The sequence below is a fragment of the Bradyrhizobium hereditatis genome, from assembly GCF_020329435.1.
Classification (GTDB): domain Bacteria; phylum Pseudomonadota; class Alphaproteobacteria; order Rhizobiales; family Xanthobacteraceae; genus Bradyrhizobium; species Bradyrhizobium hereditatis.
The window spans coordinates 1-49,983 of sequence record NZ_JAGKJK010000027.1; the positions used below are offsets into that span (position 1 = coordinate 1).

The window sequence follows — 49,983 nt, forward strand, 5'->3', positions numbered from 1 at the left end:
GGTCGACGCCTATCGTCTCGACCCTCTTCGACTTGTGGGAAAGAGAACTGCCGCGCCTATCCGGCAAATCCAAGCTCGCTGAGGCGATCCGCTATGCTCTATCGAGGCGTGCGGCTCTCGAGCGCTTCCTGACCGACGCTCGCATCGAGATCGATTCGAACATCGTCGAGCGGGCAATAAGGCCGCAGACAATTACGAGGAAAAATGCGCTCTTCGCCGGGTCGCATGGCGGCGGCCGAACCTGGGCGACCATTGCCACGCTTCTGCAAACCGCGAAGATGAACGACGTCGACCCGCATGCCTGGCTCACACAAACCCTCGACCGGATCGCGCAGGGCTGGCCGATCACTCAGATCGATGCGCTCATGCCCTGGAACTTCAAAGCCTGAACGGCATCAGCTTGGCGCTTACGCTGTTGCGGATCAGATGCACGATGCAGGTCTGCACCAAGGTCTGCGGATAGACCGAGGCGATCGCCTCGGGAAAGCCCTTGAGCCCATCGACCACCGGGATCAGGATATCGTTGACGCCACGCGTCTTCAGGTCGTTGATGACCTTGAGCCAGAATTTGGCGCCTTCGGTCTGCTCGATCCACAGGCCCAGAACCTCCCTCTCGCCGTCCGGATTGAGCGCCAGCGCGACATAGATGGCCTTGTTCTTGACCATGCCTTCATCGCGAATCTTGACCCGCAGCGCGTCGAAAAACACCACCGGATAGACCGGGTCGAGCGGGCGGCTTTGCCATTCCCGGACTTCGTCGAGAACCGCGTCGGTCACCCGGCTGATCAAGTCCGGCGAGACCTCGGCCCCATAAAGTTCAGATAAATGCCCCTGGATCTCGCGCACCGTTATGCCGCGCGCGTAGAGGCTCAGGATTTTGTCGTCGAAGCCGTCGAAACGGGTCTGGTCCTTGGCGATCAATTGCGGCTCGAAGCTGCCGGCCCGGTCGCGCGGCACGGCGATGTCGATCTCGCCGTCCTCGGTCAGGATCGTTTTCGCGCTGGCGCCGTTACGGCTGTTGCCGCTGCCGCGGCCGGCGGGTCCCCCTTCTCGTAGCCAAGATGATCGCTCAGCTCCGCGCCAAGCGCCCGCTCAATCAGCGCCTTCTTCAGCTGCTTGAAAAGCCCGTTCGCGCCTGTGAGGTCCTCGGGCTTCTCATAGTTAGCAAGCAGTTGATCCAGTAGTTCAGGTGTAATCGTCGTCTCGTTCGTCATGTGAGTCTCCTCGTACACATTCTTTCTGACACCCTCGCACGATCGTGCGGCACCGCAATCTCGATCTCACCGTCATCCGTGAGGATCGTCTTTGAGCTCATCCCGTGCGGCTGTTACCGGTGCCGCAGCCGGCCGGGTCGCCCTTCTCGTAGCCCAGATGCGAGCTCAGTTCGGCGCCCAGCGCCCGCTCGATCGGGCCTTCTTCAGCTGTTTGAACAGCCCGTTCTCTCCCGTCAGGTCCTTAGAAACCTACTTACACATCCTTCCTGACACCCTCTTTCGATCGCCTTGTCGTATTTGACACCCCAGGGTTCAACAAAGGCGTCGAATGCAGCCAGCGCATCCTTCTTGATCTCGGCCAGCCAGATCTCCTGCAGCGCCGCTTGGCTTTCCGTTGCAGCCTCTTCGGTAGCTTCTTCAGCACTATGGCGGTTTTGTGCGCCCAGCAGCACTGACCGCGGGTCATCGAGGCTCATCGAGCAGTGTGCCATAGGGCGACAGAATTGGCGACGAAAAGCAGATGTGCTCAGAACATTCGCCGACGCGGTGCCAGTCTTGGGCAGCGCACGGCTGCCGGACCGATGCCGGTCATGATATAGCGCTCGGGACGATGGCCGAGGCGCACCAGCCGCTGGCGACCACCCTCGGTCAGCTTGTTGGCCATGCATGCCCGGCAAGGGTGCAATTTCGGCCCCGACCAGCTGCGTCAACGCCGCTCGCGCACCGTCGCGCAGTACCTCGGTGAGTGGATCGACAAAAGTGTCTGGCTGGGAAATTCGAAAACATTAGTCTCGGTCACGGAGTATCACCTTCGGTGGAGAAGTGGAGACGTTAAGCACCCCCCACGATACGCCGTCTTCCCCTTTCATGCCGTCACAAACTTTCGCCCATAGCTCCAGATGATCGCGGCTGTGGTTGGAAATAATCGCCGTCACCGCTCATTTGCAGTTCGCTGGTGCGCCGGCGATAAGGCAAATCAGTGCGACAATGATCGAATTTCGAAACCAGCAGCGTCACACCTTCGCGAACTCTGCCGCAGAGTGAGTGTCACGACGAGCCGCTAGGCGAGCTGCTCAATCGATGGGGCGATTTCGTCTCTGATTTCGCATCTCGAGACGATCGAAGAAAACGCGCATGAAAAAGTGATTGGTATCAACATCGTTGAACTGCTGAGCGAAGGATTTTGCAACCGGATTGAACAGAAACCTCGAGACCGCGAACACGGTGTCCTGGACCATCAAGGCAGACAACGCGAGATCATGGAACCGTCGCACATAGCACTCACGGTCTGGCGGCGGCCGTTCGTAATCTGGGAACCCACGCGCGATCCGTTGGGCCAGAGTGGCTTTGTTCCTCACAGGAGCGGCACCGCCCGGGGCGCGGCTAATTGCATGAGCCGTCGGCGCGGGATCTGCGCGCGCTGTGATTCGAGAACCGCCCGCCCAAGGAGGTCCTCAGCTTTGTTCCAAGCAATGATAACGAAATCGATAGGGATGTCTGAATGCCTTTGACCTAATCCCCGCAATTCCGCGTGTTGCTGAACTGTCGCCCGGAATATGCCTATCGCCGCTGTCCATACACTGGAGCATCTGATACTTGGCGCCTTCATCGCGCAGATCATCGTCTCCGAGTGATCATCCAAACGCATTAAGCCTTGCCTGGCGCATATCAAGGTTGGCAGCCGCCGCGGCGTTCTGTTCAAATAAGAACGAGGTGGCCACCAAGAACGAACGAGCCAAGCGGGTCTGCATGCCAACCGCCTCGATGAAAAGCCACGCCCGCAAATGCGAGAAGAACGCAGGTTCCAGAATTTCCAAAATGGCGTACCGGCTGTGAGGGGACATCGGCATGTTCAAGGGCCATCATGGACTCAACCGCTGCCGTTACGAGAGCTTCGTCGGAATGCAGCGCTCGGCTGACCTTAGCGCAATCGCCAAGCCAAAAGCATCGGCCCTACGATCTAGAAGCGGCTACCAAATAAGGCCAAAGCAACTACCAAGATTGGCAAGTAGCAAACCAGACTGCAATATGAAAACAGTTGAGATGGTCGCACGAATTGTCAAATGTTCTTGTAATCCTGAGACCCGGCTCGCTTCGTGCAGCACCATCACTCGGGAGTGTTCGATGAGAGACACCTCTGCCGACTTGACTGGCACTCTTGCTCGATTTTCTTCAAATCTCGAATTAGCTGAGATGCCAGATAATGTGAAGGTAGAAGGTCGCCGTCTTCTTCTCGATACGATCGGCTGCATGCTCGCGGCCACGCAAACGCGTATCGCGCCGATCGCCTACGGCCTGGCTGATTTTTTAGGACACGGCGACATCGCGTCCGTTGTCGGGCGTAAACAGCGCGCGAGCCTTGCGGGCGCCTTATATGCCAACGGCCGTCTCGCGAACTGTATGGACCTCGACGAGACCTTCCCAGTCGGTCACCACTTCGGCATTGCCGCTGTCGTTACGGCGCTCGCGTTAGCGGAGGCACGCAAGGCATCCGGCTCGGAATTTCTGCAGGCAGCGATCGCGGGATATGAACTGGGCGGCCGCGTGGCGAGTGCATGCGGGCCGCCTATGAGCATCGAGGATGGACGTATAAGCGACCAACCGAAACTTTACAGTGTCTTCGCATCGGTCGTATTCGCGGCAACAGGTGCGGCGATCAAACTCGAGTGTCAGGACGAAACTCTGGCTCGGCAAACGCTTGGCATAGCTGGTTCGAGTACTCCGGTGCCGGCGACATCTAAGTACGGCGAGATGTTAGATGCGCCGGACTGCAAATATGCCGATGCGGGTTGGGCAGCACTTGCAGGCGTGTTCGCGGCGCGGTCAGCCGCGCTTGGCGCCACCGGCATTTCTACTATCTTCGACGGCAACCGCGGGCTGATCAGAATGTGCGGTACAGAGCGTTTCGACCCGGATACGCTGGTCGGGGGCTTGGGCTCGCGCTGGATGCTCGCCGATATTACATACAAACCATGGCCGACCTGTCGTTGGACACACCAGCCCCTCACCGCGCTCATCAAGGCAGCCGCCCGCGCGAACATTGACCCTCAGCAAATTGAACGTGTCGTCATTGGCACTAACCTGTTGATATGTGATCCACACTTTTGTAATCCCGCACCGCGTACGTTCGTTGCGCGTCAATATAGCATTCCGCACGCTGTAGCCATGGTGCTGCTCGGCATGTCCGCCAACCAATGGTTAGATGAGGCGCAGGACAATAACCCCGTCGTCAGGGCGTTACGGGAAAAAGTCTACATCGAGCCTTGGGACCATGCAAATACGTATCCAAGGCACATGGTGCGAGGGCTGATACGAAATATGCCGGCGCGTGCAACGATCATGATGCGGGATGGCACGCGCCTTGAAGCTGAAACGGAGTTCGCGCTGGGCGATCCTTGGTCGGCTGATACGGCATGGGGTGACGAACACGTTACCGAAAAGTTTCGCCGCACGAGCGGGCTATCGACAGCGCAGGCGAACGAGGTAATTCAGGCAGTATTGAACATCGAAGCCGAACCAGACGTCGAGTCCGTCGTGTCGGTGCTGCGTACGCCACGAGAAGCATCTGAGGAGTAGAAGATGGTTCGCGGGTGCCAACCTGTAACGCGGTGCACGCGCATAATGCTCGTGCTGCCCACGAACGTCATCCCCTCATTCCAACAAAGTAAGAAGATGTGCAATGAGTTCCGCCGTACGCCAATGTCCTGATTAGCGCGTCAACTCAATGTGTTGGTCTCGCGTCAGCGATAAAATCGCTGTCGACGTCTCGTTAACGAGAAAACAAAGATAGCAGAACGCTCTCGCACTATCTGATTAAGATCGCAGGACTAGGCGGTCATCTCGCCCGGCCCGCATCCGCCGTCGGGCAATACCGCCACACGCCTCACCGTTTTGCGATGAGAATTGGAAAACTGAAAAGCTTCGCCAGACGCGTAGTGCTTGGGGATCCTGTCGCGCCCAATTTTGGAGTTTATCGCAATTGCTTGCCGCTCAAACGCGCTCGCATCGGAAGCGCTTGCGATCACCACTTCGGCGCCTCACGATGTGGCATGTCATCAACGGGCGGACGCGCACCCGGAAGAGGCCGACGTGAAAACCCATCGCCTAACTGTTCCATAGCGGGCTCCGACTAGGACGAGGGATTGCGGTTGGCGCAAGTAGTCTAACCAAAGTTGGCCAATGATAACTCTCCGTCCAATCTTTGGGATTGCGATCGACCAGTCATCGCGCCGTTGCGCGAGCGGAACAGCTGCACTTCCTGCCCCACATTGTAGAATGCCATTCTCCTGCGCTACCCGATATTCGATCTCTTTGCCTAGGACCCGCTACGCGCTGTGCGGCACGGTGCCGTCCGTAGCACTTGCAGATGACCCGTCCCGTCGCAATGTCGAGGGCGGCGGACGGTGATGTGGTACCGCGCCTTTTGTAGTTCGTAGCTCCTTCGGGCCGGCTGGCCGGGACGCATCGGCAGCATCGGCTGACTGCGGTCCAGCGCCTGGATTTGAAACTTCTCATCCACACAGAACGATGGCATGCTCCGGCGGTGAGACGTAAAGGTCGACGACATCGCGCATCTTGGCCACGAAGTTCGGATCGGTCGAGAGCTTGAACGTCTCCATCCGGCGCGCCTGGAGCCCGAAGGTCCGCCAGATGCGTTGTACGTCGATACTGACAGGCCGTTGCCGTTCGCCATGCCGGATCGTCAACGGTGCGCGGCACCCCGGAACGCGGTTCGTCGTGCAGCCCGGCGAAACGGTGCTCCACAAAGCGCCGCCGCCACTTGCCTACCATCCCTCGCTACAGGCCTAGCTTGGCCGCCACTTCCTTGTTCTGACTGCCTTTCGCGCAGGTCAGCACGATCCGGACTCTCAGAGCCAGCGCCAGCGTCGTCTTTCGCCGCATCGTCAGCGACTGAAGTTCAGCACGAACATCATCGCTCAATATCAGAGGCGCAAGTCGCTGGGCGACATCAGTTCCTCCGTCGCTGTTGCAGCCGCCATCTCTGGCACAGCGACGCGAATCTAATGCGAATCAACGATTGCGAACTTGTGACTCGGGACACCAGTAGATCTTTCGTCTTGTACCGTGCGCGCACCGAGCGGCTCCGCCTCGTCGGCCGGTTGAAAGAACACGCGGATCCTGCCCACGAAGTTGTCGCGCAACCGGTGCAAGGCGAGTGCGGTACCGAGCGCGACAGAGCGATGCATGTCATGACCACAGGCATGCATGATGCCTTTAATCTGCGATAGGGCAAAATCCTCGCCTGCTTCTTGGATTGGCAGCGCATCGGGTCACCACGCACTGCGGCCGCTCGCTTCGAACCGACGCAAGATGATCTACACGACCAACGCGGTGGAGGCGTTGCATCGGAGCTTGCGCAAGATCATCAGAACTCGCGGCAGCTTCCCCACTGATGATGGGCGCTCAAGCTGCTCCATCTCGCGATCAAGAATGCCAGCCTGCGCTGGCGGCGCGCCGTCGAATGGCCCCCCGCGATGAGCGAGTTCGCCATCCAGTTCGGCGAGCGTTTTCCACGAACAACGCGATGACAGACCGCATCACGGCAGTGTTTGTGGTCTGCTTGGTCCGCACCCTCGCCGTCAAGTCCCGCACCTCCGGCGCGCCGCTGCGCGGCTTCTGGACTTGACCGCTCGGTGCGGCCAAGCAAATTTGCCCACATGCCGATGCCACGTTCTGGTCCGCTCGGAGACCAAATTCACCCGTCACAGAGACCCCTTGCACACAAGTTCCTGACACTCCCTGCGGCCGCGCGCGATTTTGCGTCTTCCATCAGCCACGATCGGACGTGTTGCGTCTTATGGGGCTCGCTGCAGTCCGGTCCATCTACTAGTGAACCGCAACTTGTCCCCGTTCAACGCCCGATGTTAGTAGTTTGACTAAATGAGAAGCATGCCAGTATCGTTAGCGTCGCCTAGTCGCTGTCACCTGGAAGGAATTCGGCATGCAACATCACCGACAATCTGTTCTCGCCAACGGCCCTACAGAATGCTGCGCTCTCAAATCTGCTCCAACCACAATCCCTCCTTAGCGCTTTTAAGACGCCAGGGGCGGCCCGCCGAGCAGCGCGTGTTGCTCTTGCCCCTTCCGACCAGACGAGCCAGACTTGGCACCGCCAGCGCCTGGCGATTTTACCGGCCGCGCAATCCCGCGCGGCTCTAGTCTGGGAGCAATCAATGCACGTCGCGAACTCTTCAGAGACTCACGCGCTCGTCAACTGGCAGAAAGTGCTCGACTGGGCGCAGGGAGTGGGTGAGAGCCGGGTCTATTGGGAAGATCTCGCGGAGGGATCGGATACGGAGGCCACCATGAGGTGGCCTTTCCAGGATCCGCGACTATGACATGGCTCCCGGGTCATAGACACTATCAAGGCATCCTTGTTTCACGACGGCACAACCGATTAGTTCACTATGCTAGGAGTAGGGTCGTTGATCAGCCTAACGAATTTCACAACTATCTTACTTTCGAAAACGGCGGCCAACTGCGAGTTCATAATTTATCGGTTTTGCCGAGCTCTCCGACCCCTGAAGCAATCGGCTATGCTTGCAAGACGAACCCTCGAGGAGTTCTGGCTCGCGAACAACCTGCTTGACCTTGCCCACGGGTCAATCCAGTTTGAAGTTTGCTCTGGCCCACACAAGGACCAGAGCATGAAATGTGCAGCCGCTTTTCGGAAGAGCAGATCATCGGGATTTTGAAGGAGCATGAGGCCGGCGTGTCGGTTGCCGATCTGTGCCGCAAGCATGGCATCAGCGACGCCAGCATCTACAAATGGAAGGCGAAGTTCGGTGGAATGGAAGTATCGGAGGCCAGCGGCTGAAGACCCTGGAGGACGAGAACACAGGCTGAAGCGGCTCTTGGCCGACGCCATGCTGGACAACGCGGCCGTGAAGGACCTGTTGGGAAAGAAATGGTGACGCCCGCGACCAAGCGGAAGCTGTCGCCCATCTCCGAGGCGCCTTCGGGATGAGCGAACGGCGGGCGTGTACAGCCATCGGCTGCTGCCGCATGACCATTGGATACCAAAACGACCCGGGCGGACGAAGCCGGCCTTCGCCAGCGCATGCGTGCAATCGCCCAGGAACGTCGTCGTTTCGGCTATCGGCGCCCATGGTTCTCTGGCGGACCAGCAAGCCCCTCTCGCGCGATGAATCATCAAGAAGCCTTGATTCTCGACGCTCTTGATTGCAACGAACCGCATACAGGGACGGGTAACCGCTTCGCAATCGCGGCTGCGTCAGCGGCGTCGTTTTTTGGCTCCTCGCCGCACGTAGGGTTTACATAGGCTGGCGGAATCCATCTCACATCGTGTCCTAACCGCCGAATCTCGCGCGCTCAGCGGTGGCGCAGGCCTCGATGCCGACCAAGCACGGTGCAAGCGAGGAGAAGAAGGACATGATCTCGCCTCGCCGGAGGCGCTGGCGATTGGTCACTTGGCCTTGGCTGTCAACTGCATGGGATGTGAAACACGTGCTTCGAAATGTCGTCCAATCCAGTTGTCGCGACTTCCATAGGGAAATAGCTCCTGTTACGGGTCCGTGCATCACCAGTATTCGCCGGGGCCAAGGAGCGGGGCCGTCTTCCCCATCAATGGGCGCTTGAGGGACGAACTCCTGAACGAGACGTTGTTCACGTCACTCCTCAGGTTCGCATTGCCCTCGGATTCTGGCAGGCCGATTACAGTCATATACGACCACACCCGCCGATCGGCTGGAGAACCCCGTCCGAGTTCGCGTTGACCTGCCATCCGCGCTGGGATCTGGCGCTGCGCTATGCCGACGGCTCCGCGCCAGCTCCCGTCGCTATCACCGCCCGTCCGGGCAAACCCCACAGCCGGAGCGAATAGAACTGGAAGCCATCCAACTTTATACGCGGCCGATAAGCGCGCTTGAGCTGGCGATTCTTGAACGTCTAATAGTGGCCTGTAGAGCCATTGACCGCAAACAGGACGGCTTCGTCCCGTATTGACGAAGAGAGACCAACCTGCGGAATCCGGCGCAAAGTAGTTCGTCGAATTCGATCTCCCTTTCTGTCAGATTTATGTAAGCAGAGCTGCTGTGCTGTGCCGATCGGCGACAATCAGCGACCCTTCGCCGCGGCTGCATACGGTCTCGCTGGAAGCGCTAACCGCTAGTCCATCAACTCCTACTACGGCCAGCAGTTGCGCGGCTGCGAACCAAGCCTAAGTGTCCTCCAGTCAGCCGGCGAAAGTCACGAGGAAATAATCAATTCACTTTCAAGTGGCTTTCAACAAGGCCCCTCAACTCCTCGCCGGTTACCCAAACAAGCCAATCGTCGTCCACAATATTCTCTTCCACCAGCTGTAGTATCGACCCGCCGGGTTCATGATGCGCCAGTTCGAAGATGCCACTCAATCGCCAGCGCGGTACAAGCGCACATACGAAGTCGGGAGCCCACATGGCAAAATTCACGCCGCGCCCTATTCCAGCCACGATCTTGGGCAGGCCCTGTCCTCTAAAGTCTCTACGCACCCAAAGATCCCCCTCGTAGACTACTTTCCCGGTCATCGTCTTCGCGCTTGGTGCTGTGCAAGTACAACTGTCTTGAGGATGTGCATGTTTGGTCGGATCAGCGTAAAACGCCTTCAGCGACTGAAGGTGTTCGGCAAAGCTGCTGTGCGAAAGGTCGTACAATCGAACAGCCTTTAAAAGTGCGACCTCGTTATTCTTGTCGACCCCCATGATCCAATATCCCTCGCCTGCTTTGATCGGCGAGCGATCTGGTCGAAAATTTGGATATGTCCGTTCCTTTGTTGGAGTGGCCCGTGCAATCGAGACATACTTATGAAAATCGAATCCTAGCGAAAGTTTGATGCCTCTTTGAGCGGCCGCGGCGTCATATACCTGAAGAAAGCGTGAGACCTGTAACAGATTAATTACACTTGTCACTGCTGCACCTTGTCTTATCGGGATGAGCTGCGTCATAGCCCTATGCGGAAACTAATAAAGTAACAAAAATCGAGACACTACCTACTTTGGTGAGGAATAGTGCTTCGACATTTGAGGTGAACCGTGTTCTACAAATGAGCATTCATGGAGACACAGGTTATTGAGCAGTAGCGGGGTGATGGAGGGTGCGGCTTGAGGAAGATGATGTCGCCGGAAGCTTGAGGCGCTTGAGGGACGAACTCCTGAATGAGACGTTGCTCACGTCACTGGCACAGGTTCGCATTGCCATCGGATGCTGGCGGGCCGATTACAATGCTATACGACGACACTCGCAACTCGGACGGAGAACCCCGTGCGATTTCGCGTGACCTCCCACCCCCCATCGCGATCTGGCGCTGCGCTATGCCGAGGGCTCCGCGCCAGCTCCCGTCGTTTCCACCGGCCGGCGCAGCAAATCCAACAGCGCGGCGAACTCGGAGGGGAAGGTCACCATCAATTCTCTCGATAATCGACCCGGTCGGACGGGAGAGCGAGTCGTAGATAGCTATATCGCTGCGGTGGTGACACCACCGTCGACTATGATCGTCTGCCCCGTCATGAAAGTCGACGCATCCGAGGCGAGATAGGCGACAGCGCCGGCGATCTCGTCCGGTTCGCCGATCCTCCGCAATGGCGTTCTGGCGCAGAGGCGCTTGAGGCACTCTTCGTCCTCCCAGAACGTACGAGCGAAGTCAGTTTTGATCAGCCCCGGCGCGACGCAATTGACACGCACACCTTTCGGGCTCCATTCGCCGGCGAGACTGCGGCACATCGCGATATCGGCGGCTTTGGAGATGCCGTAGGCGCCAATGACGGTTGAGCCGCGCAACCCGCCGGTCGAGGAAACCATGACGACCGAACCCTTGCCGCGCGCGGCCATCTGCGGGATCGTGAGCGCACAGAGCCAGAGGTTGCTCTTGACGTTTGCCCCCATGATCTTATCAAAGGCTTCGTTCGTGATGTCGAGCAATGCTCCGTAATAGGGGTTCACAGCGGCGTTGCAAACCAGGATATCGACTTTGCCGTAGTGCTCTGTCGCTCCTGCAATCAGCGCCTCGACCTCGTTCCGTCGGGAGATGTTGCAGGGAATGACATGTGCTTCTCCGCCGGCTTTGCGGATGCCGTCCGCAACCTCCTGACAAGGGCCGGCCTTGCGGCTCGAGATCACGACCTGCGCGCCCAGTTGGGCTAAGAGTTCGGCCGACGCGCGTCCGATGCCGCGACTCGAACCTGTGATGACCGCGACTTGCCCGGTAAGATCGAATGAGGTCTTCGTCACGACACGATCCCCTTTGTTGTCTGCGTAGTCGTTTACGATTGTCATGGCCAGGCACGTCCGGGCATGCTCGGCCATGAGGCTTCTCCGCATATGCGGTCACGATGTTGCTTCCATTGCATAGCGTGCTGCAGACGAGCAATCATTGTCGAGAAGAACCGCAGTTCGCCCGTGGTTGGTTCAAGGAGTAAGGTATGTTGCATTCGATAGGCCTCCGTCCGACCATCGTCCCTGTGAATGGGCACGACGCGGCTGCAATGCGTAGCCCCAGCATGTCATTCACGTGTGACATCACAAACGCCCAAAACTGCCCGTCAGATCTGGCAGATCGCGCGGTGTTTTGAATATTGTTAAGCGGCAGCAATGCCTAGGATTGCTTCCATCGCCGCGGCTGCAATCGCCTTTACCTCCGTGTCCGTCATCGGCGTCGACATGGCCATCAGCCCGTTCCCCGCGGACAAGACGCCACGATTCAGCAGTTCGATATTGAAGGCCGCCAATCTCGCACTCTGTTCGGGCGCCAAATAGGCGGATCTATAGTCGCGGACGTGGCGGTCGGAAAAGTTAATCTTAACCAAGGAACCCAGTCCGATAGCGCTGGCACATACTTTGTAGCGACGAAACAATTCGTTGATCTCGTCCCGAACCGTTGCCCCCATCCCGTTTAGACGATCGTATGCAGCTTCGTCCAGCAGCTCCATCGCGGTAAGCCCGGCGCGCATCGCTACAGGATTGGCGGAGAAGGTTCCGCCATGCGGAAGAGCAGGCTTGCCGTGCGAAGGATCAAATACTGACATAACCTCCCTGCGCCCCCCGACCGCTCCTATTGGGAATCCACCACCAATAATTTTGCCAATGGTGGTGAGGTCGGGATCGATTCTCCACAGCCCTTGAGCACCATGATAGCCGACGCGGAAAGACATTATCTCGTCCAGGATCAGCAACGCTCCAATTTCGCACGTCACCTCGCGTAACGCTAGCAAATACTCTTTATCAACCGGCGCCAGTCCTGCGCGATTCGGCAAAGGATCGACCAGAACAGCGGCCAGTTCATGCCTATGCTGCCTAATCAGGCTGACAGCGCCGTCGACGTCGTTGAACGGGATCGTGACCACGTCAGACAACACGTTTGCAGGAGTGCCTTTGGCATATGCGACTGAGACCGGAGGAGCATTATCACTCCAGTACTCTGGACCCGGGTCAAGACTCACTTCAGCATAATCATATGAGCCGTGGTAGGATCCTTCGCACTTCGCCATCTTCGGGCGTCCAGTAAAGGCTCGGCCTGCCTTCAAGGCCATCATGACGGCCTCAGTACCTGAATTTGTAAATCGGACTTGGTCTACTGATGGCAGCCGAGAGACCAGGAGCTCCGCCAAATCAATCTCAGACTCGGTCGGTAAGCCGAATGCTGAACCCAACGCCATCTGCTTCGACGCAGCAGCGATAAGATGAGGATGAGCGTGACCATGAATGAGCGCAGTATAATTGTTGATACAGTCGATGAGCTCATTCCCGTCTACGTCCCAAACGCGACAGCCTTCGCCGCGAGCCGCGTAGATGGGATATGGCTTCATAAATACAGTGGTCCGGGTATTTCCGCCAGGAAGACTCGCGACAGCACGGTCATAGAGTGCCTTCGATCGTGAGTTAAGATTGGGATACATTTTTCTCTCCTCAAACCGCCAGATAGACCTCACGCACACGCGTACATGCTCGGCTCCTGACCGCTGCCTTCCAACCGATACCGCCCATTGCGCGGTACGTGACCGAGGCGCACCGGGTCGTCTCGCAAGCCGGAACGGCGCTGCGAGGGTTTGCAGGGCCGCTTGCGGGACGAACTCTGGACGGGATCCTATTCTGCTCTGAAAGGTCTCTGGTCTTCTGTACCCTAAACTGCCGCCGCGTGGCCCTCGCGCGGTGGGCAGCTGACGTAAAAACCACCCGCGCTCTACCCTCGGTTATCAGATCCCACGACTCTACCGCGCAGATCACCGCATCGGTTGATGGCTGAACAACCCCGATAAGCTCCGCTGGTTGCCGGCGTACTATGCAACCCTTGCCCGAACTCTACCTCCGGTTGCCGTGGCCCTATACTATTTCAGTGCTTCGGCCAAAGACGCCTCAAATATCTGAAGGCCATCATTGAGTGTCTCATGATCTACGGTGAGTGCAGGCAAAAATTTTACGACTTGATCATCAGGTCCGCATCGTTCGATAATTAACCCCTTGTCAAAGGCCTTGCGTGTCGTAACCTCCGCAATTTCAGCCACTTGGCAATCAAACCCCAAGGCCATCCCCCGTCCTCGAACAGCAAAACTGTTTCCATGCTTCGATGCAATGGCTTCAAGTCGTCTCCGCATAAATTCTCCCATGCGCTGAACACCCTGTGAGAAGTTCTGGCAGCGCCAATAAATATCTAAAGCTGCAGTTGCAGCCACCAGCGCCAGGTTATTTCCTCGAAAGGTGCTAGTGTGTTCTCCCGGTTGCCAGGCGTCGAGCCCCTCTTTGATCAACAACATAGATAGTGGCAGACCGTACCCGCTTAGCGATTTCGACATTACGACGATGTCTGGCGACAACGATGCGAACTCGAAGCTAAAGAACTCTCCTGTGCGACCACAACCCATCTGGACATCGTCAACTATGAAAAGCGCGCCAGCATCTTTTGCTATGGCCTGAATTGACTGCAACCATTCCTTGCTCGCTACGTTTATGCCACCCTCTCCCTGCACAGCTTCGACGAGAATGGCAGCTGGAGAATCGATGCCACTGCTCTTATCGAGCAATGCTTTTCGTAGATATTCAGCCGTATCAACAGCTGGGCCAAGATAGCCGTCATAGGGCATGAAAGTTGCGCCAGATAAAGAAACGCCGCTCGCTGTGCGAAGAAAACGATTACCGCTCGCAGCGACCGCCCCTAAACTTAGGCCGTGATATCCACGCGTGAACGAAATGATATTTTTCCGTCCTGTGACTTTGCGCGAGAGCTTTAAAGCTGCCTCAATCGCGTCGGCACCTGTTGGTCCCGTGAATTGGAACCTGTATTGGAGACCCCGTTTCCGAAGTATGACAGAGCTGAAAGTCTCCATAAACTCGAGCTTTGCAGGAGTGGCCATATCAAGCCCGTGGACTACGGCGTCCGAAGCTAGATACTCCGCAATAGCAGCTTTGATCTGGTGATTATTGTGACCGTAGTTCAGCGCTCCAGCACCGGAGAGGAAGTCAATGACCTTTCGACCACTCTCCGTCAACATGATGGAGCCGCGCGCCCGACTGAAAATAGCCGGAAACAAGCGTGAGTACGAGCGGACGTTTGATTCTAGAGCTTCGAAAGCCTGCATATTACGTGGCTCGCCAATCACTCCATCCATCGTTATTTCCTCCGCAAGCCATTTAATGAACGAGTACGCTTACACGACCTGTAGCAACCGGAACGTGCCGCGCGTCTCGGGCCTTTCGCACGACTTATGTCTCCCAGAACCGCTCGACTCACGTACCCGACAACCGGCAACAATAAACCTACTAATGCTAGTAGTCTTCCGTCCGTCAGATACGCATCTACACGCGCCCAGCCATAACCGCAGGTCTTCTATTTCGCAGGACTGCAACGCCTTTCCGTGTTTCGATGATGTGCTTTCCGAGCTGGACGAATCCAGAGTTCGTTAATGCCGGAATGCGCAGCTAGGGTCCCACGAGTAAAGCCTCCGGCCTTCTCGCTTGCGATCGAATCGTCGCTTTCTAAGCTGAGATCGAGTCGGACGTCCGGCGATACCGACGGCGCAAGTTCCGTCTTACCGTGCCACCCACGAGATAGCTCGATGCAATAATCAAACCGACGCTGGCGACCGCCGTAAGATCCCAGATGAAAAGTCGCTTGATTCTAAGCGCCGTCCCGGTGCCAGCTTTCGGAGGGCGGCTGAATTGCGAGCCTGCGACCGCTCGCTGTTCCAGAAATGGCTGCGCACAAAGCTCCGTGCGATCAGTAAGGGCAGGCTTCCGGAAGCCATCCTCATCGCGTTGGGAGAGCCTGACACCGCTTATCGATGATGACCGCATTTAAGTCGACAGCACAAAACTGTCGATCGCTTCAACCGAAAGAATGCTCTTTTTTGATCCGACAAGGGCGCTTCATACTGCTGATCTCGTCCTCCCCTTATAAATCCAGCAAGTTCTGTTCATCGGGCTGCGGGGAGCCGTGATCGGCCCGCGCATTAGCTTCGGCTCGGACGGAAATCGGCCATGAGACCGGCATGCTTGATTATCCATGGCGCGCTCCTTTGCATGGCTGGGTCGCCGGCAAGTTCCGTTCGCGATAAGAAGTCACATCGTGGTCGTGCGCGGGACAAAACCGTCGCACCTTCATCTCCTGCCGTTCAACGCATTCACCCCCATGAATGGCGATGTCGTATCGATGACATAAGCAGCAGATGCTGCCGAGGGCCCGCTATGCCTGTGGGTGGTGGACTTACCAAGGTGATTGGGAACAGCCGCTGGCCCGGCATGTCGCGCGCCAGCGCTCGCACAAGTTCAATGACATTCTCCTCCGTATACCAGTCCGTTCGGCCGGTGCAGTTCTTCTTTATCGTTATGTGGGTAGGATCGCCCCCGCCAGTGAACGATCATGTCACCATTGTGTTCCGACGCCGTCGACGATGATCTCTGAAACAACCGTGCCGATTATCTTTTTACGTGTTTCGGCGGTGGCTCCAGGGGCCGGCTACGATCGCGGCCCGAGCGATGTTAGCCTTTCCTGATCCACACTGGCGAGACAGTTCCCGGGCCCACTGGTCCATCTCGGTTCAAGACTTCGCATAGCGACGAGTCGCTCGTTGCAGCGTCTCCAAAACTCCTCCCTACGAGCCGGTTGTCGGGATCGATCGCACCATACTGACGGTTCGCGCCTCGGTGAACTGAAAGGCGACAATCTTATAGGCCATCATCGCAACCGTCGAGCGTGCCATCCTGGATGACATCTTCCATTCAAATGCTCGCGCCAAGTACGAAGTTGATTCATAAAAGCATTTCACTCAAACAGAGCGTCGTGGATCCGACAGCATGTCGCAAATCTAACAGTCTTCGGCAGACGCGCTTGATCTCTATCTGAAAGGTGATGCCGGCCTATCGTACCGGGTTTAAACGTTTGCTTGAGGATGACGGGCCTTGTGGTGCTCGTACCTAACGCTTTAGTATTAACGAGAGTTAACTGCAGCGATCTGCCTCTGGAAGGTCAACTACCAAAGCTCGTGATTGATCTAGCAGGCAGAGGGATGTCACGATCGATTTAACGAGCCGGTCAAACATCATCTGCAGGCAGTTCGGCATGCAGCATCACCCACCGCATGTTGTCTCCAGCTGCCCTGATCGATGCGCTCGATCCTTGCGTGCAGAACTCGCGCGCTCTCAGGTCGGCCTCAACCGCGACGTCTCCTTTATCATGGAACGGCGTGATGTGCATTCCGGCGCGATCGCCAAAAGCGCGAGTTTCAAGGGCCTCTTTGCATGGGGACTGTCGTGTTCTCTCGGCTACCGCAATGAAGAGCTTTCAGGGAACCAACTCCACGTGGTCTGCCGCCTAGTAGGCTCGACCGAACTGCGTGTGCTCGTTGACGCCAATGGCAGCCGCGAGAATTTCAACCATGTGCGCTCTCTTGATACGCACACTCCATCTTTCGCGCTCGTTGGATGCCGACCTGCACCGCCCCACGTTGATCAAAGATGGGCCACTTCTGCGTTCGAAAGGCGTTGGTCAACTTGGACTCTAGATTTAGCCTATTGGAATTTGCAGTTGCTCCTCAGGCGCGGTTTGAAGATGCTATGAGAGCTTTGAGTGGCTCCAACATTGGCTTCAGAGGGTATGTAGCGGAGCGATTTCGTCGGAAGCACAGTCATAGACATCGACCGTGGTTAAGAAACGTCAGAGTTTAGGCCGTACGGCCAATAAAGAGGCCCCACCACCTGGATAACGTGCGCGAGGATACTCGAATTCAAAGGGAGTTACGCGATGCGGCGCAATGATGAAATGAAGCTCGGAGTGATGCTCCTTCAAGGGGGATATCACGCTGGTGGATGGCGCGATCCCAACGTGCCCGCGAATGGCGGAGTTGATTTCGACTATTATGCTCATTTGGCATCCCTTGCCGAAGAGGCGGCATTTCACTTCGTATTTCTTCCCGACATTCCAAGCGTGATGGAAGGGGACCACGCAACTACGGCCCGTGTAAGCCGAAACGACGGGTTCGAGCCAATCACGCTGCTATCGGCTCTTTCATCGAGAACACAAAACATCGGCCTTGTCGCGACAGCGACGACAACGTACCACCAGCCTTATCATCTTGCACGCATGCTCGCCTCACTTGACCATCTATCGCGAGGGCGCGCGGCTTGGAACATTGTCACCTCGGCAAACAAATTCGAACCCCCAAATTTCGGTGAAGAGGAGCTTCCTGATCATGATGCGCGCTATGCTCGCGCGAAAGAATTTGTGGAGGTTGTCAAGGGTCTTTGGGATACATGGGAAGACGACGCTTTCATTCGCGACAAGCAAAGTGGCATTTTCGCTGACACCACGAAACTGCATGTGCTTAATCACCGAGGAGACTGCTTATCAGTCAGAGGCCCACTGAACATCGCAAGACCTCCCCAGGGATATCCTGTGTTCGTTCAAGCTGGCACATCCGATGCCGGAACACAATTTGCCGCAGAGCTCGCCGAGCTCGTATTCACGGCGGAACCTTCTTTAGACAACGGTAAACGAGTCTATGCAGCTCTCAAAGAGAAAGCGCGTGCACTTGGGCGCGAGGACGATCAGGTGTCTGTCATGCCGGGCATTCTCCCGATCGTCGGAAGGACCAAGCAAGAAGCGTCTGAGAAGCTTCAAAGGCTACAATCGTATACTCATATCGACGTTCAAATTGGATTGGCCGATCGTCTGCTAGGGTTTGTCACTGACTTGCGTTCAGTAAATCTCGACTCCTTGGTCCCAGAGACTTTACCGCAGACGAATTTCGTCCAGAGTCGTCAGAAGCTGCTCCTCGACCTAGCCGTACGCCAGAAATTCACCTGGAGACAATTGATCCGCTCTATATCGGACAGCCACGGTCATCTCATGGTCGTTGGAACTCCGGACGAAATTGCCGATGTTATGGTTGATACATTTGACCAACGCGCGGCGGACGGATTCAACGTGTTACCGCCGACGTTTCCAGGCGAACTCACGGATTTTGTTAGGCTCGTCGTTCCTGAATTGCGCCGACGAGGCAAATTTAGATCCCGATACTCCGGACAAACATTAAGGGAGAACCTCGGTCTCAAGCGCCCACTGAACCAGTTCACGCCCGCAGGCGTAAGGAGTCGTCTGTGAAGAAGCACCAAATTTGAGCAGGTCGGCTTTTGGCAGCTTCGTTCAATCTCGAAATAAACTTCCAAACTTTCGAGCCTCCGAATCCCGAATATCGCCCGCACGGCCTCGTAAGGCTAGGTCTCGCAGTTAACCGGCTTGTCTGTGCCCCTCCTAGGCCCCTGCGGTTGGCGATATGGATCTTCGCTTTCGTCAGCAGTTTCGCCGAGGTGGTCTTGACGTCATGCAGCGCAAAACGTGCTCAAGACGACATTCACTCCATGACTTCCAGAATGAAGAAAGCGAAGGTTCGCGGTTTCACGAGGTGAAATCCTTTCCGAACACAACGGCTGCGCCGTCTGCTCTGCAGGCAATACGAACAGGAGAACTAGTTATGAGGGTCCAGACGGTGACCGGGCGGATTCCGGTTGAGAGCTTGGGGCGCACACTGATGCACGAGCATCTGTTCATCGCGTTTCCAGGCGCCCAATTCGATTCGATCGCGAATTTTGACCGTGCGGAATTCATCAGGGAGGCGGTCCGGCGACTCGTGCAACTTCGCACCGAGCACGGCGTGCGCACCTTCGTAGACCCCTGCCCGATCGAACTCGGCCGCGACGTTACCATGATGAAGGAGGTTTCGGAAAAATCTGGCATGCAGATCGTCTGCACAACGGGCTTCTACTACGAGGAGATGGGGCTGCCGAGCTACTGGCGCGCTCGTAGCATCGACGAGATCGCCGACCTTTACATTCGCGAGATAACCGAAGGCATCGGCGACAGCAGTGTGAAAGCCGGCGCCATCAAAGTCTCGACGGGCGCGCCCTCTGTCACAGCGCATGAGAGGAAGTTTCTGGCCGCCGCCTGCATCGCGCAGAAGGTGACTCGTGTGCCGATCATTACCCACACCACCGAAGGCTGCGCCGGGCCAGAACAGCAGCAGCTCCTCGCGGCAGGCGGCGTTGCCGCCCACCGCTGCCTGATCGGCCATTGCTGCACCAACCCCGATGCTAGTTACCACCGTCACATTGTCGAGGCGGGCTCTTACATTGGGTTCGATCAGGTCGGGACGACGGTGAACGGGTCAGACGACATCCGCGCCGACAATTTGGCGAAACTCGTAAGCGACGGATTTCGTGCGCAGATCATGATGAGTATGGATCGCATCTGCGGCAGGCTTGGCAAGTTCAATTTTCATCCCACTCCCGAGTGGCTCGCCAAGTACGAACGCCTGAAGTGCGAAGGACTCTGGCAAGCACATACCTACATGTTCACCGATTTCATCCCAATGTTGCACGCCCGCGGTATTAGCCGGGAGGACATCGACACTATTCTGCAGGACAATCCACGACGCTTCTTTTCCGGTGAGGTTTTGCCATCAAACGATGGGGAACTAGTGCGGTCGTGATCAAAGACGTACGCTCGCGCGAGCTAATGGGCGGCGATTCCGCGGGGCCTCTAGACTTTAGTTAACGGCATCAGGTGCGACGAGCCTGAATGACCCCAGTTGGCGGCATCTCTATTCTCGGCCCCGCCATTCTGCAGATGGGTGAGCGGACTCACGAGTAAGTCCGCCTTCGACCACATCTTGCATGCAGAGGACGAGCGTCGGGCCGCGAAGCGGCGGCTGCCGCGCGGCTTCTTCGAGTACATCAATCGCGGCACGGGGGCGTTGGATTGACAGGTTGTCTTGCACGACACGGATACAGGCGGCCTGAGGGTAATGGACGTCGACGAGTTAATCATAGCGTTCGTGTCCACTCTGCGCGGGTGGGATCGGCTGGTCGCACCCCGCCGATGAGCTGAACAATCTCATCGAAAAACCAGTGGTCGTTCGGGATCTGGCGCTTCAGCGTAGAGATCGACCACATCTTCTATGCGGGCGAAGTATTCACCATCGACATGAGGAATGCACCACATGTCCTGCGCCAGGTCTTGGTCATTCTCGGCCAGCTGGCAACGCACGGTGTTGCCCGGAAGGCTATCGTGATGGTGAGCTTGACCATGGGTCGGCTAGCAACGTCAGCGTCCATCGCCTCCGGCCGGCAGGCGGCTTGGCGCATGCAGTTGCCAGCAACAGGGCCTCTTCCTTGCCGCTGAGCTTGTGCTGCGCGCCTAGACGCGGTTCCTCGCTCAAGGCCCGCTCCAGATTGCCTTCCACGAAGCGGCGCTTGGTCCGATAGTTGGTAGAACCGCTCATGGGACGGTGCGGGCAATCTCCTCGTCGCCGCTGCCCGCGTCGGCCGCCAGCAATCTGCGTCCGGTTGAGTTTGCGCGGCATGGCAGAAAAGTGCACGGCGCCTGATTTTTGACTCATCGATCGAGTCGTCCGGACCTCCGACAGGCAAGCGACCATGAATGTACGTTACCGGGTCGAGGTGAGCCAAGCCGAGCGCGACGAACTGACCGCGATGCGACGAACTGATCGCGATGCTGAGCGGCGGCAAGCATCGCACGTGGTCCGGCCACTGCCGAACGCTGATTCTCACAGTCGACACGCCCCTCTACGCCAACAGAGACTCAACGGCTTCGGAATTCTGTTGCCGGCCTCACTGAGCGCCGGCGCCATCCCGATCCTTCATCCACGCTGGACGGCCTTGCTCATGTAGCGACGCTCGCCTGATCGCCTCGGTGCCGACCTCTGCGCACTATCCCGACGAATTGCACACGCGGCTCGGTCAACTCGTTTGCACACACAGACAGCCGATTCGACGCTGATTCTGCGCCAAGGTCAGTAGCTCAACCTGATACATGCGCATCCGGGCAAACATCGAATTCCAACCTGTGGAGACAGCCTGGTCGAACGACAAGCTTTGGATCTGCTAGTCTGTCGAAAAGCTTTCGCGTACCTTTAGCGGCGAGTTCCGACGCTGCAACCCGCAGCTCTTGGTAGAGCCCCGAGGCGGCATTGAATGCTCACGATCTGATCTGCTCGCCAACTTTTCTCTCCTCGATAATCACTGATCTGGTGCAGAATCAAGTTATCGCAGCCGAAGCGAGAGCCAAACATGACCGATCCGCCTAACGCCCGGACATTCAGCGCCAGCGCGCCGTTACGGCGCCGCTACGCTACACCATTCGACGCGTCCGGCTGGCCAACCTGCTCTCGAATCAGGGCGGCCTGATCAAAACGTCGGCGCGGCCTAGGCGATAATGGTGATGACGTCGTCAACCGATCAGGTCGCGCTGGTACAGACCGACTATGCCGCCAGTAATGCTGATTTCGATGCTGGCGTGTACCATTGCGGACATGTATGATTGCCGCTACGGCTCGGTCGCGCTGACGGCTCTCGACTGGTTCCTCTCACCACGCGGAATCTTATGCTTGGCTGTGCGTGGTGTGGGTAGCGGCATGGGATTGATGAGCCCGGCCTGGCAATCCTCTCTCAATGAGCAGATGCTGGCGACGTGCTATCGGCGGCGGCTGCGCTCAACGGCATCAACTACCATATCGCGTGACCCGCTGTCGAGGGCATTGTGGATGCGAGGCCGAGAACAGTGGCAGCCTTTGCGCTGAACGCGTTATACTTGCCGCTTTTGATCGCGCTGTTTCATCCGGCACCGTGTGACCGAGCCGTCGCGGCTGTCGCATGAGCAGCCGAGCTGCGTCATTGTCTCGGGCGTGCGCTATACCGCCAATTCGCGATCGAATAAGGTTGTGCTAACTCGCACCTTGGTAACTGGCAACATCGGCGGCGTGATCATCGCGGTAATTCCGCTAGTCGTGGGTGACCCGCTTGGTGTCTCGGCGCGTTTGTGGTCTTGGCGCGACCACCGGGGGGCCCTGCATCGGAGGTCGTCTTCATCTTCCCCAATGAGGACGCCATCGTCCGTCTGATCGGCGCGATCCTGCTCGAACAGAACGATGAATGGGCCGTCCAGCGGGCCCGCTACATGACGCTGGAAACCATCGCGCAATTGAGCGATGATCCCACCGTCAGCTTCCCGGCTATCACCAGCCGACCAGTCCGGCTCTTGCCGGCGAACGCGGGGTCCCACCGCCAGTTATGTCACGCTTAGGGACACGATCCTCGGCTGCGCTCTTGGTGCTTTTCGGTTTTTGCTTAGGCTCTGGCTCCGCATGCCGCCATCAGTACGCCTAGGTGCCGGCCGAACCCGAGGTGCGGCTTGCGCTTGCATGTGGTTCAAATCGAATATCGTGTAGCACAGCGCAATGCCGGTGGCCTTTTACAGCCTGATGCAGGACGTGCAACGGTCGTGTCAACGCAACAGCGCCTGGTCGATTTGCGCGAGATATTGCCTATCCCGAGCTATGAACTGAGCGGTTCCACTGCCCCACATGGCTCGATTGTCTGCGCCAACACAACCGCTCGATCGAGTCGGATCGTCATCAGCAGGCCATGGTCTTTCACGTTGGCCCCGACCCGGTGCGCATCCGCCGCATGAAGGACTGCCCGTTCGGGTCGGTACACCGGAAGGAAGCCGTGGCCGACCGCGGTCGTCAACGAGATCTCGCCGGCCATTGCAATCGCGCCGCGCGGCAGTATCGAATGACGCGATTAGCATTTTCGCACAACTGGGGACGCGAGACTTCCTCCAGAATGGCGGCTGCCAGTTTGCTGGCGAATCCGGTATCATCCTCGTTGGCTGCACTTCTTCCGGCCACTGTTCGTCAAACTCTCGGATGACCTCTCAACGATTTGGGGAGTTTCGTGGCGGGCAAGCTTCGATTGCCTTGCGGCAGTGTCGTCGTGAACTTCTCCGCCGCCTGCGGCGGGATGATTTCCGGGAATCACGACGCGTGCAAAGCCCATCTTGTTCAGCCTGCATTGCTTGGCCGCCTCATCGCGAACGAGACCGACGCGATCACAACCTTGCGCGGCAGGTACGGCAACTGAGCTCCTAAAGCGGGATGGGGTTACGCTGAATCGATTTAGGATTGAACGAAGCCGCTGGCGCGGCATTTGAGGCAAGGTGGTAACGGCCGCCTCCCGTCTGAGAGGATCGAGGGTTTTCAGAGCCCAACCCTTCAGACAGGAGGTTTTCCGATGGCCCAGGTGAGCCCTCTCCGCCGACGCATGATCGAGGACATGACGGTCCGCAATTTGTCGCCGGCGACGCAACGATCATATCTGAACGCGGTATCGAAGTTCAGCCGCTATTTTGGCCGATCGCCCGACCATTTGGGCTTGGAGGACGTTCACGCGTTCCAGGTTCACCTGGTGGCGACGGGGATCTCATGGCCGGCACTCAACCAGATCGTCTGTGCGTTGCGCTTTTTCTACGGCGTGACACTCGGCCACAGCGCGATTCCCGAATCGCATCGCCTACGCGCGAGAGCCGCGCAAGCTGCCGGTCGTGCTGAGTGCCGATGAGGTGGTGAGCTTTCTGGAGGCGATCCCGAGCCTAAAGAGCCGCATAGCGTTGACGACAGTCTATGCCACCGGGTTGCGCGTGTCGGAGGTGGTTTTCCTCAAGGTCGCGGATATCGACAGCCAGCGGATGGTAATCCGGGTCGAACAAGGCAAAGGCGGCAGGGACCGTTACGTCATGCTCTCGCCGCAGCTTCTGAAGATTCTAAGGGCCTATTGGCGGCTAACCCAACCGACACGCTGGCTATTTCCCGGCCGCGACAGTGAGCGGCCGCTTGATGCGACCGTGCTGCACGCGGCGTGCCGCTCGGCCCACATCGCAGCCGGTCTGAACAAGCGCGTGACGGTGCACACACTCCGGCACAGTTTTGCGACCCATCTTCTGGAGAACGGCGCCGACATTCGTGTCATCCAGGTGCTGCTCGGCCATGCCAGCCTGCAAAGCACGGCACGCTACGCCCAGGTTGCCACCAAAACGATCAGCCAGACCCCGAGTCCGCTTGACCGGCTGCGATTAGAGATCGTTCCGCCCGGCTGATCGGGCATCATGGGGCCGGCTTTGGAGGTGGCGGACATATTCCGTCGCCACGGCGAAGCTTTTCGACAGGCGCATGCCGGTCACCTCGGCCGCGTCGAGCGACGCGTAATGGGCGCCATCACCGCGTGTCGGACGGCCGTGCTCGGTGGCCATGTCGAGCAATGCGACGACTGCGGTGCGACCCGCATAGCCTACAACTCCTGTCGCAATCGGCACTGTCCGAAGTGCCAGGGCGCGGCGCGCGCGCAATGGCTTGCCGAGCGGCAAGCCGAACTCCTTCCCGTGCCGTATTTCCACGTGGTCTTCACCTTGCCGGCGCCGGCCAGAGAGATTGCTTTCCAGAACAAGGCGGTGGTCTATGCCGTCCTTTTCCGCTGCGCGGCGGAGACGCTAACCACCATCGCGGCCGATCCCAAGCATCTCGGTGCCCAGCTCGGCGTGACCGCCGTCCTCCATACCTGGGGCCAGACCCTGCAACACCATCCGCATGTCCACTGCGTCGTGCCCGGCGGTGGACCTTCGCTCGACGGCACACGCTGGGTCGCTTGCCGGCCCGGCTTCTTCCTGCCAGTGCGCGTCCTCTCCCGGCTGTTTCGCCGCCTGTTTCTGCAAGAGCTGCAAGCTGCCTTCGCGGCCGGCCAGTTGCGCTTCTTTAGCGATCTCGCCCACCTCGCCGATCCCGCCGCGTTCACCCAGCGGCTCGATCAGCTCCGACGGACCGACTGGGTCGTCTACGCCAAGCCGCCATTCGGCGGGCCCGAACAGGTGCTGGCTTATCTCGGCCGCTATGCGCATCGCGTCGCCATCGCCAACAGCCGGCTGATCTCACTCGCCGATGGTAAGGTGAGCTTTTCCTGGAAGGACTATCGGCAGAATCGCAAAGCCAAGGTGATGACGCTTGATGCAGGTGAGTTCATGCGGCGCTTTCTCCTGCACACCCTGCCGGACGGCTTCCATCGCATCCGCCACTATGGCTTCCTCGCCAATGGCGGACGCAACGACCGACTGGCCCTTTGCCGTCAGCTCCTCGCTCTCCATCTTCCGCCAGATCGAGAAGCCGGCACCGATCCCTTCGCCAAATGTGAGATTCCCGCCTGCCCACATTGCGGCGGCACCATGCGGCGCATCGACGTCGTCCCGCGAGCCTGCGCGCGCGACCAGCCGCTCCGTTGTGACACGTCATGACCAGTACTTGCACCATCCACCCCTTCCATGATCACCTTCTCGGTGGCAACGTCCGATGTCGCCGTGGTCGCGCTCGTCACCGAACATCCCGCCAATCGTTCGGCCGCGCATCCCAGCGCAGCAAATCCGTCGCTGGATCGCGCGCCCTTGGCCCGATCAATCGGGTCGCTCACATCAGCTGAATGTCTCGCTAACGCGCGGCGACCACAGGCGCGCCTTCTCCGCAGTCGCACCCGCTGCGCTATTCCCATAGCACCAACGACTCCGCGGCTTCGTTCAATCCGGCTTCTATGAGGTCGCACGCTACGACAGAGCGCGCGGCTGGCCTTTGCCACGCGACCTCACAGAACCCTCAAGATTCCCAAATCAGCGTATTTCTGATTCACCATGCTGGCTGGGAAGGAGGCCAGCATGGATGGGCAAGCCCTACTCTCTGGATCTTCGCAAGCGTGTCGTGGCCGCGGTCGAGGGCGGAATGTCCCACAATCAAGCAGCCAAGCATTTTGGGATCGCGATCAGCACGGCAATCAACTGGATGAAGCGGGTCGATGAGACCGGCAGCGTTGCGCCAGGCCAGATGGGCGGTCACAAGCCGAAGGCGATTTCCGGAGAACACGCGGTCTGGCTGTCGCAGCGGATCAGGAACGACGATTTCACCCTGCGCGGGCTCGTTGCCGAGCTTGCCGGACGCTGCCTGAAGGTTGACTACCACTCGGTGTGGATTTCGTGCACGCCGAGAAGCTCAGCTTCAAAAAAAGCGTGGTGGCTGGCGAACGCGAGCGCCCCGACGCGGCGCGTCGGCGCGCCCAGTGGACAAAGTATCAAGGTCGCGTCGAAGCTGAGCGTCTGGTCTTCATCGACGAGAGTATGCTGCAGAGCAACGGAAGGAGTTCAACATGAACTAAAACCGATTGTGAAGCTGCGAGAAAGATGGGGGCCGGCCCCCGAGATCGGCTTTCAGGAGCGGGTCTCAAACCAGTCCGAGATGCTGCGGTAAAGAGTCGTGGTGGTGAGCGTCGGATCAAACGTTCGGATTAAACCGAGCAGGTGAGTGTCCGAAAGACGAACGAAAGTGAACCCTCCGAGGACGCGTCGTTATGAATCCAAGTGTCGTCAAAACCAGGACCGTCTCGTCATCCTGGGACAAGTCCGCCAGATGCCTGAAGACCGGGCGGCGGCGACCGGCGTAGAGGGGGCGTGAGTCGGACACAGGCTTTCGCGCGGAACTGCAGGAACCAGGCTCTTGATGCCAAGGGAGAAGCGCAAGCGGCGCCAACCGTGAGGCGAGAGTACCGATGCAGGAGACTGGGGCGAACCGATCCGTAGGAGCGTTGAGGGCCCTGTAGTGGGGTCGGAGCAAAGGGATCGGGTCAGGTAATCGTACTCTTGGACCAACTGGAAATAGGATGACTTCGAATAGTGCGATAAACAAGCCGTTCTCGATTGAGAAGCGGCGAGTGTACGAAGCGTACAAGGCGGTCAAATCCAATCGCGGAGCGGCTGGAGTGGACGGACAGACCTTCGAGATGTTCGAGACAGATCTTGCAGGGAATCTCTACAAGATCTGGAATCGCATGTCGTCAGGGACGTACTTTCCACCTCCGGTGCGCGCCGTCTCCATTCCAAAGAAGACGGGCGGCGAAAGGATTTTAGGTGTGCCCACTATCAGCGATCGGATCGCGCAGATGGTGGTCAAACAGATGATTGAGCCGGAACTGGAATCCATCTTCCTGCCGGACTCTTACGATTACAGGCCGGGAAAATCGGCTCTGGACGCCGTGGGCGTCACGCGTCAGCGGTGCTGGAAATATGATTGGGTTTTGGAGTTCGACATCAAAGGACTGTTTGACAATCTCCCGCATGATCTTCTGCTGAAGGCGGTCCGGAGACACGTGAAATGCAAATAGGCGCTGCTCTACATCGAAAGATGGCTGACGGCGTCAATGGAAATGGACGGAAAGCTCGTTGAGCGGATCCGCGGAACCCCGCAAGGGGGCGTGATCAGCCCACTACTGGCCAATCTGTTCCTACATTATGCGTTTGATCTCTGGATGGCGCGGACACATCCGTGGTGTCGGTATGCCGACGACGGACTGGTGCACTGCCGGACCGAGCAAGAAGCAGAAGCCATTAAGGCGGAGCTTCAAGCGAGGCTGGAGGTGTGCGGACTTCAGATGCACCCGACAAAGACGCAGATCGTCTACTGCAAGGACAACAGGCGTCGGCGAACGTGTCCGAGGGTCAAGTTTGACTTCCTCGGATATCAGTTCAGGCCGCGGCAGGTGGCAACGTCACAGCGGAAGGAGTTCTTCTGTGGATACACCCCGGCGGTCAGTCCGACAGCTTTGAAGGTCATGCGAGCGACGATCCGAAGCTTGCACATTCCACGGCAAACGCCGGGGACGCTGGCTGAGATCGCCCAACAGATCAATCCGCTCCTCCGGGGATGGATAGGCTATTGCGGCCGGTTCAGCCGTTCGGCGCTGTTCTCTCTGGTCGACTACGTCAATCAGAAGCTGAAGGCGTGGATCATGCGAAAGTACAAGCGCTTCCGGCTCCACAAAACCGGTGCTTCGCTGTTCTTGCGAAAGCTGGCTCGGAATAATGCGGAGCTGTTCGTACACTGGCAGTGGTTCGGAACGACCACGTTCACCTGACGGGAGCGGTGTGAATCGAGAGGTTCACGTACCGTTCTGCGAGAGGCTGGGGGTGAAAATCCTCCGGCCTACTCACCCCTGGACCCGGACCGATATGGCTCCCTTGCGGGGATGGGCGCCACGCGGGCAAAGGCTCCCCGCCAAGGTTCCTCATGGCCGCTGGAAGACCATGACCTTCCTGGCGGCCCTGCGCCATGACCGGATCGATGCACCATGGTTCATCGCGGGGCCGATCAATGGCGAGAGCTTTCGGACCTATGTTGAGAAAGGTCTCGTTCCCACCCTTCGTCCCGGCGATATCGTCATCATGGACAATCTCGGCAGTCACAAAGGCAAGGTCGTGCGTCAGCTCATTCGCGCCGCCGGCGCCAAGCTGTTCTTCCTGCCAAAATACTCACCCGACCTGAACCCGATCGAACAGGTCTTTGCCAAGCTCAAGCATCTGCTCCGAAAGGCTGCCGCCCGAACCGTCGATACGGTCTGCACCGCCATCGCTGAGGTCCTCGACGCCTTCACACCCGAGGAATGCGCCAATTACCTCAAAAACTCAGGCATCGAATCTAATGCCATCACGCTTTAGGCTCCAGTCTCTGCTGATTCACGCAAGAGTTCGCAGCTTGTCCAAGTTAAACAGAGGAAGGACGAACTCTGCTTACGGAGAGAGGTAAGCACACGCGCGGCACTCGAGCACGCCGCCAATCTCGATCGAGGGCGCACAATGCATCCGCACGACACGCTTGGCGCGATATTGCGGAGCCGGCTAGGCAGCGTCGCTCCCTTCAATAGTGAGGGCGCAGTGACGGTGCCGTCACCGCGCGCTCAAATCGATCAGCTCCTCCTCGGTCCGCTGGCAGCGGATCTTTGCGCCCTTGGTCAGGCTGCGCAGCGGCGTCGGCTCGACGTCGCAGCGGCCGGGGACGCGCACCGCGCACCGCTCAAAGAAGCTGCAGGCTTCCCCGCGCCCAGGCCGGGCGACACCGACGGACGCCTCCTTCAGGACATTCTCGCTGATGCCGTCGAGCCAGCCCTGGCGCAGCTCGGGCACCGAAGAGATCAGGAGATCGGAATAAGGATGCAGGGGGCGCTGACCCAAGGCTCTGCGGCTGCCGTGCTCCATCATTTGCCCGGCGTAGAGAATCATCACCTCGTCGCACACAGCTTTGACGGTCGAAAGGTCGTGGCTGATGAAGAGATAAGCGACGCCGACCTCCCGCTGCAGCTCGGCGAGGAGATCGAGGATCGCCGCGCCGACCACGGTGTCGAGCGCCGAGGTGATCTCGTCGCACAGGATTAGGGAGGGTTTCGCCGCGAGCGCGCGGGCGAGGTTTACGCGCTGCTTCTGGCCGCCGGAGAGCTCGCCCGGATAGCGCTCGGCCATCATCGCCGGCAGGCGCACCATGTCAAGGAGCTCCGCGACGCGGCGCCGGCACTGGTCGCCACCAAGACCGTGGTAGAACTCGAGCGGCCGGCCGAGGATGCGGCCAACCGTGCGCGAAGGGTTGACCGCCGTATCCGCCATCTGGAACAGGATCTGGATTCGGCGTAGCTGGTCGCGCGTGCGCTGCGAGGCGCGGCGCGGCAGCGGCGCGCCGTCGAGGAGGACCTCGCCGCGCGCGGCCGGCAGCAGCCCGGCGATCACCCGGGCGAGCGTGCTCTTGCCGCAGCCCGACTCGCCGATGACGCCGAGCGTCGTGCCGGCCTTGATCGACAGGCCGACGTCGCGCAGCACCGGCAGCACCGGCACGCCATCGCGGTCGGTTGCGCCGTAGCCGGCGACGACGCTCTTCACCTCCAGCACCGGTGGCGCGGCCTTCGTCTGGATCGCGCCAGGCGCCGTGGCGCGTGTGTGCGGCTCGGCGGCGGCGATCAGGCTCTTGGTGTAGTCGTTCTTCGGCTCGCTCAGGATCCGCCCGGTCGCGTCGACCTCGCGGATGATACCGTCGCGCAGCACGATGATGCGGTCGGCCATCTGCGCGACCACCGCGAGGTCATGCGAGACGTACACGGCCGTAGTGCCGCGCTCCTTGATGGCCTTTTTGAAGACGCGCAGCACCTCGATCTGCGTCGTCACGTCGAGCGCCGTGGTCGGCTCGTCGAAGATGATGAGCTTCGGATCGGTGACCAGCGCCATCGCCGCGAGGAGGCGCTGCAGTTGGCCACCGGATACCTGGTGCGGGTAACGCTCGCCGACATGCTCGGGATCGGGCAGGACGAGCTCGCGGAACAGCGCGACCGCCTCCGTCTTGGCCTCGGCCTGCGGCATCATCTTATGGATCTGCGAGCTCTCGATGACCTGCTTTAGGAGCGGGCGCGCCGGGTTGAACGACGCAGCGGCGCTCTGCGGCACATAGGTGATGTTCCGGCCACGCAGGGAGGACAGCTCGCGCTTGCTCAAGGAGAGCACGTCGCGCCCGTCGAAGGTGATCTTGCCCCCGGCGATCCGCGCACCGGAGCGGGCATAGCCCATCAGCGACAAGGCAATCGTTGTCTTGCCGGAACCGGATTCGCCGATCAGGGCGACGACTTCGCCCGGCTGCACCTCGAAGCTGACATCCTTGACGATAACGCTCAGCCGCCCGCGCTCGTCGCGCGCGGTGACACGCAGGTTCTCCACCTTGACAAGGGGCGCCATCTCAATGCTCCCCGGTCGAGGACCAGCGGCCCGGCAGGTTGTCAATCACGAGGTTGACGCCTATGGTCACGCTCGCGATTGCAACCGCCGGCATCACCACCGCCAGCGCACCGTCGGCGAGGCCATTGATGTTCTCGCGCACCAGCGAGCCCCAGTCGGCATTCGGCGGCTGCACGCCCAGGCCGAGGAAAGACAGGCCCGACAGGAGCAGCATAGCGAAGACGAAGCGCAGCCCGAAATCGGTCAACACCGGCCCAGCGATGTTCGGCAGGATCTCCTCGCGGATGAGATAGCCGGTGCCCTCGCCGCGGGCGCGCGCCACCTCGACGAAGTCGAGCGCGTTCACGTTGACCGCAAGCGCGCGCCAGATGCGGAAAGCGCCGGGCGTGTAAATCACGGCGACCGTGCCGACCAGCACCGGGATCGAGGAGCCGAGCGCCGCGATAACGACGAGAGCCGACATCTTGCTCGGGATTGAGATCAGCGCATCGAAGAAACGGCTGAGCGCCATGTCGACCGCGCCGCGCGACACCGCCGCGAGCATGCCGAGCGTACCGCCCATGAAGACCGCGAGGAAGGTCGCGGCCGCCGCGACGCCGATCGAGTAGCGCGCCCCAATGATGATGCGGCTTAAGACGTCTCTGCCGAGATAATCGCTGCCGAGCGGCAGCGCCCAGCGCATCCGCCCGAAAAGGTCGTCGTCGACCAGGGCGCCGACATCGTGCGGGACGATATAGGGGCCTATAATCGCAATCACCACCCAAAAGCCGACGACGCCTGCGCCAATAATGCCGGCGAGCGGCAGGCGGAATCGACGGCGCGGCAATGCGGGCGCTGCGACGGCCGTGATCGTCTGATCAGCGCTCATCGATGACGAAGCCTCGGATTGGAGAGAATGCCGGCAATGTCGGCGAGCATCAGGAGGTAGAGATAGGCCGAGCAGAAGATCATCACGCAGGCCTGGACCAGCGGCATGTCGCGCGTCGAGACCGCATCGACGAGGAGCCGCGCAAGGCCCGGATAGTTGAAGACGATCTCGACGATGATGGCCCCGCCGAGAAGGTACGACAGGCTGAGGGCAACTGCGTTGGCGATCGGGCCGATGGTGTTCGGCAACGCGTGGGTCAGCACGACACGCATCGGCCGCGCGCCCTTCAGCACCGCCATCTCGACATAGGACGAGCGCAGTGTGTCGATCATCGCGGCGCGCGTCATCCGCATCATCCACGCCGTCAAGACGCAGCTCAGCGTGAACACCGGGAGCGCGAACAAGCGGAAGAACTGGTCGAGCGAGATGATGCCTGCTGCGTAAGATAAGGCCGGGAACCATCGCAGGCGCACGGCGAAGACGATCACGGCGAGAGTCGCGATCAGGAACTCTGGCACCGCAACGATCGACGTCGTGAGGAAGTTCGCGGCACGGTCAAAGAGACTGCCACGCCAGACTGCGGAGAGAATGCCGAGCGTCAGTGCGATCGGCACGCACACCACCGCCGTCACCGCCGCGAGCATCAGCGAGTTCGGCAGGCGGCTCGCGATGAGCTCGGCGACGGGTAGGTTGTTGACCAGCGAGCGGCCCGGGTCACCTGAGAGCAACCCTCCGAGCCACAAGAAGTAGCGGATGTGGGCGGGCTGATCGAGGTGGAGCGCCGCCCGCAGGCCTGCTACCGCCTCGGGAGTCGCGCCTTGCCCGAGAATCGCCTCGGCGACGTCGCCGGGCAGAATCTCGGTGCCGACGAACACCGCGACGGACACGAAGCCGAGCGTCAGGATCGCGATCGCGATCCTGCTCAGGACCAGGCGGACAACCACCATGCTCATGACCGTTCCCCCTGCGAGGGAGGCCGCGATAATGCTCACTGGTCAAGCCAAATGTTTTCGGCGAAGTTGTAACCCATCATGCCACCGGTCGGGATCGGCACGAGGCCCTTAAGCTGGCGCACATGCGCGTCGAGATTCGAGGCGAAGACCGGAATGCAGCAGCCGGAACCCTCATGCACCAAGCGCTGCATCTCGGCATACATCTCCCGACGCTTGGCGTCGTCGGTTTCGCTCCGAGCTTGCACGAGAAGGCGGTCGAAGCGCTCGTTGGCCCAACCACTCTCGTTGTAGGGAGCGCCTGACTTGAACAGTATGCTGAACTGGATATCCGCGGTCGGTTTCCCGTTGGTGCCGCCGAAACCTATCGGGTGCTTCATCCAGTGGTTCGACCAATAGCCGTCGGCCGGCACCCGTTGCAAGTTAAAGTTGCAGCCGATCTGTAGGGCGGTCTGCTGCAGGAGCTGCGCCATCTCCTCCGAGTTCCCCGCAGCGGGTGATACGACGATCGGGAAGGTCTGGTTGGCAAAGCCCGAGCGCTGTAGGTGAAAGCGCGCCCTCTCCGGGTCGTAGGGGCGCTGTGGAAGGGTCGGATCAAAAAAGCGATTGGTTGGATCGATCGGCTGGTCGTTGCCGATGACCGCATAGTTCCGGTAGACCGCGCGGCGGATCTGCTCGCGGTTGAACATGTGCTTCACGGCGAGCACGAAGTCCGGGTTTGAGCCCGGCGCCCGGTCGAGCCGGATGACCAAGTCGATATAGGCCCCGCCCTTGGTCTCGAACAGGCTGACGTTTGGGGTTGAGATTATGCGCTGCGCCGAGCGGGGGTTAACATTGTTGATCATGTGCACGTCGCCGGAGAGTAGAGCGTTCACGCGCGCCGGCTCGTCCGCAATGCCGAAAAGCTCGATCTCGTCGAGATGGGGCTTGCTAGGCTTGAAGTACTCGTTGTTTCGCACGGCGATCGAGCGCACGCCCGGCCGGAACTCGGCGCACTTATAGGGGCCAGTACCGTTCGCCGTGCGAAAATCGGTGGTGCCATCCTTGACGATTAGGAACCCCGTAAGGCCGAGCAGGGCCGGCAAGTCAGCGTTGGGCTCCGAAAGCCGGATGCGCAGCTCGTGCGCCCCGGTCGCGGTGATCTCCTGGATCGGCTCGGCGAGGCTACGCGCCCCCGAGCCGACCGCGGGATCTTTGTGGCGCCGCAGGGAGTAAACGACGTCGGCAGAGGTCAGAGGCGAGCCGTCGTGAAAGCGCACGTCGCGACGCAGCTTAACGTGCCACATTGTCGCGCGGTCGCTCGGCGTGATCTCCTCCGCTAGAGCAAGCTGCGGGCTCAAAGTCTCATCGAGAACGGTGAGGCCATTGTAGAACATGAAGTGGCGCGACTGATCAGTCGGGTTCAAGCCCCTGGCCGGGTCTAGCGTGTCGGCGGTCGAGGTTTGGCTAAGCGCAACTTTGATCCGCCCGCCGCGGCGAGCGGTTTGCGCGTGCGCAGTCTCGGCGAAGCTGGCAACTGTACCAGCAGCGGCGACCGACATGCCGGCCGCAATGAGCCGATTTATGACCTCCCGGCGCGTCGCTCCACGACGGAATGCTTCGCCAACGCACTGCGCATCGTTGCGGAACAATTCAACGTCCTTCGTTTCTTTTATTCGAGGATCAGAATTCATGGCCCCCCTCCCTCTTTCATTGCCGAGACGTCGTTTTGGGCCGACGTCGCTCGGATCGCTCTTCGGACCAGCGATTATCAAAGCGTGACACATAGAAAACGAGGCTTGCGCCAAAATATACCCGCTATTGAGCCGGATTTCCGCGCCAGACCCTTAAATGTGACGCTTTTATGCAAACGCCGTAAGACACGAGCGAGGTACAAAAGCGCGCAATCTGAGCTTTGAAAGGATCGAGCCCGCACAATCTGGGGACCCACGGCGACATAGTATGGACCGGTCCATGTCTTTTGGAATGCGCTGGATTATGCCGGCCGGCATCTGAGCCGAAAGGCGTGGCTTACCGAGCGTCAGGACTGCGCACGACCGCCTCTCGGGTGAGCGGCGTGAAAAGGTGCGTGGCGACGATTGAGGCGACCGACTATGAACTGGATACTCGATTAACTTGTGCGAAAGTACAAGAAAGCCCGGCCAGTCGCCGACTAGGTCAGAAATTAAACGGTTTACTTGGTAGGCATCTGGAGGATGGGAGCGTCTTGCATGGTATTGCATATTCTGGCCCTCCAGTATCTCGATGCATTTCATCGAAAGCCCCAGCCTGCTGCAGCAATCCGTCCCCTAAAGGGAAATGCGATGAAAATATGTTTCACCACGCATGTATCCGGAGCTTTAGGGAGTTTACCCTCGAGGTCTTACGGTCGTTAACGATGTCCCCCCTCGCGCCATCGATAGAAATCGCGTCTGGTCCGCCGGTTTGTCGCGGAACATGCCGATGAAGCGAATGGTGAACGTCATCGCGCCATGCTTGGCGACGCCACGCACCGACATGCAGGTATGCTCCGCCTCGACGAGCACGGCAACGCCGCGGGGGCTTCAAGACTTCGTTGACGCGGCTGCGATCTGGGCGGTCAGGTGCTCTTGGGTCTGCAAGCGGCGGGCGAAGACGTCGGTCAAGCGCGCGAGCTTAGACAGGCCGACGATGCGCTCTACCGGAATATAGGCGTATGCGCCTTGCCGTAGAACGGCATCATGTGATGCTCGCATTGCGAGGCGAACTCGATGTCGCGCACCAGCACGAAATCATCATAGCCAGCGGTCTCCCCAAATGTGCGGTCCAGCATCTCGGCAGGGCACTGGTGATAGCCTTGATAGAGCTCGTGGAATGCCCCGACCACGCGGCGTGGCGTGTCCAACAGGCCCTCTCGCTCTGGGTTTTCGCCGATATAGGCAAGCAGCGTCTTCACCGCCTGCTCGGCCGCGGCGCGCGCTGGGCGTGGCCGATCAGCGCGGCCGGACGCGAGGAATTCGGTAGAGTCGGGCTGTATGGGACGCACGATCGGCTTGTCGCAAAGCTTGGTAGCGCGTATCTGCTTGATCAATGCGTCCATATCGACTCCGTTAGACAGACCTCAACTGACCTGGTGTCACCGGCAGACAGTAACCCTAAACCGCCGGTGAAACTGCAAGCGCCCTTTACTCTTCGGTTCGCCATCAAAAGCAGTATTGTGATTTCGTCTGCCGCCCGTGAAAAATTAGCTTTGCCCACCGTACCTCGCCAGTTCGCTTGAATAAGCGCCTGACAACGCCCCCCGAGCATGGTTCTGGGACATGCTGTTAGAAGAAGGCTTGAATGCCGGTCTCAGCACAGCCGGAGGAGGGCTTCGCCTGTGGGATCGCAACGCACGATCTTCACCCGGCAAAATGGGCGAGATCGCGGACCAGCAAAGAAGATCGTCATTGAAAATCTGCAAGATTCTAAAAGCCAAACTGCTGCTTGTGGAGCGCAGGCGTTTCTAGACGCGCCCGGGCACTGGGATGAACGCTCCGGTCACCGGATCGCGGCATCGCTGATCAAAAACAGGATCACCTCAGCAATCTCCCGCGGCTCGTCGCAGGATGACGCCCATCAGGGCGTTTGAACCGGAAGTCTACGAAGCGGGTCTTGGTCGGATGGAGTTGAAGTCCGTACCGACTGAGCCGCTTACCCATCACATTCAGCAATCGCTTGCCGGACAGATGGTCCTCGAAGGCGATCACCGCGTCATCAGCGTATCGAACCAGAAGGCACCGCCCTTTGAGCCGCGGTCGCGCCACCTGCTCGAACCATTCATCAAGCACGTAGTGCAGGTAGATGTTTGCAAGCAGTGGCGAGATCACACCGCCTTGGGGCGTTCCACCAGTCGTGCGGCGCAGGACGCCCTTTTCGAGCACCCCCGCCTTCAGCCACTTGTCGATCATCCTCCGGACGACGCCGTCCGTGACTCGCTGATCGAGGAATCGGCGCAGGTGCGCGTGGTCGATGGTGTCGAAGTATTTCGAGATATCGACGTCCACCACCCAGCGCAGCCCTTGCTCCATGAACCCATTACGTAGCGCGTGCAGGGCCTCATGGGCCGACCGTCCCGGTCGGAAGCCGTACGAGCACGGCAAGAAGTCCGTCTCGTAGATCGGCTCCAGCAGCAGGAGAATCGCCCGCTGCGCCACCTTGTCTTCCAATGTCGGGATACCCAGTGGCCGTTCGGTGCCATCTGCTTTCGGGATACAGTGCCGTCGCACCGGCGGCGCGATGTATCGGCCGGATTTGATGCGCGCCAGGAGATCATCAAGGTTGACCTCCAGGTTCGCCTCATAATCGGTCGCCGTCATGCCGTCGATGCCGGGCGCGCCATCCTTGCGCGTCAGGCGATAGGCTTCGAGCATCCATTCACGGTCGATCAGGTGATGCAGCGAGGTCAGCACCCGCTCGGGATGTTTCCTCGCCAGATCGGCTATCCATTGTCGTTTCGTGGACAGGTTTGCGGGACTCAGCGTTCCCTCCCGTGTTTCTCGTCAATGGTCTTAACGCGTGGCGACTCCCTTCCCTCCAGTGGGTCCCGGTAAGCCCAGTTCCCCGCCTTCCTCAGTACTACGAAGCCGCTACGACTTCCCGCTGCGCATGTCCGTCAGCTTATGTCTTCGCCTCCGGATTCCACATGCCTTGGTGTTTCGTGTTCGCATGCGCGCTCCCGATGCCCGCCAAGTCGGGACCAGGCCTGGAGCGTTGTTGAGGCCGGTGCTCCGCGCCAGCTTTCCATGTGGACACCAACGGGATCTCTCAGGTTTCCTGGTGACCCATCCCGCACCTTTGCCCTGCTCGGAGACCCCGGCCGAACCGATGAGCCTGGCCATAGCGGCTTTCCCGGTGCTGCCCCCGGACCCAACACGGCGAAGGCTTCAGCACGACCATGATTTCGAGGCTTGCCACAGGGCTTTGGTACCCGCTGTCTACGCTTCACGAGCGACGTTGCCGTCACCCATGCAAGACTCGCTTCCGGCTGGCGGGCTCCGCCTTTGCCGGGAGGGCGTCGAACCCTCTGGGTCACGATGAAAGGTTTCAGATCACATTCTTCCTCCTTTCCAGGACTTATCCTGACGCAAGCTGGGCGCACGGCCGGCGCAAGTTCTTCGATCTGGCACGCTCAGCAAGGCGCCGATCGCGGCCGAGGCGGTCAAGCGCATCGACGTCCTGTTCGCCATCGAGCGAGAGATCAACGGTCTCGCGCCGCAGGAGCGCCGGCACGTGCGCCAGGAGCGCAGTCGACCATTGATCACCGAACTGCACGCTTGGCTGCGCGAGCAGCGGGACAAGCTCTCCAGGAACAACGAGACGACCAAGGCGATCAACTACTGCCTCAGCCGCTGGGATGCATTCACCCGCTTCCTTGATGACGGGCGCCTGTGCATGTCGAACAACGCCGCCGAGCGCGAGCTACGGGCCGTCGCCGTGGGCAGAAGAAACTGGACCTTCGCCGGCTCCGACGAGGGCGGCCGGCGTGCGGCTGCGATCTACACCCTCATCGCCACCGCCAAGCTCAGCGACATCGATCCACAAGCTTGGCTCGCCGACGTGCTGGCTCGCCTGCCAGATTACCCGGCCAAACGCATCCACGAACTCCTGCCTTGGAATTGGCGGCTTCAGAGCATCGCTCACGCGGCTTGAGCCTAATCAACCCTCCACCCAGAACGGCCTAACCGGGGGCCGTCACCGGATGCGTACAAATCACCCGCAGCGAATACGAGCTATCGGCAAGGTCCCGAACCCGTTGAACTAATCTAGGTAGAAGAGTCCCCCGCATTGATCGCCGTGAAGCACACCGCTCACTTGCCGCCCAAGCAAGGGCGACATACGCCTCATCGGTTTCCAGCAGACTTAGGTCGCCCCTGCAACGACTAGCGAGCCATGACTTACAACTAAGGCGCGCGAATAGAGATGGTCATCCACAGGTACGTGTCGCGCGGTTGAGCAACACGGTCCGCACCGCACGTCAAGCCGGCTGGAGCGACCCGGCGACCACCCTTGAATTTTCGTTAGCGACTGCTTACACCTGCCTGCGCGAACCGATTAGGTGGCCGCTTGAGACTGAGGTTCTCTCTTAGGGTTTGTCCGGAGTATTTCGACCTGAATTTCCCTCGCCGACGCAATTCGGGAACGACGAGCTCAACAAAATCTTTGAGACCGCCAGGAACAGTCGCTGGCAACACGTTAAATCCGTCAGCCGCATGTTGGTCAAATGTACCTACCATCGCGTCGGCAATTTCCTCTGGTGTTCCAACAATCATGAGATGCCCTTTGCTGTCCGATACCAATTGGATCAGTTGTCGCCAGGTCAATTTCTGACGTACGGCAACATCGACTAGCAACTTCTGACGGCTCTGGATGGAATTCGTTTGCCGCAAAGTTTCCGGGACCAATGAGTCGAGATCCATTGAACGTAGATCGGTGACAGACCCCAGCCAAAGGTCTGCCGCCCCAATTTGAACGTCAATATGGGTATCTGATCGCAGTCTTTGAAGCTTCTCAGACGCTTCTTGCTTAGTTCTCCCAACTATCGGAACAATGCCCGGCATGATTAGCACCTGATCGTCCTGCCGTCCAAATGCTCGCGCTTTCTGTTTGAGATTTGCGTAGTATCGCTTACCGTTCTCGAGAGACGGCTCGGCGGTGAACACGACCTCGGCGAGTTCTGCAGCGAACTCTATTCCTGCATTGGATGCGCCCGCCTGAACCAACACGGGGTATCCTTGCGGAGGCCTAGCGCTGTTCAAGGGCCCTCTCACAGAATAATAGTTTCCCCTGTGATTAAGCACATGCAGCTTCGAAGTATCCGTGTAAATACCAGCTTGCTTGTCGCGAACGAAGGCGTCGTCCTGCCAAGTGTCCCAAAGACCCTTGACTACTTCTACGAACTCCCTCGCTCGAGCGTAACGCGTGTCGTGATCTGGAAGTCGCTTTTCGCCAAAATTTTGGGCTTCGGGATCCATGGCAGAGGTGACAATGTTCCAGGCCGCGCGTCCTTGCGATAGGTGGTCAAGTGATGCGAACAACCGCGCAAGATGGTAAGGTTGATAGTAGGTCGTTGTCGCTGTCGCAACAAGGCCGATGTCCTGTGTTCGCGATGAAAGCGCCGACAACAACGTAATTGGCTCGAAACCGTCGTTACGACCTACACGAGCCATGGTTGCGTGATCATCTATTACGCCTTGGTGATCGGCGAGAAATACGAAGTGAAAGGCCGCACCTTCCGCAAGTCTCGTAAGACCTACAAAATGGTCAATATCAACTCCACCATTAGCTGGTGCGCTCGGATCGCGCCAAGCGCCTTCATGATATCCCACCCGGGCGAGATACAGTCCGAGCTTCATTTCATCGTTGGCTCGCATGCCTTGTCTCCGTTCAATTGGACTATTCTTGCGTGCTGCGTTCGGCTGGCAGAAAAAGAGGCTCACCCCAGATTGTCGTTGCCACCATAGATCTCAACGAGAGGGGCTCGAAGAACTCGCTGCAGCGCCTATCGTATGGACCATTGCTGAGCTCACGAAGAGCCCTAGCAAAGCACTGCAAGCAGTCTGCTTTTTCTGGAATTCCGAGAGAATGGTTGTCACAGGAGGCAAATGCCGGTTACAGTTCACGGAGCGCATCTCCCAATTGGCTCCACTTACTTACCTAAGAATTGACGATAACGGACCTACCAAGTGTGATGGGTATTCCAGATAGAGTGTCTTGTGCCCGCTGTTTAGACGCGCGATGCTCCGACAACTGCACTGCTTCGATGTGCTCTTTCCGGCCAGCGGGAGTCGGGAACGAGAAGCGTTAGGGGCGCGGCTGATTGATGCTGCCTCGGCGTCGCGGAATAGTAGACGGCCACAGGCTTCTCATCCGAGCCCCATATCGTTCGCTGCATTTACCTGCGATAGTTCCGCGACAAAGCACCGGAGCGCTCCCAAGCATTGGCGCCGCCCAATGGGCTGAGGAACCTCACTATGTCATGTCAGCGTTTCCGAGGGTCGGAGCACGAGCCTTAGGTAATAACGCAGGCATTGGCTAACGATTGATTTTCGTCGAGTGCGGCGGCGCAACAACATGGAGCTTTGGCACGTCAGCTCTAACCTAGCCTAAGCCTAGTGGCAGGTGGCATGACCTGTGTAAGGGCATGTCGGGTCCATTACAGAATTTGAATTAGCACTCAGGCCTATGGTCACCTTGGCTGCTCACATGGATGCATATCGATAATTGATATCGTTGTCCCGGAGCGGCATCGGATGCCGAGGGTCGCTGTGATGGCTAGTACGATTGTTGTCTTCAGTTCGCGCTAGCGTCGCGCGCAAATTCGAATGCTGGAACGACGGTATCTTTCTCAATGCTCCCTTGCGCACCACATCATCGCGCCAATCGATCGATACCTCATCCAGTTGCCGTCGTCCGTTGCGCGAAAATCGGTGATCGATCTGTTTCGGCGCGGCGGCACATTGAAACCCAGGGCAAGGTGACGGAGTTGCTCTCCTGAGAATGCGAGCAACCGCTACACGCAGGCTCCGACCAGGTTCACGCCGATGACGCGCCCTAAGCGTGTGACGCGCAGCTGCACAGTACTGCTTGTATGTCCTCCGGCCATCGGGAATTGGAGCCGCAAAGGGATTGATCTCGAGGAAAGAAGGCATGCTTTGGGTGTCATGGCTTCCATGGGATAAGATAGCCGGACCAAAATCGATACCAGATTCTCCCTCGGACTTACGAGACAGGCAGCCGGCCATGACTTACTGTCGAACAGGGCGAAATTGCAAAATTCGCGTTGCCAATGATTCTGGCGCAGGTTGGGCAGATCGTGATGACGACGACTGATCTTGCCTTCTTGCCCCGGCTTGAGCTGCGTAATCCGATGCAAGCCGGCCACTGATTCCGACGCAATCCGGCCGCCGATTCCGACGGAAGTCGGCCACCCGTTCCGATCGAAGCCGGCCACCCTGTTGAGACCGGCCTGAGGCTCTCGAAGACGGCGATCGAATCGCGGACCACCCCCCTTTGCGGCCAAGCAAGGGGAGAGAGCGCCGATGCGGAAGGTTCGAGAAGTTTTGAGACTGCGGCACGCCCTTGGCGTGAGCGAGCGGCAGATCGCCGTCACCGTCGGCATCAGCCGATCGACGGTTGGCGAGTATCTGCGGCGGGCTGCCGTGATCGGCATCACTTGGCCGGTGCCGGAAGGGATGGACGACGGCGAGCTCGAGCGCCGACTGTTCACGCCGCCGACATTCGAGGAGAAGCCGGCGCGGCCGTTGCCCGACTGGACCCAGGTGCACCGGGAACTGAAGCGGCGCAGCGTCACGCTGCTGCTGCTGTGGGAGGTCGCGCGGAGCACGCCGACGGCTATGGCTACAGCCGTTATGTTGCGGCCAGATTTATGTTGTCGCTGCTGGAGTGAGCCAAGGATTTCGCCAACTTCCTCGGGTCGCCCCGCAACATAAGAGTGTGACCTTCGGCCTACAGGGCCTTCAGGAAGCCCATCAACGACGGGAGAGAGGGTTGCCGAGGCGGGCGGCCTCAGGCTGCTGATATCGACCCTGGCTAACGCCTCTGCTTTCATCTCCAGGTCGACTTCAGCATAGATGTGCGTGGTGTCTAATGACACGTGGCCCAGCCAGGCACGGATCGTGTTGATGTCGACGCCGGCGCGCAGCAGGCACACGGCCGTTGTGTGCCGAACCGTATGTGGGCTCACGCGCTTCGTCGCCAACGTCGGCACCGTTTCGCCCGCCATAGCGGCATATTGCGTCACGAGACGGCGTACTCCGAAGCGCGTCAAAGGCTGGTTCGTCCGCCCAAGAAAGACCGCTTCACCTTCAACGAAGTTGCCGTCGTTGACCACAATGGACCGATTCTGACCTTGTTTCCCTTGCCGTGAAGTCGCACTGACGGGGACGCACCCAGTTGGAGATTGCCGACCGTCAATCTTGCTGCCTCATCGGCCGCGCACCCCAAGACTCGTGCGTCTGTCAGGTTGGTTTAGCAACGCGTCCATCTCGGCCTTTTCGAGGTATCCGATCGCGGTCTTGGCCGTCTTCTTGAACGGCGCTGCCCGTATCTCGGAGCACCAGGCCAGGTGGACCGGCGAACGCGTCCCGATAAAGCGCGCCAGTGAATGGATGGTCGCCAGCCGTTGGTTGCGGGTGACCTCGCTGCACTGGCGATCGCGCTCCAGGTGGTCCAGGAACTTGCGGACGACTTCCGGCGTCAGCTCTTCCACGGTCATGCGATCGATGGCGCAGCCTCCCTGCTTGCTGGCAAACGGCAGCAACAATGTCAGCGTGTCGCGGTAGCTGGCTTGGGTGTTGGGGAAAGATTGCGCTCGGCGACCAGATGTTCCAGCAAGAACCGCCGGATCCACGGACCAAGCAGGCTCTTATCCTTCATGGTCGGCCTCCATCGCGTACAGAGCAAAGCGCTCGCTAGCCGCCTGGAGGAGATCCGGCGTCATCTGCAAATAGCGCTGGGTTGAACGGATATCGATGTGGCCAAGGTAGCTTGCGAGCTGCGGAAGCAGTCGCTGCACCTCCTGACCGGAGCGATACCATGCGATCACCCGGTGCACCGCGGCTGTGTGGCGAATATCGTGCAGCCGTGGAGGTCGAGGCTCGCCGACAGGGCAACTGATTCCGGCGGCTCGGCGGACATCCTGAAACCAGGAGATGACCCGCACATAGTGCCACGATCGACTGCCGCGCGTAGTGAATAATGGAGATTCTTGCCCGCGCGACAGAGGGAGCCGGCGACGGCGCTCGACGTACTCGACCAATTCCTGGTTGAGCTTTGGTCCGATTGGCACGAGGCGCGTTTTGAAGAACTTCGTGTCACGGACGGTGATGACCTGATCGGTCAGATCCACGTCTTGCAAGACCAAACGAAGCGCCTCGCCAATGCGCATGCCGCTTCCGTACAGCAACAAGAGGAGCGTACGGTACATAGCTGGCACGTGAGGGCGATGCCCAACCTTCAGGATCGAGGTCGCGTCCAACAGGCGGCGCAGTTCTTCCGTGGAATAAACATAGGGCGTTTGTTGCGGCGGTAGCTTTGGAAACGTTGTCGGCAGTGGGGAGGATGCCGCGTACCCGCGACTGATGGCGAATCTATAAAGGCCGCTCAGAACCCTATATCGCAGCATCCAGGTGGCACTGAGCGATCCTTTGCCTTGGAGGAACTCGGCTACCGCCTCTGGGGTGACTTATCTCGATTGCCCATCGCTCGGCAGAACCTGCGGAGCAGAACGTCAGCGGACTCGAAACGCTCCCCCAGTGACCGCTGCTTGGCCAGATAGGCGTCGACAACATGGGTGAGCATCATTGGAGGCCTCCCAGGTCGAACGCTCCGACCTCGCGAAGCGCCTGCATGTTCACCTTGGCGTAGATGCTGGTTGACGCCGCGCTGCGATGTCCCAAATGGTCCCCGATCTCCTCGACCGACCTTCGGCAAGAAGCCGGGAGGCGCAGGCGTGGCGCAACGCATGGCCACCGCGGTGGGCAGCGTCGATTCCAAGTGCAACAAATCTGCGGTTAGCGACATCATAGGTGCTCCCTGCCTTCAACGGTCGACGGGGCGCGTGCATCCAGAGGAACACTTCCGGGCACGATGATAGCGGCCGCACCGTGTCGATGTAGCGGGCGAGCGCCTCAGCCGCAAAGGGAACCAGCGGGTAGATCTGCGGCTGGCGGCGCTTCAGGCGGAAAAGCCGTAGCGTCCCACCGGGCCAGTCGATCTGATCGAGGCGCAATGCCGCCACTTCGCCGCTGCGCATCCCGTAGACCGCGAGCAACAGCAGGATCGCACGATCACCCAACATGCGCTGCACGTCGCACCAATCTGGGGCATACGGCAGCGACTCCTGACGATAGAGCCGAGGCCGGCAAATCGAGGCCGCGGTCCGTACACATTCCCCGCTCTGCCGCGTAGCGCAGAAATCCCCGCAAGGCAGAGGCTGTGCTGGCCACCGAAACGCGGGACCATCGTCCCGTCGCCTTGGCGACGAAATAGGCGTCGACGTCTTCAGGCTGAAGATCCCTGAGTTGCCGGTTGGTTTTGTCGCACCAGCGCAGGAAACTGCCGATTATCCGGCTCCATTGCTACACCGTCGATGGCGAGAATCCGCGCTCATTGCGCATCCATGTCACATACTGGTCGAGTTGGCTCTGGTACTGAAACACGACGGTTGGTTCACGCCACCAACCGAGAAATCGAAGCCAAGGTCGTCCGATGTCGACCACTCTTCGTGCTGCGGTGATAGCCCCCGTCAGGCGCAGACGCTCGGTCGCGATCCGTTGGAGCGCCTCGATATCGATGCCCTCCGAAGCATCTGGACCGAGATATGCGGCAATCCGCAACAGCTCGTTCCGCTTGAGTCTAAGAGAAGCTGCGGTCGCGCCGCCTTCTGCACGGTGGCGAAGGTACCGGTACCGCTCGTCGGTGAATGGCGCGTCATCACGGTGGGCACGGTCAAGAGGATGGAATAAATCGTCTGATCCATAGCAAGCCTCCATTGGACAAATGGTTCGCTACCCAGACGTCGAATTATATTGCGTGAACAATGCCCACAGTGTTCAGGCTCCCCGCAATTATAGCTCCTTGCACAACATAAATCTGACCGCAACATAACAGGTGTAACCGTAACCGTCGGGATGGGCCGTCCGGTATTCCTGCCAAAGCAGCGTCAGCGTCACGCCCTTGCGCTTGAGCTCCTGCGCCACCCGCGGCCACTCGGGCTCGCTCAAGTCCTGCGGAGGCCGCGCGACCCGCCGGAACAGAGCCCGCTGCAATGCCGCCTCGCTCTCGTAAATCGCCGGCAGCGGCCAGCTCAAACCCGCTTCACGCGCCCGCAGCAGGTAGGTGGCAACCGAGGTCTTGCTGATCTGCAGCCGTTCCGAGATCGCCCGAACCGACAGGTCTTGCTCGTACGTCAGCCTTAGGATCGATCGTAGGTCCTTGACGGTGGTTCGTTTCGCTTGCTTCCGTCTCGGCATCGCCCCTCTCAAACTCAGTCTGATAGGGAACATTGCCTGAACGGCGCTCCCGAAAACCAACCCCATAAACTGTCCGCGAATTAGCGGAATCCCTGTCCCGGAATTACTGAAATCGCTGTCCGCGAATTACCGAAATGGCTGTCCGAGAATTGCCGAAACACGCACGAAACACAAGATTACCGCAAACCGACGCCCTTTTCGCTCACGAGAAGACGGGCGAGGAGCAATGAAACGATGCAAGCACATCTTCGGGTGCCTTGTCCTTCAAGCGGAGCGCACTTGCCTTGAAGAAGCCGTGCAGAGCCGGAAGTGAGACCTCCGTGTTGGAGATCTCCCCACGGTAATGGTGGGCAAGTTTCGCTTCGGCCGCAAAGCGATCTTTGTAGAGCTCCCAAACACCGCCACGATATCTTCATCAACATACCCGAGCGCAATGGGAGCCATCACTTTGCCGGCAATGCGCCGGTCTCCCCCAGCCGGTCTAGTTCACTCTATTATACGGTCCGAAGTGATGACCAGCCACAGCATAAGCGCGCCCTTGATCGGGAACAGGCATTTAGGAATCGGGCGCCACGGGGTTCTACACAGTATGGACGTGGAAACATGCCGCCGCCCACGCCAGGCAGAATCGGGCTGTTTGGCTTTGCAAAGGGACTGGTGCAGTATGAGGAGGCCACATGGCCGGTCACGTGCGGACCGCTTCTATAACGAAAGCCTTTGCCGTCCATGTCCGTCGCGCGAATTGAGCAAGCCCTCGGCATGCTGTTCAAGATACGGGTCCCTCTGAGATTGATAAGCGCCGCCTCACTGAGGAACTGGAAATTCGACTCTACGTCCCCCTCCCTGCCGTCGATACGAACACATCAAGTCCGGGCAACCACACCGTGCTCCGCCAAAGCGCGAGCAATTGCATTGAGATTGTCGATGGCTTGATACCTCGATTGTTTTGCCGCTTCTCCTGCTCGATACTAAGCCGTCAGTCCTCGATAAGAGCGACTTCTCCGTCATTTAATACCGCATGCGCGCATAGTGCCTGCATGCCTAAACGCCAGCAATTCGATTTATTTGCAAATCGAAGTTTCAAAACAGGCGAGCAGCAAGATTGGCTAAGGAGCGAAAAATCCCTCCGGCGAACTGATGCATGCCCGAAACTCCAGTGATAGCTCTTCGGACGCCTATCGACGTCTCACCTCTGATTAGTAAGTGCCAGCCTCAACCATCCGGCGATCTTATAGTCGCCCAGCAGCTCGACTCTCACACGCGTCTCCCATCCTTTCACCCTGACCCCTAGCACCGTGCAGGACTTGGGCAAGCACGAACGCAGGAATCCCTCGCGGTCTTGTGGCCGAATGTCGCGTCGCAAACAGCTTGGCGGGCTAAAGAGCTCGAGTAGGCTTGGTTTGAGACAGCAGCATGCCCTGCGCCCAGCGAGCCAATATTCTAGTTCCGACAGGCATGCAGATCCTGCCTCTTTCGCGAAAACTTTCATTCAAAGGGCGGACGTAGGGTTGGCGCGATACCGGACAACGGCAGCAGAGCCCTCCAGTTCTAGAGCAAATGCCGAGCGAGACGGTCATCTCTGTCTCTGCTAGAGTTTTCGGTCAGTAGCCGCGCATCAGGTCGACTACGTTACGCAGCGGCTTCTTCTCGAGAAACCGCTGCAAGTTGTCGCCGAAGATCTCAAACACACGGGTGCTGTAGCCGGACGGATTACCGGCAACATGGGGAGTGACGATGACGTTAGGCATCGTCCAGAGCGGACTATCGGTCGGGAGTGGTTCCCGCTCAAACACGTCGAGGAGGGCTCCGGAAATTGTGCCTGCGCGAAGCTCTTCAATGAGCTCGCGCTCCACAATTAGCGAGCCGCGGCCGATGTTGATCAGGAAGGCCGTGCGGCGCATCAGCCGAAGCTGCTCCCGACCGATTAGCTTGTCGGTTTCCGGAAGGTGGGGAACGGCAAGGACAACGAAGTCGGAGAGCTGCAGGAGCTCGGCGAGGCCATCTGGCGGGAAGAGCCTATCCACGACCGCGATCGGGTGCGTGAGATCGCGTTTCGAGCCAATCACCGTCATTCCGATGGTTTTGCCGCGACGGGCGATCGCGGCGCCTATCGAACCGAGACCGACGATACCGAGCGTCCGCTCCGCGAGCGGCGCGACTTCTCGCGGATGCCATTTCTTGCGAGACTGTTCCCGAATAAACCGAGGAAAGTCCCAGTGCATTATGGTCACGGCCGCGATTACGAAGTCCGCGATGATTTCGCTATGCATACCCCGAGCGTTAGTAACGATAATGTCGCCGATGCGATCGCGGATAGGTAAGACCGAGTCGATGCCCGCGTTGCTGCACTGGAACCAGCGCAACCGACGTGCCTTGGCCAGGAGATCGACAGGGAACCGGGGGCCCAGGAGAATGTCTGCCTCCGCTATATGGCGATCCAGTAACACCGCGTCCTTGGCGCTCAAGACGCGCACCTCAGGAAAGCGCTGAAGGATCAACGCAACATAGCTATCGGCGGCGGCATCATTGACAAGGACAGTGATAGCATCGCCTGCCACGGTTGTCGAGAACGTCATATCAGGTATTCCTATTCCATTCGCGCCGGCAATGATCGAGGAAAGGGATGATGAGGTAATCGGCACACGTGTAGCAAAGTAGACGGCCGCGCAGTGGAGAAGATGTCGAGATGTTGAACATCATGTCCACGATGGTCTCCTTCCTAAGCCGCGCGGACGGTCTGTTTATCGGGAGTGGGGACCGTTAACGCTGAAGCGACTACGGCAAACGCTCCGAGAGGCATCCGAAGAAAAATCTCGTTTCGACATTCGTTGCGCTCCCATTCGCCGCACCTTGATTTGTTTGCCAACCTCGAGCGCGATCCGCGATCGGACTTTTTCGGACGCGGGCCACGTAAGGCAATCGTTCGAAGCTAAATGATTCCCGCGCGTCGCTCGAGGCCGATGCAACCGGTCGGCTTTTAGGACAAGCAAGGCCGCGATATAACTACCAGTTCTAGCAGCGTGGACTGATTCATCCTCAGTGTAGGGAGCAACGATGGTTGGGAAGAGCCGCAGGAAGAGTCCCCTGCGAAGCAGCTGCTGCGCGCTCGCCCCATGGTTTGGGCCAACGCGGGAGACCTGAAGCGTTATGATCACAAAGGTCCCTCGCAAAACCGACCGCTTCTGACGGATCATCTTAGTTAGGTCGGCGATCGGAAGAAGTTGTCGGACAATATCGCGGTTAGGAAGGATGAGCAGTCGGCACGAGCGGCACATCACCGAGATATCAATTTTTAGCGACGTGGCGAACTATAGCTTCAGGTCGGTAACACTTGCAGCATGCGGCCAATTGATCCCTTTGCAGGAGGGATCCTCATAGCGGCTTCTGCGCACGAACTACCGCACGGCGCGGCCTCGATCGAGCGCTCTTAGCCAGGCTCGCAGATGGCAATTGGCTCGACCAGCATGCCAATCTCTTGATCTGCGATCCCTCCGGCGTCGGCAAGAGCTGGCTCGCCTCCGCGCTCGGCAACACGGCCTGCCTCGACAATCGCTCCGTGCTCTATCAACGCGTTCCGCGGCTGTTCAGCGATCTCGCTTAGGCGCGCGGTGACGGCCGCCATTCGCGCCTATTGCGCACGCTCGGGCGCGTCGATCTTCTGATCCTCGATTTATGTGCAGCCCGCAGTGATGTGGAGTTGAGGGCCGAAAGCCGGCGCCGGTCCGGCTTTTGACGGCCGCCAACTCCACATAATTTACCTGTAGGTCATAGCCTCTTCAGCCAATCAACGATGTTGATCGTCGCAGAAGAGACGTGTCCGGCACGAGGCGGTGCGAGGATCTCAGGGAACACCTGCATAAGCGCCTGGCGTTTGAGATCGATGTCCGCCCTTGCATAGGTCATCGTTGTGTTCAGCGACGAATGTCCGAGCCATTGACTAATGGTCGCGAAGTCGACGCCCGCCTTCAGAAGAAAGATGGCGGTCGTATGCCGCAAGGTATGGGGATGGATCCGCTTCTCCTGCAGCGTGCGG

At 59.0% G+C, this 49,983-nt stretch carries 30 protein-coding genes and 17 pseudogenes; 19 read left to right on the plus strand and 28 right to left on the minus strand.

Going from position 1 to position 49,983, the window contains the following annotated elements:
• Positions 1–389 (plus strand): IS66 family transposase (locus J6524_RS34890; protein WP_225678442.1); only part of this gene is annotated, 389 nt, incomplete at its 5' end.
• Between the two features lie 19 nt (positions 390–408).
• Here the strand turns inward: J6524_RS34890 and J6524_RS34895 are convergent.
• The 4 genes and pseudogenes from J6524_RS34895 to J6524_RS34915 form a co-directional block, all read right to left on the minus strand.
• A pseudogene (locus J6524_RS34895) lies at positions 409–1,214 on the minus strand (IS256 family transposase); the annotation flags it as partial.
• 233 nt (positions 1,215–1,447) lie between these two features.
• Positions 1,448–1,690, minus strand: coding sequence for a hypothetical protein (locus J6524_RS34905; RefSeq protein WP_225678443.1), 243 nt, complete (start codon positions 1,688–1,690; stop codon positions 1,448–1,450).
• 50 nt (positions 1,691–1,740) lie between these two features.
• Positions 1,741–1,878 carry a hypothetical protein gene (locus J6524_RS34910; protein WP_225678444.1) on the minus strand — a complete coding sequence of 46 codons (138 nt, stop codon included), beginning with the start codon at positions 1,876–1,878 and terminating at the stop codon, positions 1,741–1,743.
• A gap of 970 nt (positions 1,879–2,848) precedes the next feature.
• Positions 2,849–3,070 carry a hypothetical protein gene (locus tag J6524_RS34915; protein WP_225678445.1) on the minus strand — a complete coding sequence of 74 codons (222 nt, stop codon included), beginning with the start codon at positions 3,068–3,070 and terminating at the stop codon, positions 2,849–2,851.
• Between the two features lie 268 nt (positions 3,071–3,338).
• Between J6524_RS34915 and J6524_RS34920 the strand changes: the two genes are divergently transcribed.
• The gene (locus tag J6524_RS34920; RefSeq protein WP_225678446.1) at positions 3,339–4,790 is read left to right on the plus strand and encodes an MmgE/PrpD family protein; all 1,452 of its coding nucleotides are present in this window, start codon (positions 3,339–3,341) and stop codon (positions 4,788–4,790) included.
• Positions 4,791–5,546: 756 nt separating this feature from the next.
• On the opposite strand, the pseudogene J6524_RS38240 reads toward J6524_RS34920, so the two are convergent.
• Together J6524_RS38240 and J6524_RS34925 are read right to left on the minus strand one after the other, a co-directional pair.
• Positions 5,547–5,830, minus strand: a pseudogene (locus J6524_RS38240) (IS630 family transposase); the annotation flags it as partial.
• 405 nt (positions 5,831–6,235) lie between these two features.
• Entirely contained in the window at positions 6,236–6,442 is a 207-nt protein-coding gene (locus tag J6524_RS34925) for a M20/M25/M40 family metallo-hydrolase (RefSeq protein ID WP_249789770.1), read from the minus strand.
• A 97-nt stretch (positions 6,443–6,539) separates the two neighbouring features.
• Here J6524_RS34925 and J6524_RS34930 point away from each other — a divergent pair.
• Positions 6,540–6,763: pseudogene (locus J6524_RS34930) on the plus strand (transposase); the annotation flags it as partial.
• A 1,124-nt stretch (positions 6,764–7,887) separates the two neighbouring features.
• Positions 7,888–9,078 (plus strand): annotated as a pseudogene (locus tag J6524_RS38095) (transposase).
• Between the two features lie 379 nt (positions 9,079–9,457).
• Here the strand turns inward: J6524_RS38095 and J6524_RS34945 are convergent.
• Positions 9,458–10,177: a hypothetical protein gene (locus J6524_RS34945; RefSeq protein WP_225678447.1), complete on the minus strand. Its 720-nt coding sequence runs from the start codon at positions 10,175–10,177 to the stop codon at positions 9,458–9,460.
• A 188-nt stretch (positions 10,178–10,365) separates the two neighbouring features.
• On the opposite strand from J6524_RS34945, the pseudogene J6524_RS34950 reads away from it, so the two are divergent.
• Positions 10,366–10,578 (plus strand): annotated as a pseudogene (locus J6524_RS34950) (integrase core domain-containing protein); the annotation flags it as partial.
• Positions 10,579–10,685: 107 nt separating this feature from the next.
• Here the strand turns inward: J6524_RS34950 and J6524_RS34955 are convergent.
• The 3 genes from J6524_RS34955 to ectB all read right to left on the minus strand — a co-directional run bounded on the left by J6524_RS34955 (position 10,686) and on the right by ectB (position 14,800).
• The gene (locus tag J6524_RS34955) at positions 10,686–11,459 is read right to left on the minus strand and encodes an SDR family NAD(P)-dependent oxidoreductase (protein WP_225678468.1); all 774 of its coding nucleotides are present in this window, start codon (positions 11,457–11,459) and stop codon (positions 10,686–10,688) included.
• A 347-nt stretch (positions 11,460–11,806) separates the two neighbouring features.
• Positions 11,807–13,123: an aspartate aminotransferase family protein gene (locus tag J6524_RS34960; protein WP_225678448.1), complete on the minus strand. Its 1,317-nt coding sequence runs from the start codon at positions 13,121–13,123 to the stop codon at positions 11,807–11,809.
• 429 nt (positions 13,124–13,552) lie between these two features.
• Positions 13,553–14,800 (minus strand): diaminobutyrate--2-oxoglutarate transaminase, encoded by a 1,248-nt coding sequence (ectB, locus tag J6524_RS34965; RefSeq protein WP_225678469.1) that lies wholly within the window; start codon positions 14,798–14,800, stop codon positions 13,553–13,555.
• A gap of 2,660 nt (positions 14,801–17,460) precedes the next feature.
• On the opposite strand from ectB, the gene J6524_RS34970 reads away from it, so the two are divergent.
• Both J6524_RS34970 and J6524_RS34975 read left to right on the plus strand, forming a co-directional pair.
• A complete protein-coding gene (locus J6524_RS34970) occupies positions 17,461–18,819 on the plus strand; it encodes an LLM class flavin-dependent oxidoreductase (protein WP_225678449.1) in 1,359 nt (452 codons plus the stop codon).
• A 370-nt stretch (positions 18,820–19,189) separates the two neighbouring features.
• A complete protein-coding gene (locus tag J6524_RS34975) occupies positions 19,190–20,203 on the plus strand; it encodes a phosphotriesterase family protein (RefSeq protein WP_225678450.1) in 1,014 nt (337 codons plus the stop codon).
• A gap of 252 nt (positions 20,204–20,455) precedes the next feature.
• Here J6524_RS34975 and J6524_RS34980 read toward each other — a convergent pair.
• Positions 20,456–21,048 (minus strand): annotated as a pseudogene (locus J6524_RS34980) (helix-turn-helix domain-containing protein); the annotation flags it as partial.
• 1,536 nt (positions 21,049–22,584) lie between these two features.
• Between J6524_RS34980 and J6524_RS34990 the strand changes: the two are divergent.
• The 8 genes and pseudogenes from J6524_RS34990 to J6524_RS35025 form a co-directional block, all read left to right on the plus strand.
• Positions 22,585–22,815: pseudogene (locus J6524_RS34990) on the plus strand (hypothetical protein); the annotation flags it as partial.
• Between the two features lie 120 nt (positions 22,816–22,935).
• Positions 22,936–23,310 (plus strand): annotated as a pseudogene (locus tag J6524_RS38245) (MFS transporter); the annotation flags it as partial.
• 158 nt (positions 23,311–23,468) lie between these two features.
• Positions 23,469–23,654 carry a hypothetical protein gene (locus tag J6524_RS35000; protein WP_225678452.1) on the plus strand — a complete coding sequence of 62 codons (186 nt, stop codon included), beginning with the start codon at positions 23,469–23,471 and terminating at the stop codon, positions 23,652–23,654.
• 150 nt (positions 23,655–23,804) lie between these two features.
• Positions 23,805–24,666, plus strand: a pseudogene (locus J6524_RS35005) (site-specific integrase).
• Between the two features lie 9 nt (positions 24,667–24,675).
• Entirely contained in the window at positions 24,676–25,851 is a 1,176-nt protein-coding gene (locus J6524_RS35010; RefSeq protein ID WP_249789771.1) for an IS91 family transposase, read from the plus strand.
• 415 nt (positions 25,852–26,266) lie between these two features.
• A pseudogene (locus tag J6524_RS35015) lies at positions 26,267–26,733 on the plus strand (IS630 transposase-related protein); the annotation flags it as partial.
• A 524-nt stretch (positions 26,734–27,257) separates the two neighbouring features.
• A pseudogene (gene ltrA / locus J6524_RS35020) lies at positions 27,258–28,508 on the plus strand (group II intron reverse transcriptase/maturase).
• Between the two features lie 79 nt (positions 28,509–28,587).
• Positions 28,588–29,088, plus strand: a pseudogene (locus tag J6524_RS35025) (IS630 family transposase); the annotation flags it as partial.
• Between the two features lie 228 nt (positions 29,089–29,316).
• On the opposite strand, the gene J6524_RS35030 reads toward J6524_RS35025, so the two are convergent.
• The 5 genes and pseudogenes from J6524_RS35030 to folE all read right to left on the minus strand — a co-directional run bounded on the left by J6524_RS35030 (position 29,317) and on the right by folE (position 36,016).
• The gene (locus J6524_RS35030) at positions 29,317–31,140 is read right to left on the minus strand and encodes an ABC transporter ATP-binding protein (RefSeq protein WP_225678453.1); all 1,824 of its coding nucleotides are present in this window, start codon (positions 31,138–31,140) and stop codon (positions 29,317–29,319) included.
• Between the two features lies 1 nt (position 31,141).
• A complete protein-coding gene (locus tag J6524_RS35035; RefSeq protein ID WP_225678454.1) occupies positions 31,142–32,008 on the minus strand; it encodes an ABC transporter permease in 867 nt (288 codons plus the stop codon).
• The gene (locus J6524_RS35040; protein WP_225678455.1) at positions 32,005–32,961 is read right to left on the minus strand and encodes an ABC transporter permease; all 957 of its coding nucleotides are present in this window, start codon (positions 32,959–32,961) and stop codon (positions 32,005–32,007) included. The genes J6524_RS35035 and J6524_RS35040 overlap by 4 nt, the downstream gene beginning before the upstream one ends.
• Before the next feature lie 35 nt (positions 32,962–32,996).
• Positions 32,997–34,589 carry an ABC transporter substrate-binding protein gene (locus J6524_RS35045; protein ID WP_225678456.1) on the minus strand — a complete coding sequence of 531 codons (1,593 nt, stop codon included), beginning with the start codon at positions 34,587–34,589 and terminating at the stop codon, positions 32,997–32,999.
• 717 nt (positions 34,590–35,306) lie between these two features.
• A pseudogene (folE, locus tag J6524_RS35050) lies at positions 35,307–36,016 on the minus strand (GTP cyclohydrolase I FolE).
• Positions 36,017–36,236: 220 nt separating this feature from the next.
• Here folE and J6524_RS35055 point away from each other — a divergent pair.
• Complete coding sequence (locus tag J6524_RS35055; protein WP_225678457.1) at positions 36,237–36,425, plus strand: hypothetical protein; 189 nt, start codon at positions 36,237–36,239, stop codon at positions 36,423–36,425.
• 66 nt (positions 36,426–36,491) lie between these two features.
• Here J6524_RS35055 and ltrA (J6524_RS35060) read toward each other — a convergent pair whose 3' ends face one another.
• Positions 36,492–37,367 (minus strand): group II intron reverse transcriptase/maturase, encoded by an 876-nt coding sequence (gene ltrA, locus J6524_RS35060; protein WP_225678458.1) that lies wholly within the window; start codon positions 37,365–37,367, stop codon positions 36,492–36,494.
• Positions 37,368–38,047: 680 nt separating this feature from the next.
• Here ltrA (J6524_RS35060) and tnpC point away from each other — a divergent pair.
• A pseudogene (tnpC, locus tag J6524_RS35065) lies at positions 38,048–38,607 on the plus strand (IS66 family transposase); the annotation flags it as partial.
• A 368-nt stretch (positions 38,608–38,975) separates the two neighbouring features.
• Here tnpC and J6524_RS35070 read toward each other — a convergent pair.
• Positions 38,976–40,328, minus strand: a complete 1,353-nt coding sequence (locus J6524_RS35070) for an LLM class flavin-dependent oxidoreductase (protein WP_225678459.1) — start codon at positions 40,326–40,328, stop codon at positions 38,976–38,978.
• Positions 40,329–41,996: 1,668 nt separating this feature from the next.
• Here J6524_RS35070 and J6524_RS35075 point away from each other — a divergent pair.
• On the plus strand, positions 41,997–42,407 hold the full coding sequence (locus tag J6524_RS35075; protein WP_225678471.1) for a sigma factor-like helix-turn-helix DNA-binding protein: 411 nt from the start codon (positions 41,997–41,999) through the stop codon (positions 42,405–42,407).
• Between the two features lie 185 nt (positions 42,408–42,592).
• On the opposite strand, the pseudogene J6524_RS37225 reads toward J6524_RS35075, so the two are convergent.
• From J6524_RS37225 to J6524_RS35120, 9 genes and pseudogenes are all read right to left on the minus strand, one after another.
• A pseudogene (locus J6524_RS37225) lies at positions 42,593–42,808 on the minus strand (tyrosine-type recombinase/integrase); the annotation flags it as partial.
• Between the two features lie 93 nt (positions 42,809–42,901).
• The gene (locus tag J6524_RS35085; RefSeq protein WP_225678460.1) at positions 42,902–43,327 is read right to left on the minus strand and encodes a site-specific integrase; all 426 of its coding nucleotides are present in this window, start codon (positions 43,325–43,327) and stop codon (positions 42,902–42,904) included.
• Between the two features lie 15 nt (positions 43,328–43,342).
• Entirely contained in the window at positions 43,343–44,101 is a 759-nt protein-coding gene (locus J6524_RS35090; RefSeq protein ID WP_225678461.1) for a tyrosine-type recombinase/integrase, read from the minus strand.
• Positions 44,102–44,329: 228 nt separating this feature from the next.
• Positions 44,330–44,776 carry a tyrosine-type recombinase/integrase gene (locus J6524_RS35095; RefSeq protein WP_225678462.1) on the minus strand — a complete coding sequence of 149 codons (447 nt, stop codon included), beginning with the start codon at positions 44,774–44,776 and terminating at the stop codon, positions 44,330–44,332.
• Positions 44,766–45,044, minus strand: a complete 279-nt coding sequence (locus J6524_RS35100) for a site-specific integrase (RefSeq protein WP_312002531.1) — start codon at positions 45,042–45,044, stop codon at positions 44,766–44,768. The genes J6524_RS35095 and J6524_RS35100 overlap by 11 nt, the downstream gene beginning before the upstream one ends.
• A 12-nt stretch (positions 45,045–45,056) precedes the next feature.
• A complete protein-coding gene (locus J6524_RS35105) occupies positions 45,057–45,314 on the minus strand; it encodes a hypothetical protein (protein WP_225678463.1) in 258 nt (85 codons plus the stop codon).
• 267 nt (positions 45,315–45,581) lie between these two features.
• Positions 45,582–45,950: pseudogene (locus J6524_RS35110) on the minus strand (sigma factor-like helix-turn-helix DNA-binding protein); the annotation flags it as partial.
• Between the two features lie 494 nt (positions 45,951–46,444).
• Positions 46,445–46,711, minus strand: a complete 267-nt coding sequence (locus J6524_RS38100) for a carbamoyltransferase N-terminal domain-containing protein (protein ID WP_376712117.1) — start codon at positions 46,709–46,711, stop codon at positions 46,445–46,447.
• 840 nt (positions 46,712–47,551) lie between these two features.
• On the minus strand, positions 47,552–48,526 hold the full coding sequence (locus tag J6524_RS35120) for a D-2-hydroxyacid dehydrogenase (protein WP_225678465.1): 975 nt from the start codon (positions 48,524–48,526) through the stop codon (positions 47,552–47,554).
• 824 nt (positions 48,527–49,350) lie between these two features.
• Here J6524_RS35120 and J6524_RS35125 point away from each other — a divergent pair.
• A pseudogene (locus J6524_RS35125) lies at positions 49,351–49,620 on the plus strand (ATP-binding protein); the annotation flags it as partial.
• Positions 49,621–49,715: 95 nt separating this feature from the next.
• Here J6524_RS35125 and J6524_RS35130 read toward each other — a convergent pair.
• Positions 49,716–49,983: tyrosine-type recombinase/integrase (locus J6524_RS35130; RefSeq protein WP_225678466.1), on the minus strand; the 268-nt coding region annotated here is incomplete at its 5' end.

What these genes read in the sequence shown, in the direction of transcription:
- J6524_RS34905 (WP_225678443.1), bottom strand. Translation starts at nt 1,690, where the DNA reads ATGAGCCTCGATGACCCGCGGTCAGTGCTGCTGGGCGCACAAAACCGC.
- J6524_RS34910 (WP_225678444.1), bottom strand. Translation starts at nt 1,878, where the DNA reads ATGGCCAACAAGCTGACCGAGGGTGGTCGCCAGCGGCTGGTGCGCCTC.
- J6524_RS34920 (WP_225678446.1), top strand. Translation starts at nt 3,339, where the DNA reads ATGAGAGACACCTCTGCCGACTTGACTGGCACTCTTGCTCGATTTTCT.
- J6524_RS34925 (WP_249789770.1), bottom strand. Translation starts at nt 6,442, where the DNA reads ATGCATGCCTGTGGTCATGACATGCATCGCTCTGTCGCGCTCGGTACC.
- J6524_RS34945 (WP_225678447.1), bottom strand. Translation starts at nt 10,177, where the DNA reads ATGACGCAGCTCATCCCGATAAGACAAGGTGCAGCAGTGACAAGTGTA.
- J6524_RS34960 (WP_225678448.1), bottom strand. Translation starts at nt 13,123, where the DNA reads ATGTATCCCAATCTTAACTCACGATCGAAGGCACTCTATGACCGTGCT.
- ectB (WP_225678469.1), bottom strand. Translation starts at nt 14,800, where the DNA reads ATGCAGGCTTTCGAAGCTCTAGAATCAAACGTCCGCTCGTACTCACGC.
- J6524_RS34970 (WP_225678449.1), top strand. Translation starts at nt 17,461, where the DNA reads ATGCGGCGCAATGATGAAATGAAGCTCGGAGTGATGCTCCTTCAAGGG.
- J6524_RS34975 (WP_225678450.1), top strand. Translation starts at nt 19,190, where the DNA reads ATGAGGGTCCAGACGGTGACCGGGCGGATTCCGGTTGAGAGCTTGGGG.
- J6524_RS35010 (WP_249789771.1), top strand. Translation starts at nt 24,676, where the DNA reads ATGGGGCCGGCTTTGGAGGTGGCGGACATATTCCGTCGCCACGGCGAA.
- J6524_RS35030 (WP_225678453.1), bottom strand. Translation starts at nt 31,140, where the DNA reads ATGGCGCCCCTTGTCAAGGTGGAGAACCTGCGTGTCACCGCGCGCGAC.
- J6524_RS35035 (WP_225678454.1), bottom strand. Translation starts at nt 32,008, where the DNA reads ATGAGCGCTGATCAGACGATCACGGCCGTCGCAGCGCCCGCATTGCCG.
- J6524_RS35040 (WP_225678455.1), bottom strand. Translation starts at nt 32,961, where the DNA reads ATGAGCATGGTGGTTGTCCGCCTGGTCCTGAGCAGGATCGCGATCGCG.
- J6524_RS35055 (WP_225678457.1), top strand. Translation starts at nt 36,237, where the DNA reads ATGCTGTTAGAAGAAGGCTTGAATGCCGGTCTCAGCACAGCCGGAGGA.
- J6524_RS35070 (WP_225678459.1), bottom strand. Translation starts at nt 40,328, where the DNA reads ATGCGAGCCAACGATGAAATGAAGCTCGGACTGTATCTCGCCCGGGTG.
- J6524_RS35075 (WP_225678471.1), top strand. Translation starts at nt 41,997, where the DNA reads ATGCGGAAGGTTCGAGAAGTTTTGAGACTGCGGCACGCCCTTGGCGTG.
- J6524_RS35090 (WP_225678461.1), bottom strand. Translation starts at nt 44,101, where the DNA reads ATGCTGCGATATAGGGTTCTGAGCGGCCTTTATAGATTCGCCATCAGT.
- J6524_RS35095 (WP_225678462.1), bottom strand. Translation starts at nt 44,776, where the DNA reads ATGTTGGGTGATCGTGCGATCCTGCTGTTGCTCGCGGTCTACGGGATG.
- J6524_RS38100 (WP_376712117.1), bottom strand. Translation starts at nt 46,711, where the DNA reads ATGCCGAGGGCTTGCTCAATTCGCGCGACGGACATGGACGGCAAAGGC.
- J6524_RS35120 (WP_225678465.1), bottom strand. Translation starts at nt 48,526, where the DNA reads ATGACGTTCTCGACAACCGTGGCAGGCGATGCTATCACTGTCCTTGTC.